Here is a 57,671-nt window from a genome sequence, read left to right as displayed (position 1 = left end):
CCTGTTAGTCTACAGGCAGAAAATTCTACGCTGATAGTGGAATAACAATCCAACTTACAGCGTGTACTGATGCCTCAGGAGGCTCTGTTAGCGAGAAGCTGCAGATTTCGGTCTTTATAAAAGACGCCCTGAGAAGCAAGTACAAAAAGCCAAACTGATGGGGCAAGGTTTTACAAAAACAACTACCCCTTCAACACTTTTTAACTTAATTGAATCGTCTCTATATTCAAGACGATTCCCAAGCGAGAGCGTTCCCGTTCTTAACTACGGATACGCAGGATAAAGAAACGGTAATGAACGCTCTTGATCATATAAATTCATCGACAATGATGTTCCGTGCGCCGCCTTTGTTACGGCTTACCAAAGGCGCAGGCCGCACGCTGGAGTTACTCACGAATGGCAAAGCGTATGCTAATCGATGCCACCCACCCGGAAGAAGTCCGGGTTGTGGTGCACAACGAAAACAAACTTGAAGATTTCGATTTTGAAACCCAATCCAAGAAACAACTAAAAGGAAATATCTACCTCGCTCGCGTAACCCGTGTTGAACCATCTCTCCAAGCTGCATTCGTAGAATACGGCGGGAATAGGCATGGTTTCCTTCCTTTCAGCGAAATCCATCCGGACTACTACCGTGTTCCGGTTGCTGACCGCGATAGCATTATGGAAGAAGAAGCCGTAGTCGAACCTCAGGAAGAGGACGAAAACAACACTGCGCCTCAGGCAGAGGAAGATACAGCCGATGTTTCTTCAGATTCCCTTGAAAGCGTAGAAAAACAACAAGACGATACCATTGAGGAAATCGCCGGAGAAACCTCTGTCGATAGTATCAATGAAGACGAATCAGACTTTGAAGCAAAAACAAAGTCGCGCGTGAACCTTATGAAGCGTTACAAAATTCAAGAGGTCATCAAGCGTCGTCAGGTTATTCTTGTTCAGGTCGCCAAGGAAGAGCGTGGTAATAAAGGTGCTGCCTTAACGACTTACCTGTCACTTGCAGGGCGGTATTCCGTTCTAATGCCAAATACCAACAAAGGTGGCGGGATTAGTCGCAAAATCAGCAACCCAAATGATCGTAAGCGCTTAAAAGACATTCTTTCCGAACTGAAAATCCCCGAAGGTATCGCCGTGATCGTTCGTACAGCTGGCAGCCAGCGTACGAAAATGGAGATCAAGCGTGATTACGAATATCTTATTCGCCTTTGGAACGAAATTCGCGAAAATACGCTAAAATCCGAAGCGCCTAATCTGATTTACGAAGAAGCCAATCTCATTAAGCGGGCAATGCGTGATCTCTATACCAGTGATATGGAAGAGATTCTGGTTGAAGGCGAACGCGGCTATAAAATGGCCAAAAGCTGTATGCGTTCCCTAATGCCGAGCCATGCTAAAAAGGTTAAGCACTACAAAGGCATGCAGGTTCCCTTGTACCACCGCTTTCAGGTGGAAACGCAAATCGATGCCATGCACAATCCAATTGTGCAGCTTAAATCTGGCGGATATCTGGTTATCAATCCAACAGAAGCCTTGGTTGCTGTCGATGTGAACTCTGGTCGTGCGACCAAAGAACGTCATATTGAAGAAACAGCTTTCAAAACCAATCAAGAAGCCGCCGATGAAGTAGCCCGCCAAGTACGCCTACGCGATTTGGCTGGGTTGTTGGTTATTGATTTCATCGATATGGATGACCCCAAGCACAACCGGGAAGTCGAACGCCGCCTGAAAGACGCCATGCAGGCGGACCGCGCACGCATCCAATTGGGACGGATCAGTCCTTTTGGCTTACTGGAAATGTCTCGTCAGCGTTTGCGCCCAAGTATCGTAGAAAATTCAACGCTGACCTGCCCGCACTGTGACGGGATCGGAACAGTCAGAACAACAGAGTCTGCAGCGCTTCACGCTCTTCGCGCTCTGGAAGAAGACGGCATCCGTAAAGGCAGTGGCAAGATCGCTCTCTTCGTTCCAACCGAAGTTGCGCTGTATATCCTGAATCAAAAACGTTCCCGTCTTATCGAAATTGAACAGCGTTACAATTTTGCCGTTGATATCAATGCAGATGACAGCATTGTTATTCCGAACTTCCGTCTGGAACGCCTTGTTGCAAACAACGATGGTCCTGTCGAAGAAATCATGCCGCCTGAACCTGTAAAATCAACACAGGTGAAATCAACGCGGAATCTCAATGAAGAACGATCCGAGCGCTCAGAACGCAATGACAAACAAGATGGTGACCCGAAACGCCGTCGCCGTCGTCGTCGCCGGAAAGATCGTTCAGAGTTCCCGGATGCAGATAATGATGAGAATGCAAGTTCATCATCTATTGACGAAAGCCAGGAAAGCGATAGCGATCAGGACGCTTCTGGTTCGGATGACGGATTTGATGATGATGGCCGTTCCCGCAAGCGCCGCCGTCGTGGCAAACGTGGCGGAAGAAGAAGAACCAGACGTCCTGAAGGCGAAGAAGAGCAACTGGACGGTTCTGAAGATCAGACAGTGTCTGAAGCTGGCGACGGTGAAGTGTCAGAACAAAAGACAGAAGTGATTTCAGACGAATCACAAGATGCTACTGTTGCAGCCACTACTGTAGTCACTGACGATAAAGCTTCTGACGAAGAGAAGCCCAAGCGTCGTCGTAGCCCTCGCCGTAGAAAACCTGTATCAGCAGATACATCTACAGAAGAAGCGCCAGCTCAGAAAAGCGACTCAACTGAAGACACGGTAAACGCTGAAGCTACTTCGAATTCGGACAGCGTCGACGAAAGTACTTCTACAGCAGAAGTCCAATCACCCGATGATGAAGAAACACCAAAGAAGCCTCGTCGTGCACCTCGCAAAAGAGCAACAACGACGCGGCGGCCACGGAAAAAAGCTGACGACACAGCAGAAAATGCTGTAGAAGAAACCGCAGAGGCTACCACATCGACAGCTGAAACCGAAACTTCAGCTGATAGTGCGCCGAAAGCCAAGCCGAGAACAAGAACTCGCGCGAAAGCTGCAACAAAAACAGGACGTCCTGTTGGCAGACCGAGAAAGACCCCTGCTCCGGCTAAAGAGAAGGCGCCAGAACAGTCTGTTGAAGTGAAAAACATCCCGATCGAAACACCTGTAGCGAAAACAGAAAGCAAACCGGAACCCAAACCTGTTGCTGCAGTTGCGGTAGAAAGTGCACCAGTTCAAGCTGAAGCACCGAAACCAGCACAGCCATCTGGTCCAAAGAAAAAAGGTTGGTGGAGCCGTATAACCGGCAATTAATCGATTTTCTTTACACAAAAAAGAAGCCCCGGACTTCAGTGACCGGGGCTTCTTTTTTACAAGGAAACTTTATGACGTCCTGCCTATCGCCAATCCTTCAGGCGTTTAACTGCTTCGAGCATGGTCTGTTCTGATCCCGCAAAAGAGAACCGCATAAAATGGTTCCCATGAAAGGGATCAAAATCAATTCCCGGTGTCGCCGCAATACCCGTTTCACTCAACAGACGTGTACAAAAAGACTGACTGTCATTCGTACGCTCACTGATGTCTGCGTAGATGTAAAATCCACCGTCAGCCGGGGCAAGGTTATCAAAACCGATCCCTGGTAACTCGTTCAACAAGATTTCTCTGTTACGGGCATATTGTGCGACATAACCTTCAAGAACATCGTAACAGTTAAAAACAGCCGCCCCCGCAATCTGGGATAAAGTTGGCGGAGAAATAAAGAGATTTTGTGCAAGGCATTCCTCTGCTCGCAACATATCCTCGGGCAAAATCATCCACCCCAGTCTCCATCCCGTCATAGAGAAATATTTGGAGAAAGAGTTAATGATGAAAGCATCGTCAGTATATTTCAAAGCCGTTGATGCTTCTGATCCATAGGTAATACCGTGATAAATCTCATCTGAGATCAATCGAATATCATTCAGTGAACAATAATAAATAATCGCTTTGAAAGCCTCTTCGCTTAGCATTGTACCCGCAGGATTGGACGGACTGGCAATGATGACACCATCCAATTCACCCTGCGCCGCCAATAAATCAGCTGTCGGTTGGAAACGCTCTCTTGGGCCAACTTCAATAAGGACAGGCTCTATATCCAATGCGACGAGAATATTTTTATAGGCCGGATATCCCGGAGCCGCCAAGGCAACTCGATCACCCGGATTAAAAGCAGCTAGAAAAGACAATAAAAATCCAGCAGATGATCCCGTCGTCACCATAACACGTCTGGGATCGACCTCTTGTTGATACATATGTTTATAGTGATCCGCTATTCCCTGTCGCAACTCGGGAATCCCCATAGCATCAGTATAACCGATCATCTCAGTATCAAGTGCAGATTTAACGGTCTCAAGAACATACCTAGGTGCTGGTGTTGCTGGCTGACCAAGAGAAAGGTGGAGAATGTTTTCACCTGCCGCTGCACGTTCATTTGCTGCCCGTAAAACATCCATCACAAGAAAGGGGGGAATATCCCCCCTGTTTGAAAGCTTCAATGCCATATTGTTGTCCTAACGTGCCAAACGGCTCAAACCATACCCACGCGTATCCGCAGCAGAGCTACAGGTTTCGGGGTTAAATTTTAAACTTTTTGCACAATGGCTGGAATTAACACGCCCGAATTCCGGAGCAGGCCTCGCATCGTGACCTTTACTTTTCAGACTTTCCACAATTTCAGCTGAACTTTTTTGCTCATAAAAAACGACATCTGGCTTACCGCTGTGATGCAATCGCGCTGCAACTTCAGCATCCTTTAGCGGAATATTCGCCAACAATGTATCCGCCATGACTTTCCCCAAAGCAGATGCACTTACTGCCCCACCTGCCGATGTGCCAGAATAACGTGAGAAAGCCGTCGGTTCGTTCGCGACAACAACGCTCATAACCGTATCCAAGCCATCAGCAGATGAACGTGGCGGTGCAGGTAAAACAATGCCCATCCCTTCAGCCATACGGCCAGAACCAAACAAACCATTTAAGGTAAAGCTGCAGGCGACAGAGTTGTTGTATTTATCAATAACAGAGAAGCCCGCCGCATACGGGTTTCCCGAGGCAGGTAAAGCCTGATAAGGAAGTGCCGACATTGGCGTCGCGCTGCCCGGATTGTAGCTGTCAGACACATTCTCCAGAACCTCTTCCGCGAGTGTTGCCTCTGCGGTAACCTGCCCAGAAGCAACTCCGGCCCGAACGACTTGAGCTCGCTTGAGCGCCTCAACAAACATATGAGAGCGCTCTTCCAGAGACGCCCCCTCATAATCACCGCTAACGTTTAACTGTCCCAATACATTTGCTGTTATCAATGCGCTTCCCGATACATCACCAGAAAAATGAGCAATGTCATCCTTAACCTGAACATTCAAAGGCTCATCAAAGGCAGGGAGATAGTTGCGAACGTCATCACTGCTCAAAGGGAAACCAGCATCAGTTGACGCTTCGGCATAGCGCCTGGTCAAAGGCCCCGCATACAAATACCCTGCGCCCTGCGCCCTTAAGCCACCAAGAATTCCTGATAGCTCAGGTTGCACAAGCTTGTCACCTTCGCGTGGTAACTTGCCATCTTCGCGCGCAAATTTACTCAAAAGCTCGGCATTCACACCTAACCGTTTATTCGCAAGTGCCAGATCGTAGGCAAACGAACGACTAACAGGGTTCCCGAACCGCGCCAAATTCTCGCCATATGCGACCAATTGTTGCCAACGCACAGCCCCGAATCTGGCGTGCATTGCCGCCATCACACGGGGTGCTTTGGGGATAACACCACCAGAAGTGGATGACTTCGGGAGGAAATTCATCGCAACGGCTTTGTTTTCTTGCTTGTCATAATAAGAACACACACCACCGCCAGCGAGACTAACGCGTGAAGGCATCGTTACCGCCATGGTAAAATACATCGCAACAGCAGTGTCCGCGGCGGTCGCACCATTTCCCAGTAGTTCACGCCCAACCTGAGCAGCCCTCGGCTCATCAGCCGACACAACCCCAGCAAACCCCTCAACAACCTGAAGGCTTCCTTTTGCAGTTTCATCCACTGTTTCACAAGCCGAGAGTAGCATTCCTCCCAAACATACTGTTAAGATAGCTGAATGAAGTTTTGTTTTACCGAAAAAGGTGTCTTGCATTACTGACGCTTTGCCCCCAATTGACTATAACGAAATCTTTTAACCTGTGAGAACTGCCCGTTGAATGAACGACCAGCCCGCCTGATTTTACGTATCATTGCTCTTATTGCCACCGTTACTTTTACCTTTCCAGTAAAAGCTCAAGGATTGAATCTAATCCGTGACGCTGAAACAGAGCATGCTCTGAGGATTTATTCCACCCCAATTTTTCAGGCCGCAGGTATAAGCCCGCAAAGTGTAAGGATTTTCATCGTAAATGACAAAAGTCTTAATGCTTTTGTTACCTCGGGCAACAGAATGTTTATTAATACTGGACTACTGACAACGGCTAAGACTCCTTCTGAAGTTATTGGTGTTATAGCCCACGAAACAGGCCATCTTTCAGGCGGTCATGTCGCCTTTCGAGGCGATAGTGTTGATAAAGCCATTGTGACAAACATTGCCAGTTATTTATTAGGAATTGGTGCCGCAATCGCCACTGGCAAAGGAGAAGCCGCCGGTGTCATTATCGGAGCTGGACAATCCTTGGCCTTGCGAAATTTTCTCAGCTACACACGACAACAAGAAGCAGCAGCTGACCAGGCAGCTGTGAAATATCTTCGAGCAACAGGACAAACAGCAGAAGGTCTCAGAGATTTTATGGGTGTATTGAGAGGGCAGGAAGTTCTCCTTAGCCAAAATCAGGACCCCTATTTACGCAGTCACCCCCTATCTCAACAACGATATAATTTTCTGGATAATGAGGTTCAGAAATCTCCTTATTCCGGCAAACCCGATTCGCCGAAAATCGTACAACTACACAAACGTATCGTTGCCAAACTTATCGGCTTCTTGGAATCTTCTGCGAAAGTTCTCAGAAAATATCCCCCCGAAGATATGTCCGAAGAAGGAAGGTATGCTCGCGCTATTTCCTATTACAGATCAACAGATGTAGATAACGCCCTGCGCGAACTGGATAGTTTGTTAACTGATTATCCTAACGACCCTTATTTTCTGGAATTGAAAGGACAGATTCTTTTTGAATTTGCCCGAGGAAAAGAAGCGACACCATATCTTCAAAAAGCTGTTGAACTAGCACCGGATGCAGCACCAATCAAAACGCTATATGCACGCGTCCTTATCGAAGAAAACAATCCAGAAAAAGATTCTATAGCGCTTGAGCATATTCAAAGCATCCTGGCACAAGAACCTAATAATCCTGGCGTTTGGCGACAGGCTGCAATTATTTATGGCCGCCGGGGTGATAAAGGAATGACGTCACTGGCACTTGCAGAACGCGCCTATGGCAGAGGAAAATATGCCGAAGCAGTCATCCAATCCGAACGTGCCCGCGAACTCTTACAAAGTGGATCACCAGCATGGTTGCGCGCTTCTGATCTTAACAGCGCGGCAGACCGCAAAGATAAAAAGCGTAAGAATAACTAGTTCAAAATTATTTAAGCAGAGAAATTCTCCAAGATCAGTCTTAAATATCTTCATAGTTCACAGTAAAGTTCTTTGCATGTTCGCTAGGATTTTATCATTATCACTTTCATTATTCGTCATTAAGAAAAGTTTATACCAATGTTCCCTGATAAAAATAATTACAAAACTCCACGTTGGACGATAGCCCGCAAGCCAATTTTGGCAGGCACAATTGCTCTTTCGGCCATGCTAGCCTCGGGAACACTTGGTTACGCACAGGAAACAAAAGACACCTCGGCACTCTTCCCACTAAAAACAGAAGAACAAACAAAAGCCTTCGAAGAGGCCGTCAAAGAGTATCTTTTGAAAAACCCTGAAGTCATTATCGACTCTCTTACCAGATACCAGGAACTACAGGCACAACGTGAAGAAGAGCAAAAACAACATGCTATTGTCAGCAACGTAGAAGAACTCCACAACTCGCCAACATCACCCTATATCGGTAATCCTGACGGCGATGTCGTTTTGGTTGAGTTTTTTGATTACCGTTGCCCCTATTGCCACAAAGCTGCATCTATCGTTGAGCAGCTTGTTGAAGACGATCCAAACCTCAAAGTTGTTATGAAAGAGTTTCCGATCCTAAGTCCTGAATCTATGATTGCTGCTCGTGCGGCCTTGGCGGCCATGAAACAGGGGAAATATAACGAGTACCATTTTGCTCTAATGGACAATGCTTCCGACCTCTCCCAAGCAAGACTTTTTGACTTGGCCGAAGAACTCGATCTTGACCTTGACCGGTTTAAGGAAGATATGAAATCACCAGAAATTGGCCAGGAAATCCTCAACACCCGTACGTTGGCCCAGAAAATTGGCGCTAACGGCACACCCGCGTTTGTCGTTGGAACAACAAGTGTGCCTCCGAATACCACTTACGAGCAATTCAAAGCACTCATTGAGAGTATTCGTGCAGAGAAAGCCAGTTAATTAACGCCAATTTCGTCCAGACATCCGTCACCGAACCGTTATTTGTCCCCGATGTCCTATCGATAGAAAAAAGCAATAACTTTCGTCGCAATTGATTGCACGATCAGCACTGCTATGTTACGCCTAATCAATTCATTTAACTGAAATGAATGGTGCAAACCTTTGCCGTCAGTGTTGCTTTTGAACGGACCCAATTTAAATCTGCTGGGTAGCCGTGAACCAGAAATTTATGGTTCAGAAACTTTAGAAGACCTAAATACGCTTTGTCACAAACGTGCCAAAGCTCTTGGGCTTTCTTTAGTATGCCAGCAATCCAATTGGGAAGGTCAACTTATTGACTGGATCCACGAAGCACGCGACGTGCACGAAGGTATCATCATCAATCCGGGTGCACTTACCCATACATCAATCGGGTTACTTGATGCACTAAAAGGTGTTGATTTACCTGTTATTGAAGTACATATCTCCAACATCCATCGCCGCGAAAACTTTCGACATAAATCCTATGTATCACAAGCAGCCCTTGGGGTTATCTGTGGCTTAGGACGTCAGGGCTATCTATTGGCTATGGATGCGATGGCTAACGTTTTAAACAGCGAACAAGATTTATAATGTCTAAACTTGAAGTAAATGAGAAGGTTATCCGTACCCTCGCCGGCTTGCTGGATGAAACGGACCTGAGCGAAATTGAATACGAAGCAGACGGTCACCGTATCCGCCTGGTCAGAGGCGGAACAGTCGTCCACGCAGCAGCTCCGGCACCTGTTGCCGCACCAGCGACAGCGGCACCAGCAGCAAGTGATACTGGCGGCGTACCTGTCAATGCCATTACCTCGCCAATGGTTGGAACCGCATATCTCTCTGGAGAGCCAGGTGCGCCGACTTTTGTGAAAGTTGGTGACAGCGTAACTGAGGGACAGACGCTTCTTATTCTTGAAGCAATGAAGGTGATGAACCCTCTGCCTAGCCCAAAATCAGGCGTTGTTAAACAGATCCTCGTCAGTGACGGTCAGCCAATCGAATTTGGCGAGCCACTGATGGTTATTGAATAATAGCTGACACAAGAAGGCTTCATGTTCAAAAAGATCCTCATTGCCAATCGCGGCGAAATTGCCCTTAGAATTCTTCGGGCTTGTCGCGATATGGGCATCGAAACCGTTGCAGTACATTCCACAATCGATTCTGATGCGATGCATGTTCGCCTTGCTGATGAGTCCGTCTGTATCGGCCCCGCACCGAGTAAAGACAGCTACCTCAATATTCCGGCTATCCTTTCAGCCGCGACAATGACAGGCGCTGATGCTATTCACCCCGGCGTTGGCTTTCTTTCAGAGAATGCGGCCTTCGCCGAAATGGTTGAAGAGCACGGCTTTACCTTTATTGGTCCCTCTCCCGAGCATATCCGGATTATGGGTGACAAAGTCGCCGCGAAAGAAACAGCTATCAAGCTTGGGATTCCGGTTGTTCCCGGATCTGATGGCGCGCTGGAAAGTGCCGAAGACGGCATTAGGATTGCCAAGGAAATCGGCTATCCGGTCCTGATCAAGGCGCGTTCGGGCGGCGGTGGTCGTGGTATGAAGGTCGCCAACAATGATGATGAGCTTCGTGAAGGCTTTCGACTGGCACGTACCGAGGCAAAATCTGCTTTTGGTGATGATGTCGTCTATATGGAAAAATATCTGGGGACACCCCGGCATATTGAAATCCAGCTACTAGGTGATGGCCAAGGCGGCGCAATCCACGTTGGTGAACGCGATTGTTCGCTCCAACGACGCCACCAAAAGGTGCTGGAAGAAGCTCCATCACCAATGTTGACCGACGAAGAACGCAACCGTATTGGAAAAATTTCTGCCGATGCAATGCTTGGCTTCGGGTACAAAAGCGCCGGTACGATTGAATATCTCTATGAGAATGGCGAGTTCTTTTTCATTGAAATGAATACGCGTATTCAAGTCGAACATACGATTTCAGAAGCCATCAGCGGCATTGATCTTATGCGCGAAATGATCCGTGTTGCTGCAGGTGAAAAGCTGAGCCACACTCAGGAAGAAGTTGTTCTCAAAGGACATGCCATTGAGTGCCGGATCAATGCTGAACACCCCTTCAACTTCATGCCATCTCCTGGCCAAATCAAAAGCTATCATGCCCCTGGCGGGCTTGGTATTCGCGTTGATGCTGCGATCTATGCCGGGTATAAAATTCCGCCAACTTACGATAGCATGATCGCCAAGCTGATTGTCCATGGCGATGATCGCGCTGATTGTATCATGAAAACAAGACGCGCCTTGCAAGAGTACGTCATTGATGGTGTTAACACATCAATTCCATTGCACATGGAATTAGTGAATAACGAACAATTTCAATCCGGTGTTTACGACATCCACTGGCTGGAAAAGTTTGTTGATAGTTTGAATAAAGGGTAAAAATTGGACAGGCATTCCCCGAATTAGGTGCTTAAGCGTAATTTTCAGGGCATAGGTGTTCATGGAGATCACAGCAGATCTACTCTTAAAAGCATATACCATTGGCGTTTTCCCAATGGCAGAAAGTCATGATTCTCTGGATCTGCATTGGATAGATCCAGAGAATCGCGGCATACTTCCTTTGGATAAAATCCATATATCCAGATCCCTACGTAAAACATTAAAAAGAAAACCCTTTGAGGTTCGCTGTAACACAGCTTTTTCCGATGTACTGGAAATGTGTGCAGCAACGACATCACAGCGTCCAGATACTTGGATAAACCCCCTCATCAAAAAAATATACACCCAACTCCACGAGCGTGGCTTTGCCCACTCTGTTGAATGCTGGCTTGATGGCAAACTCGTTGGCGGTCTCTATGGTGTCTCGCTGGGCGGAGCCTTTTTTGGGGAAAGCATGTTTTCCCGGCGGAGCGATGCAAGCAAGGTGGCTCTTATTCACCTGGCAGCTCGCCTTATTAAAGGAAATTATAACCTGCTGGATACGCAATTCACCACAGAACATTTAAGTCAGTTTGGCACAATTGAAATAGAGCGTGAAATATACAAAAGATGTCTATTCGAAGCTATGCAAGCCCCAGCCCGCTTCCCATTGGAGCTTTCAGAAATCGAACTTTTTGATTTTATAGAAAGCTGCAAAGGCAATCGCTCTACCGTGTATACCGATGACTAATGATTAGTCATTAGTGACAAAGATGACTGATGGGATCAGTCACAGCCAAAATATATCTATCTGTTAGAAAAATAGACCTAAGGGTTACACTTGCTACTCAGTCGCTTTCGTCTCTTCTTCTGCCTGCTCAGAAGCGGCCTGTGCTTCATCCAAAGACATACAGTTTACCACCCAGATATCATACACCGGATGCTCCATAGCCGATACAGCAGGAGATGACGCAAACATCCAACCGGCGAACATTCGCGTTGTTTCAGTATTTTCTTTATGGTCATCAATCTCAAGAAAGGAAGCAGATTCAGGCATTTCTTCCGGGCGGCTTTTACGACACTCTCGCGCATTGATTTCTAGTGATCCAAACCGAACCGGTTGATTTACAGGCACCCGCAACTCGGATACTCGCGCTGTGATTTTGTTCAAACCTTGCAGAACAGCAACTTCATAGGAAATCATCTCGGCTTTAGCCGGTTGCGAAACCGTACCAATAAAGCCCCCTGCTAGTACCCCGGAGATTAAAGCCATCGCTGACAGTGATCGGCATCGTTTTGGAGCAAATTTATTCAAGATCTGTAACAAGCTACCAATGTTCCTCTGTCTGGATCTATCAGTGTTTTTTTGACGCATAAGGATTCACAAGCTCATCAACAATGGCCTTTAAAACCTCTCGCAACTGATCTTCGTCTCCTCCCATAAGAACAGCATCTTCCAATGCGTCTTGTGAAAGTTCTCTTATTTCTTCGAGATTTTCATTTAAGACTTTGATCTTTTCAAGGCAGGAAAGAGGCTCGCCATCAGGTTGGCGCCAGACAGTTGATGATTTTGTCTTCTCTGCCATAGTTATCCCGCCCTAAAATTATCTTTTGAAATCTATGATCAATCACTATCGGCAGAAGAGAAGACAAAACGCCCAAGAAGATCCATAAGATTCACCGAACCTTGGGTATCATCAATTGATCCACCCGCTTCGATATAGTCGTCTTCCCCGCCCGGTTCAAGGCTGACAAAATTTCCACCCAACAAACTGTCAGAGAGAATGCGCGCCGAAGTTCCCTTGGGAAGCTTGATATCATCGTCAATCAAAAGCGTCACAACAGCAAAATAGGTGTCTTTATCCAGTTCTTGGTGAAGAACTGTGCCAACCTTTACCCCTGCGATTTCGACATCCGTACCTGAAACCAAACCACTGGCATTATCGAACTCAGCAACAACTTCGTATCCGGTAGAAGATCCGCCTGAATTACTGCTAAAAGCGAAGAAGCCAAAGGAAACAGCAACAAGCAAAACAAGCCCGCCAATAATCGTTTCAACAATACTTCTATTCATCGAGTTCACCTACGAAGGAAAATTGAGTTTGAAAAATAAAGGCAGAAGTTCTGGAAAAACCAACCTCTACCTTGAATGACTATAATTTATTCAGGCTGCCAAGCGTCATAATCACCCGAAACACGTGGACGGTCACCTGCCTTTAACATACTTCCTTGTGGACGGTATGCTTCGGCTGTACCCGTTTTATTTGGTTGATGTTCCTGCTGCCACGCGTGTTTGGCGTAACCGCCTTCGGGTGGTAATTCGTCCGTTGTGTGATGTATCCAGGCATGCCAGTCAGCGGAAACGCGACTTGCTTCCGGCTCTCCATTATAAATGACCCAACGACGTTCTGACCGTAGGCTATTCTTATGTACTTCACTGCCACCCTTGGTGCGATAGAACTTGTTGCCGTCCTTATCTTGCCCAACCAACTCACCTTTGAGCCATGTGAACAGACGAGTTCCAAGAGGAGTTCCAGCCATATCTCTTCCTTAATTGAATTGGGTTCTAACCCTATTCTTATATATCTGTCTTATGAACAGCGACTTAAGACAGCTGTTCTTTGTTCGTAAATAACAAGTATCATTATAGAAACGCTACTTATCGTTCAGCGCTGAATATTACACTGCAACCCCGTTCAGTCCAGCCTAAAGGGCGCAAAAATGACGTAAATTTTACCCAGCTACGCCTCCGCGTCCTCTTTTGAAACAGTTGTAAGCCCTTCTTGTGCACAGATCATGTTCCAATCCCCCTCTTCAACTTGATACCCTTCTTCTGCGATATCCTGATTTCGTGCGATCTGATCTGCGGGGTTAAACAAGCGTGCAGGTGCCGTAGAAACACCAGCTTCAAGACCTTTAATCATATCGGGGTAAAGCTGGGGAAGATCCAAAACCAAGAGCGTACAGCCCGGCACCTGCTTATCTGATTTATTAGGGTCTGATTTAGTCAGATCTGATTTAGTCAGGGCACTGACAACCAACTCGCCAATGTTTCCCGGCGTTATACCTTGCATAAAAGCATCATGGCTAACCGGCAAACCATAAAGTTCGATATAAAGATCTTCTTCATCACCAGGCACACCAATGATACCGCGACAATTACCATAAAGCTCCGTCAGGATCTGACCTTCTTCGGAAACTTGATCAACCGCAAAGGTAGCAAAGCAAGCCAAACCATCTTGCATCGCCTCTTCAACCAGTTGCCCCAAGCCAACCAAATCACAAACATTAGAGATAACGGCAAGTCCCATGCCCTGATCTTTTGCATTAAGGCTGGCTTTTTCCATCGCCTGAATACCTGCAACGGCCAATGACTGCCCCTTTGCATCCAGAAAAACCGTGTTTCCCTGTTCGGATAACTGCTCAATTTTAGTCATATCCGTCTGACTATACGCACTTTTGTTTTTAGCCAGGAAGCGAATGCCACAGCGGTGAATACGTTCTGCCCATTGCACCATGGTCGAAGCTCGATCAAGGGTAATTTCCTGCGCACCTCTGGCCTCCAGGCAATCTTCAAGTTTATCGCGAAAATCTATTAGGGAAACTCTCATGCAGCCGTTTTCACTCCGGTCTTTTGATCTATTGATAATGCAGTTTTTATTCTGAAGTTTAGATAACACAGACAGTGGGATGATACACGTCTCGATGTTTTTTTTAACACTGCGCCAATTGACACTGGTGACACTGGGCCAAAAGTCACGCCGTTTGAAATTTACTAAATCCAGCAAATCTCACATGTGCTTTCCCTTGCGGTAGGACTTAAAAAGAGCTTAAGTCACCATAGACGGATAGTGCCTTGTAGATAATGGCAATCAGATCGTCGCCGTTGCGCCAGGGATAATCGTCAGATAATCGTCATCAAAAATAATCAGGGCGGTCCGAAAAATAGTAGATTGAACGTAAGTGCCGTTACCCCGAACATTCTAAAGAGTATTATTGTGAATAATGCAAAAGCCCAAAAGCCTCCACTCTTCGGCATTGCCACTGGTCTTGCTGGAGGGACTGCGTTCGGGCTGATTACGCCAATTTTTCCTTTTGCACATGCCATCGGTGTTACAGCCAGTAGCGCAACAATCATGCGCTTTGTACTTGGCAGTTTGCTTATGGCGGCTATCGTGCTTGTCAGCCGAAGTACATTAATCGTACCTAGAAATAAAATTCTCCCCCTCTGTAGTATGGGGCTGCTTATTTTCAGCGTTACGGTCTGTTACCTTTCCGCCGTCACCTATATACCTGTTAGCCTAGGTGCTATCCTGTTCTATACCTATCCTGTTATTGTCACCGTAATTGATCCGTTGTTACAAAGACGCCTGCCAAGCCTCATTCAACTAGGCCTTTCCATCCTTGCCTTTACTGGTATTACAATTGCGCTGGGCACCAACATAGAAGAACTGGACTGGCGGGGTGTTCTATTCGTTATGGGGGCAACTCTTTCCATATCCGGGACATTAATTGTCAGCAGATCAGTGGTAAGTCATGTTCCCAATCTGACGATTGTATTTTACGTCAATATCGTCGCAACAGTTTTAACCTGTATGTATCTTCTCTTTGACGACAACATCAGCTTACCAAACGAATGGACAGATCAATCGCTTGGCTGGTCCCTCTCTATCGCGATTGCCTTGCTTTATCTGCTGGCGACTTTGGGGCAAATAACAACCGTCAACTTTGTTGGCCCTTCCAGAACAGCCATGCTCTTTAATATAGAGCCTGTTGTCACCATCATCACCGCAGTCATTATTTTAAACGAAACCTTGAACAAGTCCCAGATAATCGGGTCGCTTTTTGTATTAAGCGCCGTTGTTATTTCCTGCTATCGCCCGGTTCGAGTGCCGACAGCTTAACCCACGGAATCAATCTCTGCCTCTTTTCAATTCTCTCATTGATTTAGAGAAAACTATTTCACGTATTTTTTTGTTACTACAACCTATTGGTTAGAGCTATATATTTTAGGCATTTACAGAAACACAGCTCCATAACTTTGGTTCCGCCCTTAAATGTAACCGTTTAATTTTCTTTTTACTGACACGAATCGGTAATGAAAACCTGACACTGTTCACACGGGAATATTCCAACCAGATTCGAAATCGTCCGAGATACTTTTTACACATTTTTAAATAAATAAAATTGCATTTTAGATATCCGTTAAAGAGTTTGATTTTTCCGCCACTTTTCAAACACAATAGATTTCGTCCTCTTATCATCAACAGATTTATCCACAGGCTTATTCAAGCCCCGGGACGCAAAAAATTGTGTGTCAATACGCAAAATAGTGATGACGACAACCAAATATTGTGGTTAAATCACTTCAGATCAACAAAATGTGCTTCTACCTGCAGAAACCCGCAGAGTCCTAGACTTGTGGGCCGAGTGATATGAGTGAGCTCTGGAATAGGATATCAACACCCTTGTTTCCGGAGCTTTATTAACGAGTCTTGTTATATTTAAAGGGGATACGGCATGCGCATCGCACGTCGCTTTACGGAAACCGGGAAAGACGTCTACGACGCAATTGAATTTCGCTTAACAACTAGTGAAATCAAAAATCCGGATGGCTCTATAGTCTTCCAGGCTAAGGACATTGAAGTTCCAGCAAGCTGGAGCCAAGTGGCTTGCGATATTATCGCACAGAAGTACTTCCGCAAACGCGGTATCCCTCAAAAACTTAAACGTGTAGAAGAAAACTCTATCCCCTCATGGTTGTGGCGATCAGAGCCCGATCACGATGCAATGTCTGACATCCCCGAAGATGAGCGCATCATTGGCGAAACTTCTGCTAAACAGGTTTTTGATCGCTTGGCAGGTACCTGGACCTATTGGGGCTGGAAAGGCGGCTATTTCGACAGTGAAGAAGACGCTCGCACCTATTTTGATGAAATGCGCTATATGCTCACCAATCAGATGACAGCACCAAACTCTCCACAATGGTTCAATACCGGCCTGCATTGGGCATATGGTATCGACGGTCCCGGCCAAGGTCACCACTATGTTGATTACAAATCTGGCAAGCTCACCAAATCAAAATCATCATACGAACATCCGCAGCCACATGCCTGCTTCATTCAATCCGTTGACGATGATCTGGTAAATGAAAACGGTATTATGGATCTTTGGGTTCGTGAAGCGCGTCTATTTAAATATGGCTCGGGTACTGGCACAAACTTCTCTCGTGTTCGCGGTGCTGCAGAACCTCTATCCGGTGGTGGTAAGTCTTCCGGTCTGATGAGCTTCCTGAAAATTGGCGACCGTGCTGCTGGTGCAATCAAATCAGGCGGTACCACCCGACGCGCTGCCAAGATGGTAACAGTTGATCTGGACCACCCGGATATCGAAGAATACATCAATTGGAAAGTTGTCGAAGAGCAAAAAGTTGCTGCTCTCGTTGCCGGTTCTAAAATCTGTCAGACACATCTGACCAAGATCATGGCCGCCTGTAATACTGACCAGCTATCCGGTAAAGATCGTGTTGACCCACGCAAGAACACCACACTGAAAGCAGCTATCAAAGCAGCCCGCAGTCACGAAGTTCCCATGAGCTACGTTCAGCGTGTTCTTCAGTTCGCGGCACAAGGCTTCTCAAACATTGAGTTTGAAACCTACAACACCGACTGGGATTCAGATGCTTACCTAACTGTATCTGGTCAAAACTCAAACAATTCTGTGCGTGTTGCTAACGGTTTCTTCCAAAAGCTGGAAGAAGACAGCGACTGGGATTTGATCCGCCGCTCTGATGGAAAAGTACAGAAAACGGTTAAGGCACGTGATCTTTGGGACCAAATCTCACACGCAGCCTGGGCCTGTGCTGATCCCGGCATCCAATACGACACCACGATTAACGAATGGCATACCTGCCCTAAATCTGGGCGTATTAACGGTTCCAACCCTTGTTCTGAATACATGTTCCTGGATGATACGGCCTGTAATCTGGCCTCCATGAACCTGATGACCTTCCTGCGCGAAGACGGCAGCTTTGATATAGAAGCTTACACCCACACAACACGTCTGTGGACCATCGCGCTTGAAATTTCCGTTTTGATGGCTCAGTTCCCGTCAAAATCCATCGCGCAATATTCTTATGAGTTCCGCACACTGGGTCTCGGCTTTGCCAACATCGGCGGTATGTTGATGTCCACAGGCGTTTCCTATGATTCAGACGAAGGCCGTGCAATCTGTGCGACCCTAAGTGCGATCATGACCGGTACAGCCTATGCCACATCTGCTGAAATGGCTGGTGAGCTCGGTGCGTTCAAACGCTACGATCTCAACAAAAAAGACATGCTGCGTGTAATGCGCAACCACCGTCGTGCGGCCTATGGCGAAGAAGCTGGCTATGAAGAACTCGAAGTTCTACCTGTGCCAATTGTTGCCAAAGATTGCCCTGATCAAAACATGGTCGAAGCAGCCAAAGCCGCTTGGGATCAGGCTCTGGAACTCGGTGAAAAACACGGTTATCGTAACGCACAGACCACTGTAATCGCCCCGACAGGGACAATTGGTCTTGTTATGGATTGTGATACCACAGGTATCGAGCCTGACTTTGCCCTCGTGAAGTTCAAGAAGCTTGCTGGTGGTGGCTATTTCAAGATCATTAACCGTACAGTACCGGGAGCTCTAAGCAACCTTGGCTACAGCGATCAACAAATTGATGAAATCATCAAGTTCGCTGTTGGACATGGCACGTTGAAAGATGCACCGGGTATCAACCATGACAGCCTAAAAGCCAAAGGTTTTACAGACGAAGCAATCGCAGCGATCGAAGCTGGTCTCGGCAGTGCCTTTGACATCAAGTTCATTTTCAACAAATGGACTCTTGGTGATGATCTGTGCAAAAAAGTATTGGGCTTTAAAGATGAACAGCTCAACGACATGAACTTTGACATGCTTGTTGAACTTGGCTTCAGCCGCAAAGACATCGATGCTGCAAACATCCATTGCACCGGCTCCATGACTCTCGAAGGCTCACCACATCTGAAAGACGAGCATCTATCGATCTTCGATTGTGCGAACCCGTGCGGTAAAACCGGCAAGCGCTTCCTTTCTGCCGAAAGCCACATTCGTATGATGGCGGCGTCTCAGCCGTTTATTTCAGGTGCGATTTCCAAAACAATCAACATGCCCGCAAATGCCGTCATCGACGATTGTAAAGATGCTTACATGCTGTCATGGAAGCTCGGCCTGAAAGCCAATGCACTGTACCGCGATGGTTCCAAACTGTCTCAGCCGCTTTCTTCGGGTGTTCTTTTGGAACTCGACGAAGACGAACAAGATGAAATGGAAGCAGCATCTTCTGCAAAACGTGTCGAGATTGTTGCCGAACGCATCATCGAACGCGTTATCGAGAAGACCATTACCGAACGTAAAAAACTTCCAGCACGTCGTAAGGGCTACACACAAAAAGCCATCGTTGGTGGCCACAAGGTTTACCTGCGGACGGGTGAGTACGAAGACGGTGAACTCGGCGAGATCTTTGTCGATATGCACAAAGAAGGCGCAGCCTTCCGCAGCTTGATGAATAACTTTGCCATCGCAATTTCCATCGGCCTGCAATACGGTGTTCCATTGGAAGAGTATGTCGAGGCCTACACCTTCACCCGCTTTGAACCATCAGGTATGGTCGAAGGCAACGACGTCATCAAGATGGCAACGTCCATTCTTGATTACCTCTTCCGTGAATTGGCTGTTTCCTACCTTGGTCGTAACGACCTGGCCCATGTGGAACCAGCAGACATCACACCGGATACGCTGGGTAAAGGTCACGGCGAGAGCAACCCGCCCAAGCCAGAGGATGCTGTTGCGGAAACTGTCCGTCGTGTGGCCTCCACAGGTTACGTCCGTAACAAGTTGATGGTTGTAAATGGTGGTCGTCCTGCTGAAGAAATCGTAGCCTCTGCAGTAACGGCCGAAGCAATTCAAGAAGTTACAACTCCGGCACCAACGACAACAGAAACTGTTGTGGAAACCACCACAACAAAAACTGCAAACCCACGCATGGAAAAAGTTCGTGAAGCCCGTATGAAAGGCTACGAAGGCGACTCTTGCCCTGAGTGTGGAAACTTTACCCTTGTCCGTAACGGTACTTGCCTCAAATGCGATACTTGCGGCGGGACAACAGGTTGCTCCTAAACCGGAGCAGTTTTTCAGTCATCGCGGTGGGGGCATCGTGAGGGATGACTGATAGAGGTGCGGTGAGCGCGACAGGATCTAGATCTCTCTTGTCGCTTCCCGTTTCTTCGCAGCAAAAAGGGTGACTTTGGTCACCCTTTTTGTATTTTTTGCGCACCAGTTTCCTTTCTAATCACCTTCCAGATTCGCAAAAATCAGTAGAACATAAACGACACAATGTTCCTCAAATGCGATGACTGGATTTAAAAACCCTGTTTTTTGATGCTCTTTTGCGAACTTTGCTTGCGTCTGGAAGCAGGAGCGATAAAATTCGCGCAGTTTTTTAAGTTGAAGAGAGCGCAAGGCAGACCATCTATGCAATCAATCATAGAACTGTTGGCTTTTACACAAGACTTGAGGACACGTCCCAGAGTATAAACGAGATCCCTATATAAAGGGGCGCGTTCTTAAAAATGTAACGTATAAAACGAATAAGGATAGAGCCATGACTGGTACAGTTGATGCCCGTTTGAAAGAACTTGGAATTGAAGTCCCTCAACCTGCAAAAGCAGTTGCGAACTATGTTGGTTACGTAACCTCTGGCAACACCGTTTTTATTTCCGGCCAAATCACCATTAAAGACGGCGAAGTCCTCTACAAAGGTAAGCTTGGCGACAACATGTCGGTTGAAGAAGGTCAGGAAGCAGCTCGTCTTTGCGGTATCAACATCATTGCACAGCTTAGCGCGGCAACAGATGGTAATCTCGATCGCGTAAAGCGCATCGTGAAACTTGGCGGTTTTGTTAACTCCACACCTGACTTTGTTGATCAGCCTAAAGTGATCAACGGTGTGTCCGACCTTATGGTTGAAGTTTTCGGTGACAAGGGCGTTCACGCCCGCGCAGCCGTTTCAGCCCCAAGTTTGCCACTTGGCATTGCGGTTGAAGTCGATTGTGTAGCAGAAATTGACTAAGTTATTTTTCTTCGGCTAATGCTATCTTAAGGCACTAAGCCGGAAGAAATCACAACGACAAAAGGCAGGCGCAACAGCCTGCCTTTTGCTTATTCCAAGCAAAGAAAATCGAGATCTACCTCTAAATTCATCCTCTGCCCTCTCTAAACCTTGTATCCACAAGCTGAGCTTCCTATTTTTAGCGAACAGTATTTTCTTGTCCCGCCTTGATTAATCAGGTCATGAATGAGCCAGTTGCGCGTTGAAGTTCACCCCGGCATAAACAGCATTCCTTCAGAGGCCTGGAATCGCTGTGCCCAGAACGATGCGCCAGATAATAACCCCTTTATTTCCCACGCCTTTTTATCTGCCTTGGAAGAAAGTGGCTCGGTCAGTGCAGAAACGGGATGGCAACCTCAACACCTCACGATCATGGATGATAACGGCAATATAATTGCCTGTGCACCGCTCTACCTAAAAAGTCACTCCTACGGTGAATACGTCTTTGACTGGAGCTGGGCAAACGCCTACGAGCGTGCAGGACGAGCCTATTATCCCAAGTTACAATCTGCAGTTCCCTTTAGCCCGGTAACAGGCAAACGTCTGCTGATTACATCGACGACACTAGAAGAAACAAAAGAGCTTCGCTTGGCCCTGATCAACGCCATGCTTCAGATCTTGCAGCAGTATGAAGCCTCATCCCTGCACCTGACCTTTACCACAGAACAGGAATGGCACGCTCTTAAAGATGTCGGACTGCTCGCCCGTACTGGAATGCAATATCACTGGGAAAATAACAACTATCAAAATTTTGATGATTTTCTTGCCGCTTTATCTTCTCGCAAACGCAAAGCCATCAAAAAAGAACGCCGCGAAGCACACGGCCATGATTTGGAAATAAAGACCTTAACAGGCGATGATCTGACGCCGGAAATTTGTGATCAATTTTATCAACTCTATCTCAGCACAGTTGATAAAAAATACGCTCACGACTACCTCAATCATGATTTCTTTCAGCTTCTAGGATCAAAATTGAGCGACAAGGTTGTCCTGAGTACCGCATGGGACCAATCACACGCCAGTCCGATTATGGTGGCCGGTGCTCTCAATCTGGTAGGGGGCGACACGCTCTATGGTCGCAACTGGGGATCGCACGGACATTACCCCAACCTGCACTTTGAACTCTGTTACTATCAGGCCATCGACTATGCCATTACCCATGGACTTAAGCGGGTCGAAGCCGGAGCACAGGGTGACCATAAAATCCAGCGCGGATACCTGCCGACCAAAACTTATAGCCTCCACGCAATACCCGACCCCAATTTCCGCGATGCCATTGCCCGTTTTCTCCAAAGTGAAAACCCGGCGGTTGACCACGAGATAGAAATGCTAAACGAAACCGGACCCTTTAAAAAGTAACGACGTTACCGTTCTATGTAACGGTAATGCCCCGTCATTTTATAGTCGAACAACATATCTTCAATTTGTGGTCCGAAACCGATATTGTGTACGATCAGAGGCACGCTGTTGGACGATTTTCGATCGCTGACAATACCGATGTGCGGCAATGACCCACTTTTATTCAAGTTCCAGGTCACCAGATCACCTGGTAAATAGTCCGCAACATCCCTAGACAAGGGCAGAGATTGACCATAACGGGTAAAAAAAACCCGCAAATTTGGGACGCGACGGTGATCGATATTTCGATCTGTTGATTTCAGCCCCCATATCTTTGGATAGCTGGCAAAGTTTGCCCGCATGTCTTCATGCACAAGCTTTTGCAAATCAATCCCCAGCGCCCGGTAACTACGAATAACCACATCCGTGCAGACACCAATGTTCGCAGGTACATCTCCACCGGGATAAGAAATGGAATGATAACTGCCATCATAAACAACATTCTGAGTTGTGCGCTCCAAGGCAGCATCGGCAAGATTTTGGCCTGTAATATTTTCAGCCCTTAAATCAAATGATCCAGCAAGAAGCACTATAGAGAAAATGGGAACAGTATGTTTTAAGTTCATGCTGCCTTCATCTATCTTTACTAAAAAGTATCTTTTTTTATAATGAGGGAATTAAGGCGCCTTTATGATGAATTATGGTGTTTGGAATAATATATAGCTCATTTTTTACATTAATAATTTTTGCGCTCTGTTTCTTAAACAATTAAACATCTAATAAAAATGTCCTACCCTTTCAAAAATCATATAATTTTCAAATCACTAAGCCATGCATTTTACTTATCCATAATTGAAATAAGTATATTTTTATCAATTTATACTACTATAGATTGGATATATTTAGACAAAGATATTATTCACGCCTTAAATAATTCTATTAGCATGATTTTTCACAAACTAACGAGTAACTTCATTATAGTGCAAATCACGTTACTATCTATTTGGTATTACTATAAACAAACACAAATTACGATGGAGAAACCCACCATTCATTATGGATGCTTATTTACCATCTTGATATCCTCATTCATTATAGGATTCACGATAGAGAGTATAAAAAGGGAAGAACCTTTCATATTTACAGATTCAATCATTGCACTATTTAGTTTTGGTCTTTTCGAGAATAATACCCCTTATTTTCCTATTTTTATCACAAGCTCATTTTTCACAATCTTTATAATAAAAATTTTCAAATTAGAGAGCAACTAAAACGAAAAACTTTCATTAAACAATCTATTACTTGCAATTACTTCCTACATAAAATCGCCTCAATCTCTTCCAAATATGTGCTTAATAAGCGTCTAACGTTTCCTCTTCTTGGCCTATTGGTCGGCTTAAAATTATTACTGTTTTCAACACGTTTCCTTTAAGGGGGAGGAAAAATGATCGATTTCACAACCGTACTCGTCATTCTGGCCATAGTCCTATTTTTAGGCGTTTGCGCCATTGTCGGACTTGTTTGTTTGCGTTGGCTCTATGGCCGTTATGCTCAACAGGCCTCTGGATTAACAGGCGATTTAGGGGGTAAAATAGCCAATAGTAATCCGCTGATGATCAAGGCTGTTATCATAGGCTTTCTGACATTGATGATGCTTATTCCAACAGCCCTGGTTCATGACCTGATGCAGGAAAGGCATAGCCTCTATCGCTCGGTTCTTCACGAGACAGATCAGGAATGGGGGCAGGAACAGACTCTCGCCGCACCAATTCTTGTTATTCCCTATACCACAGAAACCCGTGTTACTGACAGCAACGGGAAGGACCGGATTATCGCCGGCCAAGACAAACTTGTCATGCTCCCAGACCATCTAAAACTCGACAGCGATCTCACCCATGATTTTAGAGAGCGTTCCATTTACAAAAGTCTGGTTTATACCGCAGATATCAAAGGATCAGCCAGCTTTCGTCTTGATCCGCCACCGATCAAGAATCTGCAGAAGATTCATTATGACCAAGCTTATATAGCCATTGCCCTGACAGACAATAGCGGTATCGGCTCTTCGCCAGCCGTTCGTGTAAATGGCAAAAAACTGGAATTAATGCCCGGTACGGGACTTCAAACACCCTATCTCGTAAGTGGCTTTTCTGCGAAACTTGACCCATCACAGGACTTGTCTGATTTTTCTGTGCAGTTTGATACCACCCTACGAGGCAGCCGTAATATTCGCGCAATTCCTTTGGGCATGAACACACAGATTAATATTTCTGCAGACTGGCCTCACCCAAGCTTTCGACAGTTCCTGCCCAAAAGCCGTGATATCACCACCGACAGCTTTAATGCAACTTGGGAAGTCAGCCACCTGTCACGTAATTACCCACAGGTTTTCCGTGGATCAGATGATATAAACTTGGGCGAAATCATTGCTGAAGCACAGCTTTTTGAGCCTGTATCCCACTATGGCACCTCTATTCGTGCCGCCAAATACGGGATTATGTTCGTTGCCCTGACGTATTTAATGTTATTGGTTTTTGAATTCACCCGTGGCATTCGTTTACATCTAGTACAATACCTTCTCGTCGGGGTTTCCCTCTCTGTGTTCTACCTGCTACTTCTGACTTTGTCCGAACACATCAGCTTTAGCTTGTCCTATTCCCTCGCCGCTGCTGTCACCGTCCTCTCGATTGCCAGCTATATCACAGCCGCAACAAAGGGCCGCACCAATGGAATTGCTATAGGTGCTCTACTCTCTGCGCTCTATGGCTTCCTCTACTCTATTTTACAGATGGAAGACTATGCACTGACCATGGGCAGCGGCTTATTACTATTGATTTTATTAGTCATGATGTACATGACCCGAAATTTGAACAAACACTCAAATGAAGAACCAGCAGCAACGAGTTCTGATCAAGAAATTTTGGAAACATAATTTTCTATTTGCAGGCAGAAGAACTGCTTTCATATGCTCTTCTGCCTGCAACATTCTAAACTTACCCAACACCAAAGCCTTCGTTTTAGAGAGTTAAAACCTTAACAACATTGACACTTAACTCTCCTCAAACACCCCCAAAGGTAGTACTTCATACTATTTTTACAAATCTAGCCTACACTTATGACCGAACATTAATAACAAAAAATCGAATTCAAGCCATTCCTGTTAGGGGTAAACCTCATGAGCTTTTCCTTCCTTAAGAAAAAGTCGGAATTTTTCAAGGAAAAGCAGCAAAGCCTTGGCCTCAAAATAGCTTTAATATCCCTATGCATATGTTTCGTTTTTGGTACTATTGTCTGCTGGTACATGGGACAAAGCCTGGCCAAACTCGCCCTTAAAGACCAACAGGAAAAACTTAATAACAAAGCTGAACTTGCCTCTTATAGTGCCTCTGTTGGCTTATGGAATTTTGATGAGGATGCAATCAATTCTTTAGTTACTGGCCTGATAGAAGATCCAGCTATTCAAGCCGTGACAATTCTCAACGAAGATAAAGAAGTGATCACGCATAAATCTGCATCAGAAATTTCGCGACATAAAGAATCTCTTTTTGATAAACTTGTCAGGGACACAATTGTTGCCTTTGCCTACAAACATCAAGAACAGATATCCATTGATCTATCCTATAAAACACAAGCAGCTAACGGCCCGTCAACAGAGCTTGTAGGGACGCTCATTATTGACGGCTCTATTGAGTATCAGATCGAAGATATAACCGTCCTTGTCAGCTATCTGGCACAATCAATCTTCACAATCAGCGCTATCATCTTTTTCACCACGCTTCTTATCACATACTTTTACGTCACAAAGCCCTTGTCATTGATTAGCAGAAACATTCTTGCGCTGGATCCTGATACTCCATCACAGTACCAACCCGTTAAAGTTAGTCCCTTCAATAAAAAAGATGAAATCGCGCATATTGCCAAAACACTCAAAATGTTTGTCAGGCGATTGGTAACGAGTAACAAACAAATCCGGTCATCAGAACAGAGATTTAAAGATCTCCTAGAAAACTCTCTACAAGGCTTTGTCGTCACAGATGAAAACAATAAAATTGTTTACTCTAATACCGCTGCTGCCAAAATTTTTGGATATCAAACCACACAAGAATTTATAAATCTTGGTGATTATGCAAAAACATTCTTCGATCCTATCGATTTGATGTCAATGGGAAAGATGCCAAAGGAAGGTCATATACACTTCGCCGCTGAAAAACGCCTACGCAAAGACGGGACACCAATTTTCCTGGATACCAATATAACTACAATTGAATGGCACGGCTCTCTAAAAAAACAGGCTGTCATACTTGATGTCAGTTATCAAATACAAGTAGAAAAAGAGCTTAGATCTCTGGCAACACGAGATACCTTAACCGGATTACCCAATAGAACGCTGATTATTGAGCACATTGCCCAAAAGGCCCAACTTTCCCATAAACATAATTTTTATATCCTCTATTTTGATATTTCATCTTTTCACAAGATCAACGAACTTTTGAGCCGAGAAGTTGGAGATGAAATATTAATTGAAATAAGTCAGAGATTACAAAAATTACTCGGTGATAACTGTACATTAGGTCATCTCGGTGGTGGGCATTTCATCCTGCTTTCACCTCCAAACCTATCACATCGGCAATTGAATTTTCTGCGCGACGAAATTCTAGAAACTCTCAAATTCAAACACACAGCTAATCTTCCAGATACACCAAATGAAGAAAATACTTATACCCTTGATTTGGAAGCCACCTTCTCGGCTTGTGTTTACCCCAAAGACGGGCAGGATGCAGAAATACTCCTGAACAAGTGTGAACAACTCAACAAGCATGCCAAGCAAGAAAAGTTATCTGGCATTGAAGTTTTTGATCCCGAACTCGACAAAAAGCTGCTCGAAAATATTCAAATGGAAAAGAAGATATCTTCAGGTATTAAAAACAACGAATTTTTCCTCCTTTATCAACCTAAAATCGATGCCAGCACTGAACAGCCGGTAGGCTGCGAAGCACTGGTCAGATGGCAAACACCACAGGGGTCTATTTTCCCGGATCAATTCATTCCTATCGCCGAAGAAAGCAAACAAATCATTCCACTCGGCACAAAAATCATGCATCTTGCCGGGGAACAGATTGCCAAGTGGCGGGAACAACACTTTACGCCCGGGCATGTTGCAATTAACGTTTCAGCCGTCCAACTCCTCCACGGAGACGTCTATGGCGATTATCAGGACGTTGTCGAGCGTTATAACTTAAGTCCCGGTGAAATACAGATCGAAATCACAGAAAGTACCACGCTTCAGCAATTGGAGCTCATAACCCCTATGTTGACACAATTACGGGACGCAGGGGCAACAATAGCCATTGATGACTTTGGCACAGGTTACTCTTCCCTGAGTTACTTAAAGGAACTCCCTGTCACCCACCTAAAACTCGACAGATCTTTTGTGAAGGATTTACCTGAAAGTGATGCGCTAGCCATTGCCAAGGCCATTTCCGGTCTGGGCCATGCCCTCAACCTGATCATTATCGCTGAAGGCGTCGAGACTAAGGAACAAGCCAGCTATCTCAAATCACTGGGATACGATCAATTCCAAGGTTATCTCTATGCCAAGCCCCTACAACCGGAACAGTATTCTGACTTCTTAAACCGCATCTCGCAAAATGATAACCAAGCCATTACCGATACAGAGCAAGCCGTTGATGTTTGAGATCAATATATAACGTTCAAACAGAAACAAGTTCAAAAGAACTCAGAATCTTTAGTTTTGTTAATCTGATCATTACCCTGCGACTAGAATGGTCACAAGCGTTTCAGTTAATGATAACAGCCCAAGAATTTACATTGCTAACAGACCGATAGATTCCTCGCAAAAGAAAAGGGCCACGCAGTATTTTGCGAGGCCCTTTGATAAATTCAATCACCCAGATCAGGCTTTTTCTTTACGCCTCGATTTTTTGGGTCCGGATTTCTTTTCATCCGGAAAGCTGAAACTTGGTTTGTTATCCTTGATATCAATGCGGACGACGCCGCCACGGGTCAGCTTGCCAAATAGTAGCTCTTCGGCCAATGGCTTCTTGATTTCGTTCTGGATAACACGGGCCAGTGGCCGTGCCCCATAGAGCGGATCATAGCCTTCCGTTGCCAGCCATTTCTTGGCTTTAGGTGACAGTTCAAAAGTAACCTGACGGTCAGCAAGCTGGGTTTCCAGCTCCATAATGAACTTGTCGACCACCTTGGCCATAACCGCTGGGGAAAGGTTTTTGAACGGAATAATCGCATCCAGACGATTTCTGAATTCGGGTGTGAAGATCTTGTTCACAGCTTCTTCATCATCCCCAACCCGCACTTCGCGCCCAAACCCGATTGCCGGCTTTGCCATATCAGCCGCACCAGCGTTTGATGTCATAATCAGGATAACGTTACGGAAATCAATGGTCTTGCCGTTGTTATCGGTCAAGCGCCCGTTATCCATAACCTGCAGGAGAATATTGAAAATATCTGGGTGTGCTTTTTCAATTTCATCCAGCAAAAGAATGCAATGCGGTGTCTTATCAATCGCATCAGTCAACAGACCGCCCTGATCAAAACCAACATACCCCGGAGGCGCCCCGATCAAACGGGAAACTGCATGACGTTCCATATATTCCGACATGTCAAAGCGTGTTAATTCAACACCCAATGAATGAGACAACTGTTTTGCCACTTCTGTTTTACCGACACCGGTTGGGCCAGTGAAAAGGTAGCTCCCAATCGGCTTCTCTGGTGTTCTCAGACCTGCACGGGCAAGTTTAATAGCTGATGCAAGCGAGGTAATCACCTGATCCTGACCATAAACCATGGTCTTAAGATCGCGCTCAAGATTTTTAAGGACTGACTTGTCATCTTTGGAAACCGACTTCGGTGGGATCCGGGCAATCTTGGCCACCACAGCTTCAACGTCCTTCACACCAAGTGATTTTTTCCGTTTGTCTTCCGGCAACAGCATCTGTGATGCGCCGACCTCATCAATCACATCAATCGCTTTATCGGGTAGCTTCCTATCACCAATATAACGTGCGGAAAGCTCCACAGCCGTACGTAAGGCTTCGTTGGAATATTTAACCGAATGATGCTCTTCGTAATAAGGTTTCAGGCCCCGTAAAATCTTGACCGCATCTTCGATCGATGGTTCTGCCACATCAATTTTCTGGAAACGACGCACCAAGGCACGATCTTTTTCAAAATGATTACGATATTCTTTGTAAGTCGTTGACCCGATGCAACTCAAGTCACCATTCTGCAACGCAGGTTTAAGCAAGTTTGATGCATCCATAGAACCGCCCGACGTCGCCCCGGCACCAATAACCGTGTGAATTTCATCGATAAAAAGAACGGCACCGTCCATGGCTTCAACTTCTTTGACCACACCTTTGAGGCGTTCTTCAAAATCACCCCGATAACGTGTTCCGGCCAAAAGTGACCCCATATCAAGGGAAAAGATTTTAGTATCCTTGAGAACTTCAGGAACTTCGCCATCAACGATCTTTTTAGCTAAACCTTCGGCGATAGCCGTTTTACCGACACCGGGATCGCCGACATAAAGAGGGTTATTTTTTGTTCTGCGGCAAAGAACCTGAATAGTACGTTCGAGTTCCTGTTCACGCCCGACCAACAGATCAATTTTACCGTCTTTGGCTTTTTGGTTCAGATCAACACAATAGGCATCGATTGCTTCGCGCCCTTTGGCTGCCTGGCTCTCGCCATCTTCCATCAGGTCATCGGCCCCGTGAATAGTTCGGGTTTCTTCCAGCCCTTCGACCTTTGTTATGCCATGGCTGATGTAATTCACGGCATCCAGTCGGCTCATCTCCTGCTCTTGCAAGAAGAAGACAGCATGACTTTCACGCTCAGAGAACATGGCGACCAAGACATTGGCCCCCGTAACCTCTTCGCGACCAGATGACTGCACATGTATCGCGGCCCGCTGCAAAACACGTTGGAATCCAGCGGTTGGTTTGGCATCGCCTAGGTGAATAGTTGTTAGATTTGAGAGATCGTTATCGATGTAATCCAGCAGATCTTCGCGGAGTGTTTCAATTTCCACGCCGCAAGCTCTAAAGACTGAAATGCCATCCTGATCTTCTGTGAGCGACAGCAACAGATGCTCTAGCGTGGCATATTCATGCCGGCGCTCATTGGCATAGGCCAAGGCTCTGTGCAGTGTCTGTTCCAGATTGTTTGATAGCATTGCCATAAATTAACTTCCCTTCACAATCATCGTGATCAGATCGTTTGAGCTGACTTACCAGCGCCTTCAGTATGTAAACAGTATGCGTTTACGAACCACCGAGGCCCCAATACCCTAATATCAACTCAACCTCTTTGACCATTGTTACAAACTATACCTAGGGAGAGTATGTTCGCTCAACAAGGCGTCGGATAGATAACAATTCCTTTATCGCCTGTAATCATGGCCAAAATAGGCACATTTTCCCGAAATTATTTATTTTTCCCAAAAAACTACATAATTTATCAGGATGTTACCTAAGCGGTACACAACTATTGTAGAGATAAAAAAAAGAAGAAAGGGTAAAAATATCGAGAGAAATTTAATTTTTTTCAAATTTTAGATAAGTGAGGACTGACCGTCCTCGCTTTGGATATTAACAAGCTTGTTATTCTTTCTCGATAGTACACTGCAATGGATGTTGATTCTTTCGTGCTAAATCAACAACTTGAGTTGCTTTTGTCTCGGCAACGTCATAACTGAATACACCACAGATTCCGACGCCTTTTTGGTGCACCTGAAGCATGATACGCGTTGCATCATCTTGATCTTTACCGAAAAACTGCGTCAAAACATGAATGACAAATTCCATCGGCGTGTAATCATCATTCAGCAATAAAACTTTGTACATCGATGGACGTTTGGTTTTCTCTCGTGGTTTTACGAGAATGTCATCCGACGTGCCAAAATCATCATCACGCTCTTTTCCACTCATAGAGAAACTACCTAATCATTCCTGGTCTTATGTAGATAAATTTTCCGGCGACATCATATATCGTGTCAACGTATCTACAGTTTTATTATACATTGGTAAACAGTCGACAGAGTTCAACATTACAAAACTTCCAAATGATGCAAAATTCCCCAATGCAATGTGTAAAAAGCAGCAAAGCCCTGTGCCCCATACATTAAACTCTATCACCGACAGCACTATATTATAGTGTGTCCCCATTCCCTCTTCAAGATAGAGAGATATTTTTACGCAAAAAGCCCTGCAAAATGCAGGGCTTTCCGCGTTATTTTGATAAAAGAGCGTGCTTTTAAAACTTAAGCAGCTGCTTTTGTCATTTTCTCAACAGCTTCGGTAACCTGCTTGCGAACTGGTTCAACAGCTTCAGTCGTTAACTTGGTTGTAAGTGTTGTTAGCTCGTTACCATTTTTAACCATGGCATCGAAAGATTCACGTGCAAAGTTAGATTGAATATCTGTTACTTCGTTAAAATCTTTTGCGCCAAGAAAAGCTTCTGCAACAGCAAAGTTCTTTTTCATAGCATCCTGTGCCATGCCCATGAACAATGAGTTCAGCTTTTGATAACCTTCAGAAATGCTGTTGCCTGACTTTGCAGCCAATTCAGCGTTTTCTTTACTCAATTCAGCAGCGCTTTCGCACTGCTTATAAAGAGTATCCATAGCTTTTTCTGCCTGCGCTTGAGAAAAAGAAAAAGCTTGCTCATAGCCTTTAGCAGCAGCGTCCATACTTGATTTCATCATATTCTCCACGGTTTCTGTTCCGTTAATGACAGTATCTTTACCAGTATTTTTAGCGTTAGCCTGTGTAGCCTTCGCTTTACTTTCAGTCGTATCTGCCAACTTTTTCTTAGTTGTTGTCACCTTAGTCTCCTAGGATCAGTTCGTTTTCACAGCGTTCCACCTGCATTTACCTCTTCTTGAGGTAAAGATTTAAGGCTGCCTTCGCTCTTAATTCAGGGCGGAACGTTCATCCTCCCCAACTGACAACTCACTCATGCTGCAATGCAACATATGCATTAACATACACATTAAATTTGAAATTTCAAGGACAATGCTGCAATGCAACAAACACATAACGCTATTGCAACCAAACTGAAACATGACAACCTAGGCGAAAGTATTTTAAAAGTCACAAATCCTATGCCTGTACACTCAAAGCAGACGAACAATGATGTCCGTCTGCTTTAGAATGGGATAACCCAAGTCACAGATACTAAACCAGATACTAAAAACCTGTCACAAGACCATTATTACCAACTTCAAGATCAAAATGTTTCCGCTTTTCCGCCTTGGACTGATGCAACCGTGCAATATGCTTCCCACCAACATCACGAAAGGGGTTAACCTTTATGTCAGTTTTATCATGTTTGAATAGAAATGGCATAAAAGCCAGATGCTCAAAACCTTCAGAGGTTTTCTTCCATCCGTTATAAACAAAGGCACCATCATAGCAGAGTGCTGAAACCCAATAGAAATCATCAGATCGTAGACGTGCCCCCTTTGTTATCGGTTCTCCGGCACCTGAGGCCTTCAACAGAGATTCGAGTTCGCCCATTTCTGAAACAGAAAGATTGGTTGTTGATTTTTTCCAACCAAATTGCGCCAAAGGATCTGACAACGAAATTTCTGTCACATCAAGACCATGACCTTCTTGGACACGCGAAATCATTTCAGCAGGTTCCCCGGGTTTCCCAGTAATTTCATAGCTGCGAATCTGTTCATCATAAACAGCATTATAAACAAATCGATATTCCGTGATCCCCGGTGCACAGCGAGCACGAATATCATCTCCGCCAACATAACTGAACCAGGTTGCTTTCTGGGTATAGGGTTTGTCGATATCCCCTTGGTAAGTACACCCCGCTGCAAATAAAAGCGGAGAAAGTACGAAAGGTACAAATTGAGCTAGACGCATTTTATCCTCAATGTATAAAATTAACCAATTTTCCGCCATTTTTGCCATTTATTAACATTGGCATTGTATCTTTACACATTCTCAAGATAAATATGTCATCCTGATGGCAATTGGCTATTGGCAACTGGACAGAAGAATCGAATTTATGTAGAATCCTTCTGTTTTAAATGGTTAGTAGACATATTTGAGTTATAACATTCGATAAATCCTCTAAGATTTATCTACAAACCCATTTAAAAGGGGGGAATTAATGAACCTAGGACTGAAGCTCATTACCACTATGCTTCTGACCCTGTTCGTGCTTATGGCACCGGCACAGGCCAAGTATGCATCCCTAGTGATTGATGCACACACTGGCGAAGTTCTTTACAGTAGAAATGCAGATACGCGTAACTACCCTGCCTCTTTAACAAAAATGATGACCCTCTACATGGCATTTGATGCCTTGGAAAAGGGTAAGCTAACCATGAAACAAAAGCTGCCTGTATCAAAACGTGCCGCCGGAATGGCGCCGTCAAAGCTTGGCTTAAGATACAAAGGCACAATTTCTACCAAAGACGTTATTATGGCTTTGGTAACAAAATCTGCCAACGATGCTGCTGTGGTCATGGCCGAAGCTATCGGTGGAAAAGAAACAACGTTTGCCAGAATGATGACAAAGAAAGCACATTCTCTTGGCATGACGAGAACAACATTCCGCAATGCCTCTGGCCTGCCAAACCGGGGTCAACTGAGCACAGCTCGTGATATGTCAAAGCTTGCGATTGCGTTGAAGCGGGATTTTCCACAGTACTATCATCTGTTCTCAACACAAAGTTATAAGTACAAAAACAGATCCTACAGAAACCATAACAAGTTGCTAGCCAGCTATCAGGGAACAGATGGTATAAAAACAGGTTACACGCGTGCCTCTGGTTTTAATTTGGTCGCTTCAGTTGTTCGTAACAATCGTCGACTGATTGGCGTTGTGTTTGGTGGGAAAACGGGTCGCTCTCGCGATCGCCATATGAAAGAGATTCTGGACAAAAGCTTCAAACGTGTCGGCATTACACAGGTTGCCAAGTTACCCGCAGCCCCAAAACGTAATCCTCGAAGAGAAAGCGTTTTTGTATCCGCACCACCACTGCCGAAATCCCGCCCAGTCTTAACAGCGTCAACAGATCTCTCTTTACCAGGACAAATTGCAGCTATTCAACCTGATAGCAGTGCAGTGCAACCAATATCAGATTGGGGTATTCAAGTCGGTGCTTTCAGAAAGTATGAACCAGCAAAAATGGCTGCGGATCAAGCTTTGGCACAAATTAAATCAACCCCTACAGGCACCCAGGTACATATTCAGCAGGTTGATAAAGCCGATGGCTCTCTCTACCGCGCCCGTCTGAAAGGTCTTGATGAAATTGCAGCACGCAATGCTTGTCGTGAACTCAAGCAACAACGCATGTCATGCGTCGCCGTTCCTCCAGGATTATTTTAAAGGGACTGTCTTTCGCAAAGAAATACAAAAAGTTTCCTATTCTACACGCCCTTTTTACAGAACAAAAAAACTGACACAAAATCTAATTTGGGTCAGTTTTTTATTGTTAAATAAAGACTCTGTTGATCAATCCGGAATGGCAACACCACTCTTGTGAAGTTGGTCCGCGAGTTGTTTTCGTAAGCGTTTCAAACCGTCTTCGCTAGACGCCTCACACCGCGCGACCAAAACAGCCTGGGTGTTTGATGCTCGTAACAACCACCACCCATCATCAGTATTCACGCGAACACCATCTACAGAGACAACATCAGCTTTTTCTTCAGCTAAGCGTGCTGCCACTTCTTCCACAACACTGAACTTGCGTGTATCTGCACATTCAAACCGCATTTCCGGCGTATTCACGGCCTTTGGCAGAGACTTTCTGAATTCAGCCAATGACAGTCCTTCGTCTTCAATAATGTTCAAAACACGCACTGCTGCATAAAGAGCATCATCATACCCATAATAACGATCAGCAAAGAAAAGGTGCGCAGACATTTCACCTGCAAAAGGTGCGTTGAGTTCAATCATCTTTGACTTGATATGTGAATGTCCTGTCTTCCACATAACAGGCTTGCCGCCCGCTTTTTCAATTTCATCAAAAAGAACCTGGCTTGCCTTCACATCAGCAATAACAGTTGCTCCCGGAAGATCTTTGAGAACACCTTTGGCAAGGAAGAGCATAATCTGATCTCCCCACAAGATTTCACCTTCCGCATCAACCAACCCGATACGATCGCCGTCTCCATCAAAAGCAATTCCAAGATCAGCTTTATTAGTCGCGATTGCCTTTTGTAAATCCACAACGTTTTCCGGTACGGTTGGATCAGGATGATGATTAGGAAAAGTTCCATCAATATCAGCAAACAGAAGCTCATGCTGCCCCGGCAATTTCGCAGTAAGCGATGTCATAGCCTCACCAGCGGCACCGTTCCCTGCGTCCCAAACGACTTTTAGGCTACTTTGTTTAAACTGAACTTCTTCCAGAAGGCGTGCAATATAGGCATCAAAAATAGGGTGTTCAATATAATCACCTTTTCCCTCTTCAAAATCACCCGACTTCGCGATCCTGTCGATTTCCTTGATTTGTTCCCCAAAAAAGGCCTGCTTATTCTGAACCAGCTTAAATCCGTTATGATTACCCGGATTATGAGATCCCGTGATCATTATGCCACCATCGACAGGTAGGGTATAAGCAGCAAAATATAGCATCGGCGTAGGCCCGCGTCCCACTCCGTACACAGTAACCCCTGATGCTACCAGCCCCTGCGTGAGTGCATCAGCCAAATCTGGTGACGACGTTCGCCCGTCATAGCCGACAGCAACTTTATCGCCGCCAGCACGTCTTATTATCGTTCCAAACGCGCGCCCAATAGCAATTGCATCGGCAGAAGAAAGAGTTTCGCCGATAATACCTCGGATGTCGTATTCACGAATGATTGTCGGATCAAAATTATACAAAGCGGTCTCGTTTAAGATAAGGTTTAAATTTTATTCAGCAGAAAATGCAGACAGCGGGCGACCAACACAAAGATAGTCAAAACCAGCCTCTTTCATCTCATCAGGATTATATATATTTCGAAGATCAACCATCACAGGGGATTTTAACAATCCTTTGACACGATCAAGATCAAGACGACGGAATTCATTCCATTCTGTAATAATTACCAGAGCATCAGCGTCACTCATAATTTCATAGGCATTTTGGCCATAAGAAACATCAGTTAAGAGTTCTTCTGCTTCTGCCATCCCTTCGGGATCATACGCACTAATTTGTGCACCCTTTTCCTGTAGAAGAGGAATAATATCAAGGCTTGGAGAATCACGCATATCGTCTGTATTCGGCTTAAAGGTAAGTCCTAGGACAGCGATTTTTTTACCGGCAACTGAACCGCCGCACTGAACAATAACCTTCTCGGCCATCTGACGCTTGCGCGCACTGTTATAAGAGATAACGTCTTCGACAAGACTTACCGGTGCACCAGCTTCCCGTGCAGTATAGGCAAGGGCTTGTGTATCCTTTGGAAAACACGATCCACCATAGCCAGGTCCAGCATGTAGGAATTTTCGCCCGATACGACCATCAAGGCCAATGCCTTTGGCAACTTGGTGGACATCAGCCCCAACCTTTTCGCAAAGATCTGCCATCTGGTTAATGAAAGAGATCTTCGTCGCAAGAAAAGCGTTACCTGCGTATTTAATCAGCTCTGATGTCTCAAGCTTCGTAAAGAGAATTGGTGTTTCAATCAAGTACAAAGGACGATAGAGTTCCGCCATAATATCTTGCGCGCGCTTGGTTTCTGCGCCAATTACAACCCGGTCAGGACGCATGAAATCATTAATCGCAGCGCCCTCGCGTAGGAATTCCGGGTTGGAAACCACATCAAAATCCGCATCTGGTCTTGTTTCGCGGATAATACGCTCAACAGCGCGCCCTGTTCCAACAGGTACAGTCGATTTGGTTATAATGACCTTATAACCATCAATAACTTCAGCAATTTCTTTTGCCGCCTGATAAACATAAGAAAGGTCCGCCTGACCATCATTTTCACCCGGAGGTGTACCAACAGCAATAAAAATAGCATCGGCATCTTTGGCAGCGGCAGCAAGATCAGTAGAGAAGGTTAGACGTCCAGCTTCAGAATTGTTTTTTACGAGCGTATCCAAACCAGGCTCGAAAATCGGGATTACGCCTTTTTTAAGGCCTTCGATTTTGTTCTCATCTTTATCGACACAAACAACGTCAGTCCCGAATTCAGAAAAACACGTCCCAGATACCAAGCCAACATAACCTGTACCGATCATTGCAATACGCATTTAATACTCCTAGAATACCTAGTGACAGGGAATACCCAGTGACAGGTATATACCCCGTAACAGGCGTTATTTATCTTTTTATTTTGTATATTTGTTCAAAATATCACGCATTCGACCACCAAGATCTTCGCGCTCCAAAGCAAAAGCAATCGTTGCTTCCAAGAACCCGGCCTTGCTACCGCAGTCAAATCTGGTTCCTTCAAATCTCAAGCCGTGAAAATCAACGTTATCAAGGGTTGCAGCCAGAGCATCGGTAAGTTGAATCTCACCGCCTGCCCCACGCTCTTTTTTGTCAAGCTCACGAAAAACAGACGGATCCAACACATAACGTCCAATAATAGAAAGAGTCGATGGCGCAACTTCTGGTGCTGGTTTCTCGATAAGACTTTTAGCCTTTGCCAATGGACCATTTTCAGAAACGACGTCCAAAATACCGTAACGGTTTGTCTGTTCCCTCGGAACATCCATAACCGCAACCAAATGTCCACCTGTGTCCTGATAACTATCAATCATTTGCTTAAGACAAGGTGTCCCGGCCTGAATAAGGTCATCCGCGAGCAAAACCGCAAAAGGTTCATCCCCAATTGCATTTCTGGCACACCAGACAGCGTGGCCTAATCCTAATGGCTCTTGCTGGCGCATATAGGTCACACTTCCTGCTTCCAGAAGCAGGCTTGCCAAATCTTTCAGCTCTTTTTCTTTGCCACGGCTTTCAAGTACAGCTTCCAGTTCATATTCACGATCAAAGTGGTTCTCGATTGCTGTTTTTCCACGCCCGGTAACAAAAATAAACTCTTCTATTCCAGCAGCTTTCGCTTCTTCAACAGCATACTGAATCAAGGGCTTATCAACCACAGGCAACATCTCTTTCGGCATCGCTTTGGTTGCTGGTAAAAATCGGGTACCAAGACCCCCGACAGGGAAAATCGCTTTACGAACGGGTCGGCGCATAGATGCCGCACTCCTCATTAAATTAAAATCAGTATGTCTTTGCCACAGTATAAATAGAAACTCAACCAGAGCGGTTTAAAAGAATATCCTTGGCTCGATTGACCTGAGTTGCGAGGTAAGTATTTCCTCCGTGATCAGGATGTAACTTCTGCATCAGTTTACGGTGCGCACTTCGTATTTCATCATCTGATGGCTCTCCTGTTAATCCCAAAACTTCCAACGCCTTCGTTCTATCCATTTGATCATCAAAATCATGCTCTCGCCCTTCTCCATGGCTTTTAGAAGCAACTTCAGGCTCATCATTCCAATCGGCCCCAAAACGTCTTGCAGCATAGGCAAATAGTAACTCAGCAGACTTCGTATCTTCTATGGAATAGATGCGGTGCAATTGCTCAAGCACCACAAGATCCAGCTCGGATAACCAGTACCCTTCACGTTCTCCCGTTAGGATCAAACCATCCATATCCCCACTATCATGATCCAGCTTCATTTTCAAAAACCTGGTAACGACTTCAGAAATTTGCCCTGACGTTCCACCAGAAGCCGCCTTCATACGCGAAAACAAAGCCCTCCAACGCAAGATAAAAGGAAGCAACAAAGGTACGGCAGCGAGAACTAGAAATATCCGCCCGGTGAATAGCAAGAATAGGGCGATAAAGAGGCCAATTATGGCAACGACAATTTTGATTGTTTTTAATATTGTAGCCGGATTGGCGCGACTGAACCACTGAACCAGAAAGAGAGCCCCCAGAAACAACCCAATGCCGAGTATAAAATAGGCGATCACGTTAGAAATATCTCCGTCCAATTGAAAAATTAATAATCATGCCACTCAAGAGCATCATGATAACCACTAATGTTCCATTACTCTGGAATTTGTGAGAGTAATCTTGTCGATGTACCTTTGTTTTTTTGTGAATAATCAACAAGGGCTTTTCGTCCCCCTGCCGCAAAAACGGCAACTGCGGTTAATAAATCTTTTAACTGTTGTGCGGCACCCTCATCAAAAGGGCAATATGCACCACCCGACAACCTTGCAAACTGCTTAAAGGCAGTTGCAACAACCGGGTCATTGCCTTCATGGAACATAAAGCAAGGTAAACCATGCAAACCGAGCTGCCCCGCGAGATGACCAAGAGTATCAATATCTTCTTCCATGGCATCACCAACAAAGACCATTGCATTCACTTTTTTCTCATTTGTTTCTTTAAGCGCGCGCTTAAATACTTTTTCGATTTGAGTGTTACCCGCCAGGCAACTGACAGATGTCATCAAGCGGGACAAATGGGGAGTGTCCTCAACCCAACCCGATGCCTTGCATTCACGGAACCCCCGATAGAAAACCAATTGAATTTCAAGCCCGCCAACATTTCTGGCCTCTTCGAACATCATTGCTTGAATGTGGCAAGCATGATCCCAAGTCATCTGTCGACTTGCAGTCGCATCCAGAGCAAAGATCAAACGTCCTTTTGTCCGTGTTGTTTTCGGCATGTGCGACAGCTTATTCAAAAACAGATCAACCTCTTGATCCGTAGATCTTTTAACAGCAGAAACAGATTTCTCTTTTCTGATAACTGATTTCTTCTCGGACACAGAAAGCTCCTTTGCCAAGCCGATCAGTAAAATTTCATGGCAATACTATATATAGGAACTTACAAACAAAAACATAGCTTCTCATTCTCTAAGTAGAGACCTCTTCTTTATCCAAACCAATCGCACTCAAGAGAGATCGTACTTCCTGACGCGCAGCAACGTGGCTCATACTCATGGTAACACCAGTTCCTTTTTCATCCAGATCAAGGAGTGTCAGTCCCTTGGGAAACAGTTCTCTGAAGATAACACGCTCTCCAAATCCTGATGCCAATCTGAATTGCAAACGCTTGGCTAAATGTTCGAGTAAGACTCCCATATCCCTTTTATTCTTAGCATCAATATGGGAAAGGCGGTTTCTCATCACGACCCAGTCAATTGGCTTTTTTCGCTGAACAGCCCGCTGTTGGCGTTGCTCCCATACCATTTGACTATAGGTGCTTGGGGTCAATTTTAATTCATCATCCTGAACCTCGACCTTCGCCAACATATCCATATCCAGAAAACTATCATTCAGGGGGGTAACTAGAATGTCCGCATAGCTATGTCCAAGGCGCGAGAGATAATTGTCACTTCCGGGTGTATCAAACACAATAAAATCCCGGTCCCAGAGTTCAGTCATCGCCTTTTCAAGATTAGCTTTATCTTCGACTTCACTTGCTTCTGTAGTTAATGCCTGAGATCGATATACACGTCTGTGTTCCGGCATCGGGATAGAGTTATTAGATGATCCATTCGCAAAACTCGCTCTATTTTCAAGATAGCGGGATAAGGTACCCTGTCGCGCATCCAGATCAATCGTACCTACCCGATAGCCTTCCCTGAGAAGAGAAACAACAAGATGCATTGTCGTGGTGGACTTACCCGACCCCCCTTTTTCATTACCGATAACGACAATACGGGGCCGATGTTGCTTGTTCTGCTCAGTCATAAAAATCTATCTACTTCAAAATAATCACACTAAAAACCTATATGCCTTTTCAGCATTGATAAGGCCACAATGAATAAAACAAATTCAGCATATTTATACACTTTACCGCCCCCATTTTCTCACAGCAATCTTACAATTTTAATTTTTTTCTTGCTGTTTTCCATTTGAAAGACGAATGCTGTCATTCGCTCAAAGTTTTGACTGGATTTTATAATGCGCGCACCAACCCTATGGGATTTCATCCTGCTAACATCACTGGCAGCCATTTGGGGATCCGCATTTCTGGCTATCAAAATTACTGTTGAGGATATCCCCCCTGCGACCATTGCAGCTGGCCGTTTACTGATAGCAAGTATTGTCATTTATATTTATATGCGTTCCCGATCTCTTACCTTGCCGAGAGATAAAAAGTTCTGGAACCAGATCATCTTGATTAGTTTTTTCAGTATGGCTGCGCCCTTTACGATGATTAGCTGGGCTGAACAGTTTATCAGTTCCGGTCTCACAGCCATCTTAATGGCAACAGGGCCTCTTATCGCCTTGATACTTTCGCACTTTTTCAGCATTGATGATCGTTTTACATTGTTTAAATTTTTAGGTGTTCTCGTTGGATTTTCTGGTGTAGTCGTTGTTCTTGGATTAGAAACCTTTTCAAGCATTGGGGATAATTTTTACGCCCAGATCATTACGATGTTTGCTGCTATGTGTTATGCCTGTTCTGGAATTTTGGTGCGACGCGTAAAAGAGAAATCCAATACAGTCATCACCGCCTCCATCCTGATCTCGGCAACCGTTTTGATCCTTCCCGTTAGTTTGATTTTTGAAACACCTTGGGTTGCGATAGCGGCAAGTGAAACAAATGCCATTTTGGCGCTTGTATACTTAGGGCTCATTCCAACGGCTATTGCTTTTATTCTCAGATTTTACCTGATCAGAGAAGTAGGGGTCACTTTTGCATCTTATGTTGGATATCTCGTTCCGTTTTTTGGCGTTTTATGGGGGGCCTTATTTCTCAGTGAACGGTTACCTCCTGCAACAATGATCGGCCTGTTACTCATTTTATTCGGTATTGCCGTTAGCAGGGTAAAACTTAAAAAATCTATCCCGAATTCGTAAAGCCGTTTCCAATAAAAAATGCCGGGAAGCTTTAGAGCTCCCCGGCATTTATAGATAAAGATCTAATCTGACACTTATGCGCTTTTGATCTCTCGTAAGAAATTCTGCACTTGAGAGTTCAGACGATCCCCTTGCGTTTTCAATTCATCAACCGCTGTCATCACCTGATCAGAAGCCTGACCAGATTTTTCCGCAGCCTGGCTCACGCCGGAAATATTTGCAGAAACCTCTTGGGTTCCCCGCGCAGCTTCCTGTGTATTACGAGCAATTTCCTGTGTCGCAGCACCTTGCTCTTCTACCGCAGCAGAAATCCCCGACGCGATCTCGTTGACCTGATTAATAATATTGCTGATGCCTTCGATATCGTTAACAGCAGAACCAGTCTGACGCTGCATCGTCGCAATTTGCTCAGAGATTTCTTCTGTGGCTTTACCTGTCTGATTAGCTAGTGACTTAACCTCTGAAGCAACAACGGCAAAACCTTTACCCGCTTCTCCGGCACGGGCAGCTTCAATCGTTGCATTCAAAGCAAGCAGATTAGTCTGCTCCGCAATGTCATTAATCAGATGAACAACTTCACCAATTTTCTGCGCAGCATCAGATAGCTCCTGAACAGTTTGGCTTGTTTTGGTTGCTTCGTTAACAGCACGGCTGGTCACATCAGCAGAATCCATCACTTGTCGGCTGATCTCATTAATCGACGCGGATAATTCTTCGGCAGCCGAAGCCACTGTTTGCACATTAGTCGACGCCAAATCAGATGCAGAGGCAACTGCAGCAGACTGTGCTTTTGTTTCATCAGAAATAGTTGACATTGTCGAAGCTGTTTCGCCCATACGACCTGTTGAGCTCTGAAGCCCGGAAAGAACTTCTCTTACTTCACCATCAAAACGTTCGGCCAACTCTTCCAAACGTTTAGCACGAGCTTCACGCTCTTGACGTTGCTCACGCCGTTCAGCTTCATTACGTTCATTTTCGATCAAGTTTTCTTTAAAGACCAGAAGTGATCGTGCCATCTCACCAACTTCATCACGATTATCTACAGCAGGAATATCAACATCTTTATCCCCTTCTGATAAACGCGTTGTTACATTGGTGATTGAGCGAATAGGACCAGTCAGACTTCGTAGAACAACAATCCCTATTGCTATCATCAAGATGAAAATCACAATGGCTGCACCGATAATAAGGCTGCGGATAGAAGATGCATTTTCATCCGCTTTCAAAGAAACTTTTTTGACGTCAGCGGAAACCAGTTCAACATCGGCTGATACTTGAGCAACACGGTCTGAAATAGCCATCAGCTCTACTTTACTTAAATTGGCCATTTGGGTAATAGGGTCTTTTAATTTGCCGAAAGCCTCAACCAAACGATCTGTTCCGCCATCAAAACTTAGTGTTGTCTTGGCAAAATTTTCAAAATCAGTCAGGTAAACTTCAACCATTTCCTGGATTTTTTTCTTCTCTTTTTTTGATAACAAAGCATATTTCACATTACGCAGGAATTTTTTCCCTTGTTTGAGGACCGCTTTCATATCGTCCTGTTCATGCGTAATAATAAAGGTTTTTTCAACCGTCCTTATCGCCGTCATTTCGCCGGCTAACTTTACCAAATAAGGCGCTTTTAGACTATCTTCGATCGCAAATGCTGAATTATTAAGCTTACCCTTTAGACCCGCATTTTTTGTCATGCCCAGGGTTGATTTATCCTGAACAACAACGCCAAACCCATCTTCATAAGCCCTTAGTTTTTCTTCCAAATCCAGCGCCACAGCTTTGATTTCTTCGTTCGTTGCGTGTTCTTTCAGCTCTTTTATTTTGACATTAACGATATCCATTTCTTTGAAGAAGAGATCTTCAAATTTGAGATCACTCTTGAGGAGAAAGTCTTTTTCATTTAGCGCAAGATGATTGATCGTGACTTCAATCTCATCAACTAGCTTCTGAACATACTGGGATTTTTTTAATAAATTTTGATCAGTAGCCAGCAATTCCTGACTTTGTGTTAATTTTACCTGATTCTGTGCCAATTGATCGCGGCTTTGAGACAAAAGAACATCGCCTACAAAATAAATCGCACAGATAACCCCCAGTGCAACAATACCCAATAGCATCAAAGATGATATGCGGGTGGTTAAAGAGAAGTTTCCAAGAAACGTCGTCCGGGGCGCCTCTTCTAGCTCTTGTTCTTCTGAATCCAGGGTTTCTGACCTATTCAGATCATCTCCGGCTTCTTGTGCTTCTTTTGCACCCTCTTCAAGGTTTTCTTTCGCTTGAAGATCATCTGGATTGGCTTCATCAATGATAGCTTCTTCTTGGCTTTCATTCGTATTTTTGTTTTGTTCTTCTGACACGACCTTACCCGACCTCACTTTACAAGTCTCTTTATGAGAGAATAATACTATTGCTTTTGTAACAGTTAAGACGATTATTCGTGGGGAGCGTTAACATAAGGTATACCAAAAGCTAATAATTCCTGAATCTGCGAGATAAGTTATAAAATGTTAAAAAAAGATCGCGTTGAATACATAAATAAGCGTCTGAAAGAGATTTATCCTACCTTACCGATTCCACTTGACCACACTGATCCCTACACTTTATTGGTCGCGGTTCTGCTGTCGGCACAGTGTACGGATGAACGTGTGAATAAAATTACCCCCGCCCTTTTTGCACGCGCAGACAATCCCTTTGATATGGCAGAAGTACCTGTTGATGAGATCCGTGAAATTATTAAACCCTGTGGTTTATCTCCACGTAAATCGAAAGCAATATCAGAACTATCAAAAATTTTAATTGAGAAATACAACGGCGTAGTTCCCCAGTCGATGGAGGCATTGGAAGAACTTCCTGGGGTTGGCCATAAAACAGCCGGGGTTGTTATGTCGCAAGCTTTTGGTGTTGCGTCTTTTCCTGTTGATACCCACATCCACCGCCTCGCTCAACGCTGGGGATTGACCAATGGTAAAAATGTGGAACAGACGGAAAAAGATCTAAAACGTGTATTTCCAAAAGACCGTTGGAACGACCTACATTTGGAAATCATTTATTATGGCAGAGAATACTGTTCTGCACGTGGATGTGATGGCACAAAGTGTGAAATTTGCACGACTTGCTATCCAAATAGGACCAAACCGATAAAAACGAAAAAATCATAAATTAAAATTAATCAAACTTTAGAACTCCTGGCGATACCTCTCATCTGTAACTTGCTTTTAAGAGAGAAATACACAAATCTAGAGAACAAATTATCGCTTTTAGGTTCATAAAAACGATTTTATTCATTGGGGGAATTATGACTGAATATATTGTTCTTGGTATTGTTGTTGTCGCTGCATTTTATGCCATTACCGTTTATAACGCGCTCGTGTCAGGCCGGAATTCTGTAGAAAACGCATGGAAACAGATCGATGTGCAGTTAAAGCGTCGTCTCGATCTGATCCCAAATCTTCTTGAGACAGTCAAAGGCTTTATGGCTCATGAGAAAGAGGTTTTGATGCAGGTAACCGAAGCCAGAACACGTGCTTACAATGCCGATTCAAAAAGCGAAGCCATCGAAAGTAATAATCTACTCTCTAATGCAACGGCAAATTTGCTCGCCGTTATGGAAAACTACCCTGACCTAAAATCACAGGAAAGCGTGAGCGATCTGACCGAAGAATTAACATCAACCGAGAATAAAGTCGCTTTTGCCCGCCAACACTATAACGATATCGCAACATCACAAAACAACCGTATACAACAGTTCCCTTCCAACATTTTTGCTTCGTTCTTCAAGTTCAAGCTTGAAGATCTTTGGGAACTTGACGAAGCCACGCGTGAGGCGGCTCAAGAACCACCCAAAGTATCGTTCTAAGATATCTCCCTTTTATCAAGGTTTTGATTGATGTCTTCAGATACTTTTAAACTGGTCTCAACTGACTTCAAATCGGCACAAGAACGTAACAAACGAAATTCGTTCCTTCTGTGTTTAATAATGACTTTCACAGCCACGTTTCTTGGCTACACTTCAGGCTGGGCGGCTGAAATCTTTACTGGTTCACACCCAGCATTAATAACTGCGCCCTATGATGCAGACATTTTTGAATTGCTAAAGTTAACAGCAATAAGTGATTGGGGAATCTCTGCCGCAGCGGGAATGATTGTTTTCTCGATCCTGGCCTTGATCTGGACCTATTTTTTTGCAGATCAAACATTGCTCAAAATGAACGACGCCTTTGAAACAGATCCCAAGTTTTACGAAGATCTACACAACATCGTTGAGGAAATGGCCATCGCCTCTGGCCTTTCTAAACCCACAGTTTATGTCATTGAAGATGAAGGCATGAACGCCTTTGCCACCGGCCTGCATCCTGACAAAGCGGCCATTACGGTGACAACAGGGCTTTATAACGCAATGTCACGCGATGAACTTCAAGGTGTTGTTGCACATGAAATGGCCCACATCCTGAACCGGGATGTTCAGTATGCTGTTCTCGTTGCCGTTGGAGCCGGGCTGATTGCCGTCTTTGCCGAAATTATGCTGCGCATGAGTCGCATCTTCTTTTCCACAGGCTCCTCACGATCAAAAAAAAGCAATAAAGGAAGTGGCGGCGCGCTACTACTTATTGTTGGCGTAGTCTGGCTACTTGCTGCCATTCTTGCTCCTCTTGTCGCCTACATGGTTAGAATGGCAATATCCCGAGAGCGGGAATACCTCGCCGATGCAACCGCAGCGCAGTTAACAAGAAACCCAAAGGGGTTAGCGTCCGCGCTAAGCAAGATTGAAGGGCATTCAAATTTGAAAGAAAAAAATACTGCGACAGAGCACCTTTTTATCATCAATCCCAATCGATCTTTCAGTGAACTTGCCAGCGACTTAACGTCAACCCATCCGGCCACATCTTTACGTATTGAACGCTTGATGAATCTAAAATAGGTCTAATTGATCTGAAAACTTTACAGTTTTCCTAAAAGCTCTTATTCGTCAGGAAGCAAGAATGTTCCATACTCAACTGCAATTTGATGAGGTCCCTATGAGCTTTTCAGGAAAAACTGCCATTGTCACAGGCGCAGCCGGTGGTATGGGGCTTAATATCGCCCTAGATCTCGCAGATCAGGGGACACATGTTGTTCTTATAGATATCAAACCGCCCTCTATTAATCTTCAAGAACACAAGAACAAAGACTTAATCTCCTTCGCACAAGGGGACGTCACTGATTCTGATTTTATAAAAGGTGTCATTGAAAAAGCTTATGTTGAAACAAGTCGACTCGATTACCTTGTCAATGCTGCTGGTGTTTTGTGGTTCGATAAAGATCGCTCAACAGAGGAAGTAGATTTGGATGCGTGGGATCGCATCATGGAGATTAACTTAAAATCCATGATTATTACCTGCCGCCATGCTCTTCCCTATATGCGCAAAACTGGATCAGGCTCTATGGTTCACATCGCCTCTGTTCAAGCCATGCGTGGGGATGATAAACCGCAAGTCGCCTATCAGGCGTCAAAAGCCGGCATTATTTCCCTCTCGAAGACTGTCGCACTGGAAGGGGCAAAAGATAACATCAGATCAAATTCAATCTTGCCGGGTCCGACCGTATCCCCGATGCAGGAAAGATGGGCTGAAGACCCAAAAATCCAGCGCCTGACAGAAAGCGTTATTCCCCTTGGGCGCGCAGGAACAACACAAGACATAGCCAACGCAACACTTTTTCTTTTATCGGACAAAGCCAGTTATATCACAGGCACAGAACTGGTTGTAGACGGCGGATTATTATCCCGCCCCTAGAAATTGATGAGGTAAAATAATCAAGGGGCTGAAACAAACAGCCCCTTGATTTGCCCATAGGTGCACAACACATGCACACTGCTTCCCGGGATTACTCCCGAAACCTTTTATTCAGGCACGAACATCCGTTCTATTCTTATCGCCACCAAAAGCTTCAGCAAGAAGCTTTCGAACGCCATCTTTACCTTCAAATTCTGGACCGTCTGCTCCGTTGAAAAGTTGACCAATAGGCACCAACAAATCAGCTTTCAAGCGTGTTAGCCCGTCATCCCCATTTTCTTTTGCAGGAATTTCTTCCCGATCACGGATTGTTAACAATGGGCCATCTCTAAAGAGAGGAGCCAACACATTTTCATTTTCTTCTTTTTTATCTTTTGGCGGTGGTGAGACTAACTTACTAATTAACTCGCTAAGACCAGCGCCCTCATTGTCAAGTAACAGATTATCTCCGGCTTCGAGAAGATTCCCTCCCTCAAGTCCATTCATAACTTTACCCAAAAGCGCATTTGCTCCAGCAGCTGAGCTAGATTGTGCCACTGCCGTTGTACGCGTAACTTCAGCCTGCACAGATGCAAAGCTAAACGACAATTCGCCTGTCGTATTGTTTACGTAGATGTCTAGGGATTGCACAGCCAAATAGCTTTGCTCTCGTGTACCCGATGCAACGCCATCAGCCCCGGCATAGGAAATTGCCGTTCTTGAACTTTGAGCGACGGACTGTTCAAAAGAAAAGCTGAACTCATCTGAATTCTTCGCGGACTCTTTAATTGAGTTCACAAGATTTTGTGCAAACTCCAAAGCAGCCTCTTTTGTATTTCCCAGTCGCTCAAATACTTCAGAAAGTGTTCCAACGATAGAATCAAGAGCTGCCCCCAAAGTACGTTGAACAGCTTCGGAGGGAGACAAGGCATCTGACTGAGTATCATCACCCTTATCGCTGTCTCTCAAAAAGTTTTTTGGAACATCAACAGTATCATCAACCACGGGTCGTGATGACTGCCCTGCAGTGTTTTCAATATTTGCGCCTTTGGTCTTGTTTTGATCAGCAAGTTCCTGTTCTCGAAGACCACGTAGTGTATCAAGACCTTGTTGTAATAAGCCTAGTGCGGAAAGAGCCATTTTCTCCTCCTGAGGTCGCCTCAACCTTAAGCTTAATAGCCAAGTATGAGGATCGAGCTACATGCTCCGACAATATATTTTCAACATTTAATATAAATCTTTATCATTAACGATTTATTAACGTCCATACGCATGGAAATTATCATTCTATATCAAAAAGATAAACTCAACTAATAAATCACACCGACTACATTATATCAAAAATTAATTAAAATGTTTTCTTGATTACCAACCCCTAAAACCATTCAAAATACGACACAAAAATCCAATACCCGACACGCAACCACTACTTTGCAATTGACAGTCGTAATATTCGCGTCAGAATAGAGTATATTGGATACCATATCCAATATATGATGAACTTTATAAGATGAGAGCGGAAAAATCCGCCACTGTTGTTTTAAATCAAACAGATAAGAAAAATTAGCAGGGAAGAAATTATCATGAAAACAGTTCTTTTTGCTGCAGCCGCAGCATTGTCTGTTGGTATCATAACGCCAACTTTAGCTGTTGAGCGCGGCGGCACTTTAACATTTGCACGCTACGACGATTCAACACTCATTGATCCAGTTTATGCAGACCGCAATCCGGACATCTGGATGGTCTCAAACCTCTATGACACGTTATTAAGAACTGAAGCCGATGGTAAAACGGTCGTCCCGGGACTCGCCTCACAATACAAGCTTTCAGATGACGGGCTCACGCTCAGCTTAACACTTCGCGACAACATTCACTTTTCTGACGGAACAGATGTTGAAGGTAAAGACATTGTCTTCTCATTGAACCGCGCCAAAAATCCAGAACTTGGTCCTTGGGCTGGACTGCTTGGATCAATCGACAGCGTGACTGCCGATGGCAAAAACATCACGATCAAATTAAAAAACCCTGATCCCACGATTATCCTTATGATGGCAACATTTAATACCGCTATCGTTTCGAAAGATGCTTTCGATGCTGCAACAGGAGCCACAGATCAGGAAAAGGCACAGGCCATCAGCAATGCCGATCCTGTTGGTTCTGGTCCTTTTGTCCTCAAAAGCCACCAACGCGGCTCTTCTATGGAATTTGTCGCCAACAAGCATTACTGGCGACAAGGTGAAGATGGTAAAGCCCTGCCATATTTGGATGGTATTGATTTTGTCGTTATTCCTGACGATGCCACGCGTATCTTAAAATTACAGGCCGGCGAAGTAAACGCAGCTGAGTTCATCCCTTTTGCCCGCGTTGCAGAACTTAAAGCTGATTCCAACATCAATATGGAGCTATTCCCCTCAACAAGAATTATCTACAGTCCCATCAACACCCGTGAGAAAACAGCTGACGGGCAGGATAACATCCTTGCAAGTAAAGAAGCGCGTCAGGCCCTTAACTATGCAACCAATAAAGATGCATTGATTAAGCTCATCCTACATGGAGCAGGGAAACCTGTTACCTCTGGCTTGATGGCATCAACAACCCAACTCGCGACAGGTACTGAGGCACTTTATAAGTACGATCTTGCAAAGGCCAAAGAACTCGCTGCCAAAGCAGGTATCAAACCGGGAACTGAAATTTCACTGACCACACTCGCAGGTTCAGCAGATGATTCCATTATCTTTACCGCTCTACAGCAGATGTGGTCTCAGATAGGCGTTAAGCTATCTGTTGAACAAGTTGACGGGGCAACACGCGGTGACAAAAATCGTTCCGGTGATTTCGACATTCACACCTATGGTTGGGTCAACGACGTAAATGACCCGGCACAGGTTGCTGGTTGGTTGGGCTATTACCCAACACGTAAAGCTGTTGGAACAGGCTGGAACAACCCAGAATTCAATAGCCTGTACGAAGCATCCAACAAAGAAATCAATCCAGAGAAACGTGCTGAACAATACGCAAAAATGCAGTCTCTTTATGCCGAAGAAGCACCGCTTCTCTTTATGTATGAGACACCTTTTGCGGTAGCCTTGGATAACAAAGTCAAAGGTTACGTTCAGACCCCACTGGGAAGTAATGAATTCTCATCCACCTGGATTGACCAGTAATTGGCTTTTTCAAGCTGGTTAGCTCGTATCCCTACAACTCATGCAGGTGCCTCTTGGCACCTGCACTGCGAGAATTAAATTTTGTCTTCAATAACTTACTTACTTTCACGTTTATTACAGATGATCCCGACCTTTTTTCTGGTCATGATCATTATCTTTCTCCTTGTACGGCTTTTACCCGGGGATCCAGCGATTGCCATGGCTGAAGCCAAGGCAACAGAAGCGCAGATTGAAATACTTCGGGAACGCATGGGTTTAAATGAACCGCTGTGGACGCAATTCTTTATTTTTGTTCGCAACGTTCTCACGGGTGATCTCGGGCAGTCCATCCTGCTTAAAGCACCAGTCGCCACAGTTATTATTGAACGCCTCCCCGTGACGGCGTTTCTAACAATATATGCGGTTCTCTTTTCCATTATTATTGCCGGGCCTTTAGCTGCCATTGCCGCACTAAATAAAAATAAGCGCGCTGACATCCTGATCCGTGGTGTATTCCAAATCGGACTTTCCACACCGGTTTTTTATATTGGCCTGTTGCTGCTCACCTTTCTTGCCGCTTTTTTAAGATGGTTTCCTGTTGGGGGCTATGGTCAAACTTTCTGGGAACACATGTATCACCTGTTGCTTCCCGCCTTAACTGTTGCTCTCTACACCTCGGCCATCATTATGCGCAATCTGCGCTCTTCTATAATTGAAGTTATAGATGCCGAATACGTACAGTTTGCACGTGCAAAAGGATTATCAGAGGGTCTTATTCTCTGGCGGCATGTACTCCGTAACGCTCTGGTTTCAACTGTAACACTTCTGGGACTGTCCATCGGCAATCTCATGAGTGGGACATTGGTTACAGAAACTGTGTTTGCTGTCCCTGGTGTCGGGCGTCTGATGCTCGAAGCTATTTTTGCCCGTGACTATCCACTGATACAGGGTCTGACACTCACCTTTGCCGTTCTGGTATCTATCGTTTTTCTTCTTACAGACATGATCCAGTCCTGGCTGGACCCGAGGCTTCGCCCATCATGACCTATGCACCTTATGCCCAAAAACGGCGCTTTGCTGTCTTTAAATTTTTTCAAAGAATGCAGCCCGGCTTTATTGTCGGTCTGACAATTCTTTCCCTGTCTTTAATTCTGGCGCTATTCCCGTCTTATATAGCGCCTTACGACCCAAATGCATTCGACTTTAATGCGGTTCAATCTCCCCCGTCAGACCTCCATTGGTTTGGCACCGATAGCTTGGGCAGAGATACCCTCTCGCGTGTGATCTGGGCTTATTCCGTCAACATGCAGATGGCTTTTCTTGCCACGATATTTTCGCTCCTCATTGGCGTTACAATTGGTGCGTTGGTTGGCTATTACCGTGGCTTTTCCGATGTTGTTTTCGGGCGCTGTGTTGATGCCATCATCACCTTCCCTTTTTTGGTTCTCGTCATCGCCGTCGTTGCGGTCCTGGGTCCCGGCCTTATCAATATGTACATTGCCATCACGGTTGTTGGCTGGGTCTATTACGCCCGGCTAATGCGTGCAGAGATCATGGCGCAAATGGCAAATGATTATGCGTCAGCGGGTAAAGTTATGGGGTATTCAGATTCACGGATAATTTTCCGGCATCTTTTACCCAACGCCATTACCCCCGTTATTGTTTATTGGATGACTGATATGGCCCTCGCGATCCTGCTAGGTTCTTCACTTGGTTATCTCGGATTGGGCGCGCAACCGCCAGAAGCAGAATGGGGTGTGTTGATTGCCGAAGGCAGAAACTTCATCACAACCGCATGGTGGCTCAGTCTTATGCCCGGTATTGCTATTGTCATTACAGGCTTTGGCTTTTCTCTCGTCGGTGACGGTGTCGCCGACTTGCTTAGACCAAGAGGTTAATATGTTCCAACAATCTTCCTCTTCTGATGTAAAAACAGGCCAACAGAGTACGAAGAGTATCCGGTATACTTCCAAAGCACTCCCCCTGCTTGATGTCCGAAACCTTTCAACATCATTTGGACATGACACAGAGAAACTACTCGCAATTGATGATGTTTCTTTCACTGTTGCCCCCGGCGAGATTTTGGGACTGGTAGGAGAAAGCGGATCAGGGAAAAGCATTACCTTGCGTTCTATCCTTGGTCTAACCAAACGTTATGGGCAGGTAGAGGGCAAAGTTCTTTGGAAAAATCAGAACATGAATATCATGAAAAACAAAGAACTACGCCGTATTCGAGGTAGTGAAATTGCCATGATATTTCAGGAACCGATGTCTTCCCTCAACCCACTATTAACTGTCGGATTACAGATTGACGAGAACCTCAAGGCACACACAAAGCTCTCAAGATCAGCACGCAAAAAAAGATCAATCGAACTTCTCGATCTTGTGGGTATTCCCTCTGCCGCTGATCGCCTTGATGATTATCCCCATCAGTTTTCCGGGGGTATGCGTCAACGGGTGATGATTGCCATTGCTCTGGCTTCAGAACCAGAGCTCCTGCTTGCCGACGAACCAACAACGGCTTTGGATGTTACGATCCAGCAGCAAATTCTCGATCTCATCCTCGACCTGTCCAAAAACATGAATATGTCTGTAATCATGGTAACTCATGATTTAGGCGTTGCCGCACAAACTTGCGATCGAATTGCCGTCATGTATGGCGGCAAACTTGTCGAGGTCGGACCAGTAAGAGAAATTTTGCGTAACCCTCAACATCCTTATTCCATCGGTCTTTTAAGATCAGTACCTGAGGATGTAGCCCCTCGTAGTGAGCTATATTCCTTACCCGGCATTCCCCCAAGTTTGGCTGATCGTCCGAAAGGATGTTGCTTTGCACCACGCTGTCCTGCCGCAATGACCAAATGCGTAACTGACAGGCCTGAGCTTCAGCAAGCTGGAAACAGCTGCTCTGTTGCTTGCTTTAACCCACAAACGATTACATCTGGGAATATCGCGTGACTGAAAATACTTCTCTGCTCCACGTCACCAATTTGTCACATCAGTTCAAAATTGATCCCTCTATTTTTGATGTCATTCTGCGTCGTCCCTCACGATACGTAAAAGTCTTGAACGGTATTGATCTTAATCTTGCGCGCGGTGAAACACTTGGCGTTGTTGGTGAATCTGGTTGTGGTAAATCCACGCTTGCACGTTGTCTCGTTGGTCTTTATCCACTTCAAAACGGCGAGATTCTCTTTAATAACCAGAATGTATCTCATAAAACCCGCGCAGAACAACGAGACTATAATCGTCGGGTTCAGATGATGTTTCAGGATCCTTACTCATCTCTAAACCCAAGAATGACTGTCGGTCAGGTTCTCCACGAAGCACTCTCGGTACATAAGATGAGATCCGAAACTGAAATCCCTGAACGGATAAACGAACTGCTGGATCTTGTTTCCCTTCCCAGAGATGCCGCCGATAAGCTGCCGCATCAATTCTCAGGCGGGCAGCGCCAGAGAATTGCCATTGCTCGCGCCTTAAGCGTTGAACCTGAAATTCTGATTGCTGATGAACTCGTCTCTGCTTTGGATGTGTCCGTTCAGGCACAGGTTGTTAATCTGCTTCTCGATTTGCAAGAACGTCTGGGACTGACCATTCTTTTTGTCGCACATGATCTTCGTCTTGTCCGTCATGTTTCTCATCGCGTTGCAGTGATCTACCTTGGCTCAATCGTCGAAATCGGATCGTCAGATAGCCTTTTTGCCAACCCCATACACCCATACTCCCGTGCTCTTCTCAATGCAGCACCATCAATTGATCCGGATAAAAAGAACACCACGGCACCGCTCACAGGGGAACTTCCCAGCCCCTTAAATATCCCCAGCGGCTGTGCATTTCACGGACGCTGCCCCCATGCGACTGAGATTTGTAAAAAAAGCAAACCAGAACTAAAGGCACTGGACGGTCATGGTGAAATTGCCTGTCATCACGCAAAAGAACTAGCTTTGAGCTAGGTAGTGATCCCGCTAATCACGAAGAGATCTAGTACTTTCAACGAAAATCCGTATTAAAGTATTGAACGGAAGCTTTTGATAAAGAGCTTTCCTAGGCCATAAACATAAATTGTTACGGTTACATACCATCTTAGCCATGCGTTTTTTGCGTAGAGCCATGCGTAAAATGCATATCTGGGCTTCCTCTGGCACATCTTGTCGCAGCCTCAACTTCCCTTTAAGAAGATCTCACAAAATACTCCACAACACCAAGGAGAGCCCCTTCCATGAGCCAATTGTTAAAATGTATTTCACCTGTAGACGGATCCGTTTACGTAGAACGTTCGCTATCAAGCGATCGCGATATTCAGACAGCCTTGGATAAAGCCGTCGCAGCCCAGAAAAGCTGGCGCAAAGTGCCAATTAGCGAAAAGCAAGCGTTGCTAGGCAAAGCTGTTGATTATTTCGTTGCCAACAAAGATGCCATTGCCGAAGAAATTACCTGGCAAATCGGTCGTCCGATTTCTCAATCCCCCGGCGAAATCGGTGGTTTTGAAGAGCGTGCGCGCTATATGATCGACATTGCCCCGGAATCACTCGCAGATCAAAATGTTGGTGATAAAGAAGGTTTCACACGCTTTATCCGCAAAGAAGCCTTGGGCGTTGTTTTTGTTGTCGCCCCTTGGAATTTCCCGTTGATGACAGCGGTTAACTGCATTGTTCCCGCTCTTTTAGCTGGTAACACAGTTCTTCTGAAACATGCAGCTCAAACACCACTTTGCGCAGAACGTTTTAGTGAAGCTTTCAAAGCAGCTGGATTACCAGACGGTGTTTTCCAACACTTGCACATGAGCCACGACAGTGCCGCTAAACTAATCGGTTCTGACGGTGTTGATTTTGTCAATTTCACTGGTTCCGTTCCTGCCGGGCATGCCATTCAAAAAGCTGCTTCTGGACGCTTCATTGCCACAGGCCTTGAGCTTGGTGGTAAAGACCCTGGCTATGTGCGTACGGATGCAAATGTTGCCTATGCAGTCGAAAGCCTGGTTGACGGCGCTATGTTTAACTCTGGCCAATCCTGTTGTGGTATCGAACGCATTTATGTGCACGATTCTGTATATGATGACTTCGTATCCGGCGCAGTTGACCTTCTGAAACAGTACAAACTTGGTAACCCGACAGATACAAATACCAATATGGGTCCAGTGGTTAAAACCAGCGCAGCAGAATTTGTACGCGGTCAAGTTGCCGAAGCAGTTAAATCAGGTGCCGAAGCTTTGATTGATCCCGGTTTCTTTGCTGCTGACAAAGAAGGCACTCCATACCTTGCGCCTCAACTCGTCGTTGGCGTTGATCATTCCATGCGTGTGATGAACGAAGAGAGTTTTGGTCCGGTTGTTGGTGTGATGAAAGTTTCTTCCGATGAAGAAGCTATCAAACTGATGAACGACAGTGAGTTTGGATTAACCGCTTCCATCTGGACAGAAGATGCAGACGCTGCCTTGGCAATCGGTGATGACATCAACACCGGCACATGGTTCATGAACCGTTGCGATTACCTTGATCCCGCACTGGCCTGGACAGGCGTTAAAAACTCTGGCCGCGGCTGCAGCTTGTCCAAAGTTGCTTACGAACACCTGACTCGTCCAAAATCTTTCCACCTGCGGACGAAAATTTAAGGTTTGATCTGTCCTGAAATATATTGACGGTTTTAGGCCGGAACAATTAACAGTAAAAGGCCCGAATGCTGCGTTCGGGCCTTTTATACTTTGGCAACCTATTTAGATAGTAACCTCTATCCAAAGTATGTATTTTAATCTGAAAGATGAACTGATCACATCGCCCCGTGCTAATACAGCAGTGACGTATGATCAAAACAGAAAACATTATCACTACGGATTTATCATATTGAGTAATAATCCCTTAGAGCGTGTTCGTCCCGAACTTATAGATAATGAACAACTGGTTTGGGCTGATCGCCCGGTCAGTGAGCGTTTTTACAGAAAGAAAATCAAAGCCGCCATCGCCGGAAAAGTCATAATCGGCTTTATCGCGTTATGGATACTCGGTGTAACTTACACAAGCTTTTCCAGTGGTAACTTGCTTGGCCTCTCCCTCGTTATTTTTGCATTGCCGCTTCTGTTTATAGTCCGGAAACTAATGAACAAACCAAAAGAAGCCAGACAGCGTGCAGAACAAACCTATTATGCCATTACTGACAGGCGGCTATTGATAATCAACGATTACAAAAGAAAGTCGGTCGAAAGTTATGACCTGGATAAAATTGAATTTGTAGAACTCGCAGAAAATAAAGACGGTACGGGAAATATTTATTTTACCAAATCAATGATCACAACCACTTCTAGCAATGACCGCGACAACAATTCATCCCGGAAAAAGACAACAAGAGAAATTAAAAAAGGCTTCAAAGGAATATATGACGCAGAAAATGTCGAGCGAGAAATTAATCAGCAACAACTGCTCTTGAAATAAATTTGTTGACCATTTTTGAGGCAGAAAACGCATCAATACACTTTCGATATCACCCCAATCTCTGGCGCCCCCCCCCAACACAAGAAATATTAGGCCATCACCACTGCTGCACAGAAACTAAT

The 57,671-nt window shown here is 45.1% G+C and carries 46 protein-coding genes; 26 read left to right on the top strand and 20 right to left on the bottom strand.

The window, feature by feature from the left end; genetic code table 11:
- Positions 1–396: 396 nt before the first annotated feature.
- Positions 397–3,252 (top strand): Rne/Rng family ribonuclease, encoded by a 2,856-nt coding sequence (locus tag WH96_RS16895; protein ID WP_047765399.1) that lies wholly within the window; start codon positions 397–399, stop codon positions 3,250–3,252.
- A gap of 83 nt (positions 3,253–3,335) precedes the next feature.
- On the opposite strand, the gene WH96_RS16890 is transcribed toward WH96_RS16895, so the two are convergent.
- Entirely contained in the window at positions 3,336–4,478 is a 1,143-nt protein-coding gene (locus tag WH96_RS16890; protein ID WP_047765398.1) for a pyridoxal phosphate-dependent aminotransferase, read from the bottom strand.
- A gap of 9 nt (positions 4,479–4,487) precedes the next feature.
- Positions 4,488–6,095: a gamma-glutamyltransferase gene (locus tag WH96_RS16885; protein ID WP_047765397.1), complete on the bottom strand. Its 1,608-nt coding sequence runs from the start codon at positions 6,093–6,095 to the stop codon at positions 4,488–4,490.
- A 60-nt stretch (positions 6,096–6,155) separates the two neighbouring features.
- Here WH96_RS16885 and WH96_RS16880 point away from each other — a divergent pair, with 60 nt between their 5' ends.
- From WH96_RS16880 to aat, 6 genes are all read left to right on the top strand, one after another.
- The gene (locus WH96_RS16880) at positions 6,156–7,520 is read left to right on the top strand and encodes a M48 family metalloprotease (protein ID WP_053006079.1); all 1,365 of its coding nucleotides are present in this window, start codon (positions 6,156–6,158) and stop codon (positions 7,518–7,520) included.
- Positions 7,521–7,658: 138 nt separating this feature from the next.
- A complete protein-coding gene (locus tag WH96_RS16875; RefSeq protein ID WP_053006077.1) occupies positions 7,659–8,483 on the top strand; it encodes a DsbA family protein in 825 nt (274 codons plus the stop codon).
- Between the two features lie 162 nt (positions 8,484–8,645).
- A complete protein-coding gene (gene aroQ / locus WH96_RS16870; RefSeq protein ID WP_047765396.1) occupies positions 8,646–9,095 on the top strand; it encodes a type II 3-dehydroquinate dehydratase in 450 nt (149 codons plus the stop codon).
- On the top strand, positions 9,095–9,535 hold the full coding sequence (locus tag WH96_RS16865) for an acetyl-CoA carboxylase biotin carboxyl carrier protein (protein ID WP_047765395.1): 441 nt from the start codon (positions 9,095–9,097) through the stop codon (positions 9,533–9,535). The genes aroQ and WH96_RS16865 overlap by 1 nt, the downstream gene beginning before the upstream one ends.
- A gap of 21 nt (positions 9,536–9,556) precedes the next feature.
- The gene (accC, locus tag WH96_RS16860; protein ID WP_047765394.1) at positions 9,557–10,906 is read left to right on the top strand and encodes an acetyl-CoA carboxylase biotin carboxylase subunit; all 1,350 of its coding nucleotides are present in this window, start codon (positions 9,557–9,559) and stop codon (positions 10,904–10,906) included.
- A 61-nt stretch (positions 10,907–10,967) separates the two neighbouring features.
- Positions 10,968–11,636, top strand: coding sequence for a leucyl/phenylalanyl-tRNA--protein transferase (gene aat / locus WH96_RS16855; RefSeq protein WP_047765393.1), 669 nt, complete (start codon positions 10,968–10,970; stop codon positions 11,634–11,636).
- Positions 11,637–11,729: 93 nt separating this feature from the next.
- Here aat and WH96_RS16850 read toward each other — a convergent pair whose 3' ends face one another.
- From WH96_RS16850 to WH96_RS16830, 5 genes are all read right to left on the bottom strand, one after another.
- Complete coding sequence (locus WH96_RS16850; RefSeq protein WP_047765455.1) at positions 11,730–12,158, bottom strand: DUF2155 domain-containing protein; 429 nt, start codon at positions 12,156–12,158, stop codon at positions 11,730–11,732.
- 82 nt (positions 12,159–12,240) lie between these two features.
- Entirely contained in the window at positions 12,241–12,471 is a 231-nt protein-coding gene (locus tag WH96_RS16845) for a hypothetical protein (protein ID WP_047765392.1), read from the bottom strand.
- A 38-nt stretch (positions 12,472–12,509) separates the two neighbouring features.
- Positions 12,510–12,959 carry an outer membrane lipid asymmetry maintenance protein MlaD gene (gene mlaD / locus WH96_RS16840; protein WP_047765391.1) on the bottom strand — a complete coding sequence of 150 codons (450 nt, stop codon included), beginning with the start codon at positions 12,957–12,959 and terminating at the stop codon, positions 12,510–12,512.
- A gap of 86 nt (positions 12,960–13,045) precedes the next feature.
- Positions 13,046–13,426: an NADH:ubiquinone oxidoreductase subunit NDUFA12 gene (locus WH96_RS16835; RefSeq protein WP_047765390.1), complete on the bottom strand. Its 381-nt coding sequence runs from the start codon at positions 13,424–13,426 to the stop codon at positions 13,046–13,048.
- Between the two features lie 200 nt (positions 13,427–13,626).
- Positions 13,627–14,496: a hypothetical protein gene (locus WH96_RS16830; protein WP_156176838.1), complete on the bottom strand. Its 870-nt coding sequence runs from the start codon at positions 14,494–14,496 to the stop codon at positions 13,627–13,629.
- Between the two features lie 387 nt (positions 14,497–14,883).
- Here WH96_RS16830 and WH96_RS16825 point away from each other — a divergent pair, with 387 nt between their 5' ends.
- The 4 genes from WH96_RS16825 to WH96_RS16810 all read left to right on the top strand — a co-directional run bounded on the left by WH96_RS16825 (position 14,884) and on the right by WH96_RS16810 (position 22,418).
- Entirely contained in the window at positions 14,884–15,789 is a 906-nt protein-coding gene (locus WH96_RS16825; RefSeq protein ID WP_047765388.1) for a DMT family transporter, read from the top strand.
- A gap of 616 nt (positions 15,790–16,405) precedes the next feature.
- The gene (locus WH96_RS16820; RefSeq protein WP_047765387.1) at positions 16,406–20,068 is read left to right on the top strand and encodes a vitamin B12-dependent ribonucleotide reductase; all 3,663 of its coding nucleotides are present in this window, start codon (positions 16,406–16,408) and stop codon (positions 20,066–20,068) included.
- Between the two features lie 484 nt (positions 20,069–20,552).
- Entirely contained in the window at positions 20,553–21,020 is a 468-nt protein-coding gene (locus WH96_RS16815; RefSeq protein ID WP_047765386.1) for a RidA family protein, read from the top strand.
- 225 nt (positions 21,021–21,245) lie between these two features.
- Positions 21,246–22,418, top strand: coding sequence for a GNAT family N-acetyltransferase (locus tag WH96_RS16810; protein WP_047765385.1), 1,173 nt, complete (start codon positions 21,246–21,248; stop codon positions 22,416–22,418).
- A gap of 5 nt (positions 22,419–22,423) precedes the next feature.
- Here the strand turns inward: WH96_RS16810 and WH96_RS16805 are convergent, their stop codons facing one another.
- Positions 22,424–23,023, bottom strand: coding sequence for a DUF1287 domain-containing protein (locus tag WH96_RS16805; protein ID WP_047765384.1), 600 nt, complete (start codon positions 23,021–23,023; stop codon positions 22,424–22,426).
- Positions 23,024–23,841: 818 nt separating this feature from the next.
- On the opposite strand from WH96_RS16805, the gene creD reads away from it, so the two are divergent.
- Both creD and WH96_RS16790 read left to right on the top strand, forming a co-directional pair.
- Complete coding sequence (gene creD, locus WH96_RS16795) at positions 23,842–25,326, top strand: cell envelope integrity protein CreD (protein WP_047765382.1); 1,485 nt, start codon at positions 23,842–23,844, stop codon at positions 25,324–25,326.
- Between the two features lie 243 nt (positions 25,327–25,569).
- A complete protein-coding gene (locus tag WH96_RS16790) occupies positions 25,570–28,089 on the top strand; it encodes a putative bifunctional diguanylate cyclase/phosphodiesterase (protein WP_047765381.1) in 2,520 nt (839 codons plus the stop codon).
- 219 nt (positions 28,090–28,308) lie between these two features.
- On the opposite strand, the gene clpA is transcribed toward WH96_RS16790, so the two are convergent.
- The 4 genes from clpA to WH96_RS16770 form a co-directional block, all read right to left on the bottom strand.
- Positions 28,309–30,609: an ATP-dependent Clp protease ATP-binding subunit ClpA gene (gene clpA, locus WH96_RS16785; RefSeq protein WP_047765454.1), complete on the bottom strand. Its 2,301-nt coding sequence runs from the start codon at positions 30,607–30,609 to the stop codon at positions 28,309–28,311.
- 427 nt (positions 30,610–31,036) lie between these two features.
- A complete protein-coding gene (gene clpS, locus WH96_RS16780) occupies positions 31,037–31,363 on the bottom strand; it encodes an ATP-dependent Clp protease adapter ClpS (protein WP_047765380.1) in 327 nt (108 codons plus the stop codon).
- Between the two features lie 332 nt (positions 31,364–31,695).
- Positions 31,696–32,259 (bottom strand): phasin family protein, encoded by a 564-nt coding sequence (locus WH96_RS16775; protein WP_047765379.1) that lies wholly within the window; start codon positions 32,257–32,259, stop codon positions 31,696–31,698.
- A gap of 364 nt (positions 32,260–32,623) precedes the next feature.
- Positions 32,624–33,313 (bottom strand): hypothetical protein, encoded by a 690-nt coding sequence (locus tag WH96_RS16770; protein ID WP_156176837.1) that lies wholly within the window; start codon positions 33,311–33,313, stop codon positions 32,624–32,626.
- A 250-nt stretch (positions 33,314–33,563) separates the two neighbouring features.
- Between WH96_RS16770 and WH96_RS16765 the strand changes: the two genes are divergently transcribed.
- On the top strand, positions 33,564–34,787 hold the full coding sequence (locus tag WH96_RS16765) for a D-alanyl-D-alanine carboxypeptidase (protein ID WP_047765377.1): 1,224 nt from the start codon (positions 33,564–33,566) through the stop codon (positions 34,785–34,787).
- 126 nt (positions 34,788–34,913) lie between these two features.
- Here the strand turns inward: WH96_RS16765 and pgmG are convergent, their stop codons facing one another.
- The 6 genes from pgmG to WH96_RS16735 form a co-directional block, all read right to left on the bottom strand.
- On the bottom strand, positions 34,914–36,287 hold the full coding sequence (pgmG, locus tag WH96_RS16760; RefSeq protein WP_082130546.1) for a phosphoglucomutase/phosphomannomutase PgmG: 1,374 nt from the start codon (positions 36,285–36,287) through the stop codon (positions 34,914–34,916).
- A 30-nt stretch (positions 36,288–36,317) separates the two neighbouring features.
- Positions 36,318–37,643, bottom strand: a complete 1,326-nt coding sequence (locus WH96_RS16755; protein WP_047765375.1) for a UDP-glucose dehydrogenase family protein — start codon at positions 37,641–37,643, stop codon at positions 36,318–36,320.
- A 78-nt stretch (positions 37,644–37,721) separates the two neighbouring features.
- Entirely contained in the window at positions 37,722–38,594 is an 873-nt protein-coding gene (gene galU, locus WH96_RS16750; protein ID WP_047765374.1) for a UTP--glucose-1-phosphate uridylyltransferase GalU, read from the bottom strand.
- A 61-nt stretch (positions 38,595–38,655) separates the two neighbouring features.
- On the bottom strand, positions 38,656–39,381 hold the full coding sequence (locus tag WH96_RS16745) for a J domain-containing protein (RefSeq protein ID WP_053006075.1): 726 nt from the start codon (positions 39,379–39,381) through the stop codon (positions 38,656–38,658).
- Positions 39,382–39,458: 77 nt separating this feature from the next.
- Positions 39,459–40,187, bottom strand: coding sequence for a VWA domain-containing protein (locus WH96_RS16740; protein WP_245629503.1), 729 nt, complete (start codon positions 40,185–40,187; stop codon positions 39,459–39,461).
- An 88-nt stretch (positions 40,188–40,275) separates the two neighbouring features.
- Entirely contained in the window at positions 40,276–41,115 is an 840-nt protein-coding gene (locus WH96_RS16735) for a division plane positioning ATPase MipZ (RefSeq protein WP_047765373.1), read from the bottom strand.
- Positions 41,116–41,328: 213 nt separating this feature from the next.
- Here WH96_RS16735 and WH96_RS16730 point away from each other — a divergent pair, with 213 nt between their 5' ends.
- A complete protein-coding gene (locus WH96_RS16730; protein ID WP_047765372.1) occupies positions 41,329–42,231 on the top strand; it encodes a DMT family transporter in 903 nt (300 codons plus the stop codon).
- Positions 42,232–42,305: 74 nt separating this feature from the next.
- Here WH96_RS16730 and WH96_RS22445 read toward each other — a convergent pair whose 3' ends face one another.
- The gene (locus WH96_RS22445; protein WP_053006072.1) at positions 42,306–44,585 is read right to left on the bottom strand and encodes a methyl-accepting chemotaxis protein; all 2,280 of its coding nucleotides are present in this window, start codon (positions 44,583–44,585) and stop codon (positions 42,306–42,308) included.
- A 147-nt stretch (positions 44,586–44,732) separates the two neighbouring features.
- Between WH96_RS22445 and nth the strand changes: the two genes are divergently transcribed.
- The 4 genes from nth to WH96_RS16705 all read left to right on the top strand — a co-directional run bounded on the left by nth (position 44,733) and on the right by WH96_RS16705 (position 47,999).
- A complete protein-coding gene (gene nth, locus WH96_RS16720; protein ID WP_047765371.1) occupies positions 44,733–45,386 on the top strand; it encodes an endonuclease III in 654 nt (217 codons plus the stop codon).
- Between the two features lie 137 nt (positions 45,387–45,523).
- Positions 45,524–46,084 (top strand): LemA family protein, encoded by a 561-nt coding sequence (locus WH96_RS16715; protein ID WP_047765370.1) that lies wholly within the window; start codon positions 45,524–45,526, stop codon positions 46,082–46,084.
- A gap of 30 nt (positions 46,085–46,114) precedes the next feature.
- Positions 46,115–47,146 carry a M48 family metallopeptidase gene (locus WH96_RS16710; protein WP_053006070.1) on the top strand — a complete coding sequence of 344 codons (1,032 nt, stop codon included), beginning with the start codon at positions 46,115–46,117 and terminating at the stop codon, positions 47,144–47,146.
- A 61-nt stretch (positions 47,147–47,207) separates the two neighbouring features.
- The gene (locus tag WH96_RS16705; protein ID WP_204248224.1) at positions 47,208–47,999 is read left to right on the top strand and encodes an SDR family NAD(P)-dependent oxidoreductase; all 792 of its coding nucleotides are present in this window, start codon (positions 47,208–47,210) and stop codon (positions 47,997–47,999) included.
- A gap of 111 nt (positions 48,000–48,110) precedes the next feature.
- Here WH96_RS16705 and WH96_RS16700 read toward each other — a convergent pair whose 3' ends face one another.
- A complete protein-coding gene (locus tag WH96_RS16700) occupies positions 48,111–49,118 on the bottom strand; it encodes a hypothetical protein (protein ID WP_047765369.1) in 1,008 nt (335 codons plus the stop codon).
- A 443-nt stretch (positions 49,119–49,561) separates the two neighbouring features.
- On the opposite strand from WH96_RS16700, the gene WH96_RS16695 reads away from it, so the two are divergent.
- The 7 genes from WH96_RS16695 to WH96_RS16665 all read left to right on the top strand — a co-directional run bounded on the left by WH96_RS16695 (position 49,562) and on the right by WH96_RS16665 (position 57,549).
- Complete coding sequence (locus tag WH96_RS16695) at positions 49,562–51,142, top strand: ABC transporter substrate-binding protein (protein ID WP_047765368.1); 1,581 nt, start codon at positions 49,562–49,564, stop codon at positions 51,140–51,142.
- Positions 51,143–51,223: 81 nt separating this feature from the next.
- The gene (locus WH96_RS16690; protein WP_047765367.1) at positions 51,224–52,165 is read left to right on the top strand and encodes an ABC transporter permease; all 942 of its coding nucleotides are present in this window, start codon (positions 51,224–51,226) and stop codon (positions 52,163–52,165) included.
- A complete protein-coding gene (locus WH96_RS16685) occupies positions 52,162–53,019 on the top strand; it encodes an ABC transporter permease (RefSeq protein ID WP_047765366.1) in 858 nt (285 codons plus the stop codon). Before WH96_RS16690 ends, WH96_RS16685 begins: the two co-directional genes overlap by 4 nt.
- A 1-nt stretch (position 53,020) precedes the next feature.
- Complete coding sequence (locus WH96_RS16680) at positions 53,021–54,079, top strand: ABC transporter ATP-binding protein (protein ID WP_082130545.1); 1,059 nt, start codon at positions 53,021–53,023, stop codon at positions 54,077–54,079.
- Complete coding sequence (locus tag WH96_RS16675; protein WP_047765365.1) at positions 54,076–55,077, top strand: ABC transporter ATP-binding protein; 1,002 nt, start codon at positions 54,076–54,078, stop codon at positions 55,075–55,077. Before WH96_RS16680 ends, WH96_RS16675 begins: the two co-directional genes overlap by 4 nt.
- 266 nt (positions 55,078–55,343) lie before the next feature.
- On the top strand, positions 55,344–56,735 hold the full coding sequence (locus tag WH96_RS16670) for an aldehyde dehydrogenase family protein (protein ID WP_047765364.1): 1,392 nt from the start codon (positions 55,344–55,346) through the stop codon (positions 56,733–56,735).
- A gap of 229 nt (positions 56,736–56,964) precedes the next feature.
- A complete protein-coding gene (locus WH96_RS16665) occupies positions 56,965–57,549 on the top strand; it encodes a hypothetical protein (protein ID WP_156176836.1) in 585 nt (194 codons plus the stop codon).
- Positions 57,550–57,671: the final 122 nt, after the last annotated feature.

It is taken from the genome of Kiloniella spongiae, from assembly GCF_001026905.1.
Classification (GTDB): domain Bacteria; phylum Pseudomonadota; class Alphaproteobacteria; order Kiloniellales; family Kiloniellaceae; genus Kiloniella; species Kiloniella spongiae.
This window is presented reverse-complemented; position numbering and strand designations above follow the sequence as displayed.

Excerpts from the sequence above, each read along its gene's own strand:
- WH96_RS16895 (WP_047765399.1), top strand. The coding sequence starts at position 397 with ATGGCAAAGCGTATGCTAATCGATGCCACCCACCCGGAAGAAGTCCGG.
- WH96_RS16890 (WP_047765398.1), bottom strand. The coding sequence starts at position 4,478 with ATGGCATTGAAGCTTTCAAACAGGGGGGATATTCCCCCCTTTCTTGTG.
- WH96_RS16885 (WP_047765397.1), bottom strand. The coding sequence starts at position 6,095 with ATGCAAGACACCTTTTTCGGTAAAACAAAACTTCATTCAGCTATCTTA.
- WH96_RS16875 (WP_053006077.1), top strand. The coding sequence starts at position 7,659 with ATGTTCCCTGATAAAAATAATTACAAAACTCCACGTTGGACGATAGCC.
- WH96_RS16865 (WP_047765395.1), top strand. The coding sequence starts at position 9,095 with ATGTCTAAACTTGAAGTAAATGAGAAGGTTATCCGTACCCTCGCCGGC.
- accC (WP_047765394.1), top strand. The coding sequence starts at position 9,557 with ATGTTCAAAAAGATCCTCATTGCCAATCGCGGCGAAATTGCCCTTAGA.
- aat (WP_047765393.1), top strand. The coding sequence starts at position 10,968 with ATGGAGATCACAGCAGATCTACTCTTAAAAGCATATACCATTGGCGTT.
- WH96_RS16850 (WP_047765455.1), bottom strand. The coding sequence starts at position 12,158 with ATGGCTTTAATCTCCGGGGTACTAGCAGGGGGCTTTATTGGTACGGTT.
- WH96_RS16845 (WP_047765392.1), bottom strand. The coding sequence starts at position 12,471 with ATGGCAGAGAAGACAAAATCATCAACTGTCTGGCGCCAACCTGATGGC.
- mlaD (WP_047765391.1), bottom strand. The coding sequence starts at position 12,959 with ATGAATAGAAGTATTGTTGAAACGATTATTGGCGGGCTTGTTTTGCTT.
- WH96_RS16835 (WP_047765390.1), bottom strand. The coding sequence starts at position 13,426 with ATGGCTGGAACTCCTCTTGGAACTCGTCTGTTCACATGGCTCAAAGGT.
- WH96_RS16830 (WP_156176838.1), bottom strand. The coding sequence starts at position 14,496 with ATGAGAGTTTCCCTAATAGATTTTCGCGATAAACTTGAAGATTGCCTG.
- WH96_RS16820 (WP_047765387.1), top strand. The coding sequence starts at position 16,406 with ATGCGCATCGCACGTCGCTTTACGGAAACCGGGAAAGACGTCTACGAC.
- WH96_RS16815 (WP_047765386.1), top strand. The coding sequence starts at position 20,553 with ATGACTGGTACAGTTGATGCCCGTTTGAAAGAACTTGGAATTGAAGTC.
- WH96_RS16810 (WP_047765385.1), top strand. The coding sequence starts at position 21,246 with ATGAGCCAGTTGCGCGTTGAAGTTCACCCCGGCATAAACAGCATTCCT.
- WH96_RS16805 (WP_047765384.1), bottom strand. The coding sequence starts at position 23,023 with ATGAACTTAAAACATACTGTTCCCATTTTCTCTATAGTGCTTCTTGCT.
- creD (WP_047765382.1), top strand. The coding sequence starts at position 23,842 with ATGATCGATTTCACAACCGTACTCGTCATTCTGGCCATAGTCCTATTT.
- WH96_RS16790 (WP_047765381.1), top strand. The coding sequence starts at position 25,570 with ATGAGCTTTTCCTTCCTTAAGAAAAAGTCGGAATTTTTCAAGGAAAAG.
- clpA (WP_047765454.1), bottom strand. The coding sequence starts at position 30,609 with ATGCTATCAAACAATCTGGAACAGACACTGCACAGAGCCTTGGCCTAT.
- clpS (WP_047765380.1), bottom strand. The coding sequence starts at position 31,363 with ATGAGTGGAAAAGAGCGTGATGATGATTTTGGCACGTCGGATGACATT.
- WH96_RS16770 (WP_156176837.1), bottom strand. The coding sequence starts at position 33,313 with ATGCGTCTAGCTCAATTTGTACCTTTCGTACTTTCTCCGCTTTTATTT.
- WH96_RS16765 (WP_047765377.1), top strand. The coding sequence starts at position 33,564 with ATGAACCTAGGACTGAAGCTCATTACCACTATGCTTCTGACCCTGTTC.
- WH96_RS16755 (WP_047765375.1), bottom strand. The coding sequence starts at position 37,643 with ATGCGTATTGCAATGATCGGTACAGGTTATGTTGGCTTGGTATCTGGG.
- galU (WP_047765374.1), bottom strand. The coding sequence starts at position 38,594 with ATGCGCCGACCCGTTCGTAAAGCGATTTTCCCTGTCGGGGGTCTTGGT.
- WH96_RS16735 (WP_047765373.1), bottom strand. The coding sequence starts at position 41,115 with ATGACTGAGCAGAACAAGCAACATCGGCCCCGTATTGTCGTTATCGGT.
- WH96_RS16730 (WP_047765372.1), top strand. The coding sequence starts at position 41,329 with ATGCGCGCACCAACCCTATGGGATTTCATCCTGCTAACATCACTGGCA.
- nth (WP_047765371.1), top strand. The coding sequence starts at position 44,733 with ATGTTAAAAAAAGATCGCGTTGAATACATAAATAAGCGTCTGAAAGAG.
- WH96_RS16715 (WP_047765370.1), top strand. The coding sequence starts at position 45,524 with ATGACTGAATATATTGTTCTTGGTATTGTTGTTGTCGCTGCATTTTAT.
- WH96_RS16710 (WP_053006070.1), top strand. The coding sequence starts at position 46,115 with ATGTCTTCAGATACTTTTAAACTGGTCTCAACTGACTTCAAATCGGCA.
- WH96_RS16705 (WP_204248224.1), top strand. The coding sequence starts at position 47,208 with ATGTTCCATACTCAACTGCAATTTGATGAGGTCCCTATGAGCTTTTCA.
- WH96_RS16700 (WP_047765369.1), bottom strand. The coding sequence starts at position 49,118 with ATGGCTCTTTCCGCACTAGGCTTATTACAACAAGGTCTTGATACACTA.
- WH96_RS16695 (WP_047765368.1), top strand. The coding sequence starts at position 49,562 with ATGAAAACAGTTCTTTTTGCTGCAGCCGCAGCATTGTCTGTTGGTATC.
- WH96_RS16685 (WP_047765366.1), top strand. The coding sequence starts at position 52,162 with ATGACCTATGCACCTTATGCCCAAAAACGGCGCTTTGCTGTCTTTAAA.
- WH96_RS16680 (WP_082130545.1), top strand. The coding sequence starts at position 53,021 with ATGTTCCAACAATCTTCCTCTTCTGATGTAAAAACAGGCCAACAGAGT.
- WH96_RS16670 (WP_047765364.1), top strand. The coding sequence starts at position 55,344 with ATGAGCCAATTGTTAAAATGTATTTCACCTGTAGACGGATCCGTTTAC.